We start from the raw sequence: 53,376 nt of genomic DNA on the forward strand, positions 1-53,376 counted from the left end.
AACAGGGTTTAACACCCTCCGCCTTCGATTAACAGCGTCCACGCCGGGCCAGTCCGATCTGACTAGACGTGTACCGCTACCGACAATCGATTAGGACTCACTCATCTAGAGGCGCACGAGCGGGTGGTGTCCCCGCGGGGCGGGCGGCAGTCGCTGAAAGCGATCAAGTTCGGGAACGGCCTCGCGGACAATGCGGGCGAGTCCGAGAGCAGGGTTGTCATCTTCGAGCTGGGATTCCCTGACCCCGTCCTTCAGCGTCAGCACGTCAACCCAAACGGTGGTCACTACTTCACGGATACCGAATGGCCGGAGTATCGAACGATCGGTGAGCTCGACGGACGCGGAAAATACCTGAAGGAGGAGTACCTCGGTTCGATGTCCCCGGGTGAGGCCGTTTACGCGGAGAAAATCCGTGAGGACCATCTCAGGGCTGAGGGCAACGTCTTCGCGCGCTGGGGGATTCCGGACATCCGCGAACCATGGCGGTTGCAGCGCATCCTGAGCAAGGCGGGACTCCCGCTGGTGCGGTGAGTGTGCCCGTTCCGGTCGAGAGTGACCGCCGCAGCGGTCACTCTCGACCGGAACGGGCACTTTGGACGGCCTGAGAGGTGCGGGGGAGCCCCGGAACGACGCGGAAGTGGCGACACGCCGCCCGCGACACGCCCGGGTTGCACAATGACCCGACCCTGTGGCAGACTCTTCTAGTTCAACACTTTCGACTGCCGCGCTGCTCGCGGTATCGGGATCACTGCCAGGCAGTGCATAGCTTGTGCCGTTCGCCGTAAAAAGCGCCAGGTGCACAGTTAGGCCGCGGGTAGCAGGACATAGAAGAAACCAACAGCCGGGAATGCTGGGCAAATCCATGCCTTCCCTCATGCGCGAGTGTGGAGAAGCGAGTTGGCTCGGTACTCGCCGCCTGGCGGTGGGCATCGAAATTGACAGATGAACAGTGGTGCGATAGCAGCAGTGCTACTACGGCGTCCAATGCAGCCCTCGGGATGTACGAAGCCTTGACAAGAAAGCGAGTTCGACATGGCGGGACAGAAAATCCGCATTCGACTTAAGTCGTATGACCACGAGGTCATCGACATCTCGGCGCGCAAGATCGTCGACACAGTGACCCGCGCGGGTGCGACTGTCGTCGGCCCCGTGCCGCTTCCGACCGAGAAGAACGTGGTGTGTGTCATCCGTTCCCCTCACAAGTACAAGGACAGCCGGGAGCACTTTGAAATGCGCACCCACAAGCGTCTGATCGACATCATTGACCCGACCCCGAAGGCCGTTGACTCGCTTATGCGTCTCGACCTCCCGGCGGACGTCAACATCGAGATCAAGCTCTAGGGCCCGCGATGTCTTACTCCGATACCAAGACCACCAAGGGTCTCCTCGGCAAGAAGCTCGGTATGACCCAGGTCTGGGACGAGAACAACAAGCTCGTTCCCGTCACCGTCATCGAGATCTCGCCCAACGTTGTCACCCAGATCCGCAGCAAGGACATCGACGGCTACGCCGGCGTCCAGATCGCTGCTGGGGCCATCGACCCGCGCAAGGTCAACAAGCCATCCGCCGGACACTTCGAAAAGGCCGGCGTCACGCCTCGCCGCCACCTCACCGAGCTCCGCACCGCGGATGCCGCTGACTACACCCTGGGCCAGGAACTCACCGTTGACGGTGTGTTCGCTGCCGGCACCAAGGTCGACGTCATGGGCACCAGTAAGGGTAAGGGTTTCGCCGGTGTCATGAAGCGTCACAACTTCAAGGGTGTCTCTTCCTCTCACGGTTCACACCGCAACCACCGCAAGCCCGGTTCCATCGGTGCTTCCTCGACCCCGAGCCGTGTCTTCAAGGGCATGCGCATGGCCGGTCGTATGGGTGGCGAGCGCGTCACTGTGCTGAACCTCAAGGTGCACTCGGTTGACGCCGAGAAGGGCCTCCTGCTGGTCAAGGGCGCCGTTCCCGGTGCTCGTGGCCGCCTCGTATTCGTCCGCAACGCAGTGAAGGGAGCGTAGTCCTGATGGCTACCGCACTCGACATCATCGACGGAACCGGCAAGAAGGCCGGCACCGTTGACCTGCCCGCCGAGATCTTCGACGTTCAGACCAACATTCCGCTGATCCACCAGGTCGTCGTTGCGCAGCTCGCTGCCGCACGCCAGGGCACTCACAAGACCAAGCGTCGTGGTGAGGTCTCCGGTTCCGGCCGCAAGCCGTTCAAGCAGAAGGGAACCGGTCGCGCTCGTCAGGGCTCGATCCGCGCCCCTCAGATGACCGGTGGTGGCATCGTCCACGGACCGACCCCGCGTAACTACGAACAGCGCACCCCCAAGAAGATGATCGCGGCAGCACTGCGCGGCTCACTTTCGGACCGCGCCCGTGGCGACCGCCTCCACGTCGTGACGGCGCTCTTCAGCGCCGAGACGCCCAGCACCAAGGGCGCCATCGCACTGCTCACCCAGATCGCCAGCAGCAAGCACGTGCTGGTCGTCCTGGAACGCACCGATGAAATGACGCTGCGCAGCATCCGCAACCTGCCGACGGTGCACGTTCTGCCGTGGGACCAGCTGAATGCCTATGACGTGCTCGTCAGCGACGACATTGTCTTCACCAAGGGCGCGTTCGACGCGTTCGTGGCGAGCAAGACCAAGAAGGAAGAGGTGTCCGCATAATGGCTACCCCGATCAACAAGGATCCCCGCGACGTCATCATCGCTCCGGTCGTCTCTGAGAAGAGCTATGGCCTGATCGACGAAGGCAAGTACACCTTCATCGTGGACCCGCGCTCGAACAAGACCGAAATCAAGCTCGCGATCGAAAAGATCTTCAAGGTAGAGGTCGCTTCGATCAACACCATGAACCGGATCGGCAAGACGCGTCGCACGAAGTTCGGTCAGGGTAAGCGCAAGGACACCAAGCGTGCCATCGTCACGCTCAAGTCCGGTTCCATTGACATCTTCACGGCCGTCGGCTAAGCGGCGCGGACTAGAGGAATAAGAAATGGCTATTCGTAAGTTCAAGCCCACGACTCCTGGTCGTCGCGGTTCATCTGTTGCGGACTTCGCAGAGATCACCCGTTCGACCCCGGAGAAGTCCCTGCTTCGCCCCCTTTCCAAGACCGGTGGCCGTAACAACCAGGGTCGCATCACCACCCGTCACATCGGTGGTGGCCACAAGCGTCAGTACCGTCTGATCGACTTCCGTCGTAACGACAAGGATGGCGTCAACGCCAAGGTCGCTCACATCGAGTACGACCCGAACCGTACGGCGCGCATCGCGCTCCTGCACTTCATGGACGGTTCCAAGCGCTACATCATCGCCCCGAACAAGCTGAACCAGGGCGACATCGTAGAGTCGGGCGCCGGTGCTGACATCAAGCCCGGCAACAACCTGCCGCTGAAGAACATCCCCACCGGTACCATCATCCACGCGGTCGAACTGCGTCCGGGCGGTGGCGCCAAGATGGCCCGCTCCGCCGGATCATCCGTTCGTCTCGTTGCGAAGGATGGCATCTACGCCCAGCTGCGCCTGCCGTCCGGAGAAATCCGCAACGTCGACGCTCGCTGCCGCGCCACGATCGGCGAGGTCGGCAACGCCGAACAGTCGAACATCAACTGGGGCAAGGCCGGCCGTATGCGCTGGAAAGGCGTTCGCCCGACCGTTCGTGGTGTTGCCATGAACCCGGTCGACCACCCGCACGGTGGTGGTGAGGGTAAGACGTCCGGTGGACGTCACCCCGTCAGCCCCTGGGGCCAGAAAGAAGGGCGCACCCGCCACCCGAACAAGGAAAGCGACAAGCTCATCGTTCGTCGCCGTACCGTCGGCAAGAAGCGTAAGTAGGAGTAGACGATGCCACGCAGTCTCAAGAAAGGCCCGTTCGTTGACGACCACCTGCTTCGCAAGGTTGTCAAGGCGAACGAAGCCAGCAGCAAGAACGTAATCAAGACCTGGTCGCGCCGTTCGATGATCATCCCCGACATGCTCGGGCACACCATCGCGGTTCACGACGGACGCAAGCACATCCCGGTGTTCGTCACCGAGAGCATGGTCGGGCACAAGCTCGGCGAGTTCGCGCCCACCCGCACCTTCCGTGGTCACGTGAAGGACGACAAGAAGGGCCGTCGCCGCTAACGCGGGGACGTGAAGGAGGATAAGAAATGGTGGAGTCGATCGCACGCGTGCGTCACATCCGCGTTACCCCCCAGAAGGCTCGTCGCGTTGTCAACCTGATCCGCGGCAAGCAGGCCTTCGAGGCCCTGGGAATTCTGAAGTTCGCGCCGCAGGGTGCGAGCGATCCGGTGTACAAGCTGGTTGCTTCGGCAATCGCGAACGCCCGGGTAAAGGCCGATGCAGCCAACACCTTCCTGGACGAGCAGGATCTGTTCGTCAGCCAGGCATTCGTTGATGAGGGCACCACCCTCAAGCGTTTCCAGGCCCGCGCACAGGGTCGCGCATTCCAGATCAAGAAGCGCACGAGCCACATCACGGTTGTGCTCGCCACTCCTGAGGAGGGTACGAAGTAATGGGTCAGAAAGTAAACCCCTATGGCTTCCGTCTGGGAATCACGACCGACCACGTGTCGCGTTGGTTCTCTGACAGCACGAAGCCGGGCCAGCGTTACAGCGACTTCGTCGCTGAAGACGTCAAGATCCGCCGCCTGTTGAGCACCAGCCTCGACCGCGCCGGCGTGTCCCGCATCGAGATCGAGCGCACTCGCGACCGTGTCCGCGTGGACATTCACACCGCCCGTCCGGGCATTGTGATTGGCCGTCGTGGCGCGGAGGCCGAGCGCATCCGCTCCGACCTCGAGAAGCTCACCGCCAAGCAGATCCAGCTGAACATCCTCGAGGTCAAAAACCCCGAGGTCGACGCTCAGCTCGTCGCTCAGGGCATTGCCGAGCAGCTCTCCGCTCGTGTGGCATTCCGCCGCGCGATGCGTAAGGGCCTGCAGGGTGCCCAGCGCGCCGGCGCCAAGGGTGTTCGCATCCAGGTGTCCGGTCGTCTCGGTGGCGCTGAAATGAGCCGTTCGGAGTTCTACCGCGAAGGCCGTGTGCCACTGCACACCCTGCGCGCGAACATCGACTACGGCTTCTACGAAGCCAAGACCACCTTCGGCCGCATCGGCGTGAAGGTCTGGATCTACAAGGGCGACATCACCAACAAGGAACTCGCCCGCGAGCAGGCCAACGCTAAGTCGTCCCGCCCCGAGCGACGTGACGACCGACCGCGTCGTGCGCCCCGCGCAGAGGCAGCGGCACCGGTTGCAGCAGGAGTTGAGGCATAACCATGTTGATTCCACGCAGAGTCAAGCACCGTAAGCAGCACCACCCGGGCCGTACCGGCCATGCAACCGGTGGCACCGAGCTGTCGTTCGGCGAGTATGGCATCCAGGCGCTCACCCCCGCCTATGTGACCAACCGTCAGATCGAGTCCGCTCGGATCGCGATCACCCGTCACATGAAGCGTGGCGGCAAGGTCTGGATCAACATCTATCCGGACCGCCCCCTCACCAAGAAGCCGGCCGAAACTCGCATGGGTTCCGGTAAAGGTTCCGTCGAGTGGTGGGTCGCCAACGTCAAGCCGGGTCGTGTCCTGTTCGAACTCAGCGGTGTCACCGACATCGTTGCCAAGGAAGCGCTGACCCGCGCAATTCACAAACTGCCCTTGAAGGCACGCATCATCAAGCGCGAGGAGGGCGACGCATAATGGCGATCGGATCCAAGGAGCTCGCCCCGGTCGAGCTCGACACTTTTGAAAATGAGCGACTGTTCGACGAGCTGAAGAAGGCGAAGGAAGAACTTTTCAACCTTCGCTTCCAGTCGGCCACCGGCCAGCTCGAAAGCCACGGCCGCCTCCGCGCGGTCAAGCGCGACATCGCTCGCATCTACACGGTTCTCCGTGAGCGCGAGTTGGGCATTCGCCCGACTCCCGTGCCTGTCGAGGCTCCGGCCAAGGCTGAGAAGAAGACCAAGAAGGCCAAGCCTGCAGCTGCGTCCGTTGAGGACACCGCTGCGGTTGACGCCGACGAGACGAAGGAGGCCTAGTCATGGCGAAGACTGACGCAAAGGTCGTCGCTGTCGAGGCTGAGGCTCTCGTTCGCGGCTACCGCAAGACGCTGCGTGGTTACGTGACCAGCGACAAGATGGAAAAGACCATCGTTGTCGAGGTCGAAGACCGCGTGAAGCACCCCCTGTACGGCAAGGTCATCCGCCGTACGTCCAAGCTGAAGGCTCACGACGAGGCGAACATCGCCGGCGTCGGCGACCTGGTCCTGATCAGTGAGACCCGTCCGCTCAGCGCTTCCAAGCGCTGGCGCCTGGTCGAGATCCTCGAGAAGGCCAAGTAGGCCTCGCGCTTACTTGATAGAAGGAGTTAAAAAGTGCTTCAGCAAGAATCACGACTCAAGGTTGCCGACAACACCGGTGCCAAGGAGCTCTTGACCATTCGCGTTCTCGGTGGCTCCGGCCGTCGCTACGCCGGACTGGGCGACACGATCGTCGCCACGGTCAAGGACGCCATCCCGGGCGGAAACGTCAAGAAGGGCGACGTCGTCAAAGCCGTTGTCGTTCGCGTCAAAAAGCAGACCCGTCGTCCAGACGGTTCGTACATCAAGTTCGATGAGAACGCCGCAGTGATTTTGAAGAACGAAGGTGACCCCCGCGGCACCCGTATCTTCGGACCGGTCGGTCGCGAGCTTCGCGACAAGAAGTTCATGAAGATCATCTCGCTGGCACCGGAGGTTATCTAAATCATGGCCAGACTCAAAAAGGGTGACCTCGTTCAGGTCATCACCGGCCGCACCCAGGCCCGCGGCGGCGACCGCGGCAAGCAGGGCAAGGTCATCGCTGTCCTGGTGGAGAAGAACCGTGTCCTCGTAGAGGGCATCAACTTCGTCACCAAGCACGTTCGCGTCGGCCAGACCCAGCGCGGCACCAAGACCGGCGGCATCGAGACCATGGAGGCGCCGATTCACGTGTCCAACGTGGCCATCGTCGACCCGGAGACCAAGAAGCCGACCAAGGTCGGCGTCCGCACCGAAGAAGTAACGAAGGACGGCGTCACCAAGACGGTCCGCGTTCGTTACGCCAAGAAGTCAGGGAAGGACCTCTGATGACTGACACTGCAACTGCAGCCGCCGAAGCAGCCGTCCCGGTTATCCTGCCGCGCCTCAAGCAGAAGTACCGCGATGAGATCACCGCCCAGCTCACCAAGGACCTCGGCTTCACCAACGTCCACCAGGTTCCGAACCTGGTCAAGATCGTTGTCAACATGGGTGTCGGCGAAGCAGCTCGCGACGGCAAGATCATGGACGGGGCCGTTTCCGACCTCACCAAGATCACCGGCCAGAAGCCGCAGGTCACCAAGGCCCGCAAGTCGATCGCGCAGTTCAAACTGCGTGAAGGACAGCCCATTGGCACGCACGTCACACTTCGTGGCGACCGCATGTGGGAGTTCCTCGACCGCCTCCTGAGCCTTGCTCTTCCTCGCATCCGTGACTTCCGCGGACTGAGCGACAAGCAGTTCGACGGCAGCGGTAACTACACCTTCGGTCTCACCGAGCAGGTCATGTTTCACGAGATCGACCAGGACCGGATCGACCGTATCCGCGGTATGGATATCACGGTTGTGACGACGGCCAAGAACAACGAAGAAGGCCGCGCGCTGCTCAAGGCGCTGGGCTTCCCGTTCAAGACAGCCGAAAACACCAAGTAAAGTAGCTCTTTGGCTCCTTGTAGTAAAAATCCGGGGCTGGACAACCGTCCAGCCCCACCACGACCAAGGTCGTCATCCGTGTAACGGGTGAACGAAACCAGGCGAGAAAGGCACCACAAATGACAATGACAGATCCGGTCGCAGACATGCTGACCAGACTGCGCAACGCTAACTCGGCGTTTCACGACACCGTGTCCATGCCGCACAGCAAGCTCAAGGCGAACATCGCAGACATCCTCAAGGCTCAGGGTTACATCTCTGCCTGGGACGTCAAGGATGCAGAGGTCGGCAAGACCCTCACGCTCAACCTGAAGTTCGGTCCGAACCGCGAGCGTTCCATCGTCGGGATCAAGCGGGTTTCCAAGCCCGGCCTGCGCGTGTACGCGAAGTCGACCGAAATCCCCACCGTTCTCGGTGGCCTCGGCGTTGCCATCCTGTCCACCTCCAGCGGTCTGCTCACCGACCGCCAGGCCGAGAAGAAGGGCGTAGGCGGAGAAGTTCTCGCCTACGTGTGGTAGTCGACGATGTCACGTATTGGAAGACTCCCCATCCCGATTCCGACGGATGTCACGGTCACCGCTGAAGGCCAGCGCGTCAGCGTCAAGGGCCCGAAGGGCGAGCTCGCGCTCACCGTCGCGAACCCGATCGAGGTCAAGATCGAGGACGGCCACGTTGTCGTCACTCGCCCGAACGACGAGCGCAACTCGCGTTCGCTGCACGGACTGACCCGGACGCTCATCGCAAACCAGATCATCGGGGTGACGGTGGGTTACACCAAGTCCCTCGAGATCGTCGGTACCGGTTACCGCGTAGCCCAGAAGGGCAGCTCCATCGAGTTCGCCCTCGGCTTCTCGCACCCGGTCCTGGTCGACCCGCCCGCCGGTATCACCCTGACCGTGGAGAGCGTCAACCGCCTCACGGTCGGCGGTATCGACAAGCAGGCTGTCGGCGAGGTCGCCGCCAACATCCGTAAGATTCGTAAGCCGGAGCCCTACAAGGGCAAGGGTGTGCGTTACGCCGGCGAGATTGTTCGCCGCAAGGCCGGAAAGAGTGGTAAGTAACCATGGGTCTCGGAACTAGAGGTAAGAGCAAGGCTGCTGCCCGCGGACGCAGGCACACACGTCTTCGCAAGAAGATCGAGGGGACTGCGCTTCGTCCGCGTCTCGTCGTCACCCGTTCTGCTCGCCACGTATTCGTGCAGGTCGTCGATGACAGCAAGGGTTTCACCCTTGCTTCGGCGTCCACGCTCGAAACCGGTCTGCGCACCTTCGATGGTGACAAGACCGCCAAGGCCCGCAAGGTCGGCGAGCTCGTCGCTGAGCGTGCCAAAGCCGCCGGTATCGAAGCCGTCGTATTTGACCGTGGCGGCAGCAAGTACGCGGGACGCGTCGCTGCCATCGCCGAGGGAGCTCGAGAGGGTGGGTTGAACCTGTGAGCACTGAAACCGCTAACACAGCAACAAAGGAGAACGTGGTGGCTGCAGAGGCACCCGTCGAGACCGCTGCGTCCACGACGCCGCCGCAGAACGAGCCTCGTGAGGCTCGTCGTGGTGGCCGTGAGCGCAACCCGAACAAGGATCGCGGCAGCCGCGACGCCGACAAGAGCCAGTTCCTGGAGCGCGTTGTCACCATCAACCGCGTTTCCAAGGTGGTCAAGGGTGGTCGTCGCTTCAGCTTCACCGCTCTCGTCGTCGTCGGTGACGGCAACGGCCTGGTCGGAGTCGGCTACGGCAAGGCCCGTGAGGTGCCTACCGCCATTTCCAAGGGTGTCGAGGAAGCGAAGAAGAACTTCTTCCGCGTTCCCCGCGTCGGCCTCACGATCCCGCACCCCGTGCAGGGTGAAGCCGCAGCCGGCGTTGTCCTGCTGCGTCCGGCCGCTGCCGGTACCGGCGTTATCGCCGGTGGCCCGGTGCGCGCCGTACTCGAGTGCGCTGGCATCCACGACGTGCTGAGCAAGTCCCTCGGCTCGTCGAACACCATCAACATCGTCCACGCCACGGTCGAGGCTCTGCACCAGCTCGAAGAGCCGCGTGCGGTTGCAGCTCGTCGTGGGCTCGCGTACGAAGACGTGGCCCCGGCCCGTTTCCTGCGCGCCGACGCCGCAGCAGCAGCAGCTGCCGCAGCAGCAAAGGCAGGTGCCTGATGGCTCGCCTCAAAGTGACACAGATCAAGTCCAAAATTAGTGAGAAGCAGAACCAGCGCGACACGCTTCGCAGCCTGGGTCTCAAGCGCATTGGCGCAGTCACGATTCGCGAGGACAACTCGCAGAACCGCGGCTACGTCAACACCGTTGCTCACCTCGTAAAGGTCGAGGAGATTGACTAATGGCTGACGAGAAGGAAGCTGCCACGGCAGCCGCCAAGCCCGCCACTGCAAAGAAGGCAGCCCCCAAGAAGGTTGCCGCCGCCAAGGTCGTTGTGAAGGCTGCTCCGACCGAAAAGCGCGAGCAGGTCCTGAAGGTTCACCACCTTCGCCCGGCCGCCGGTGCCAAGAAGTCGCGCATGCGCGTCGGTCGTGGTGAAGGCTCCAAGGGTAAGACTGCCGGTCGTGGTACCAAGGGTACGAAGGCGCGCTACAACGTGCGTATCGGCTTCGAGGGTGGGCAGATGCCTCTGCACATGCGCACCCCGAAGCTGCGCGGGTTCAAGAACCCGTTCCGCGTCGAGTACCAGGTTGTCAACCTGGACAAGCTCGCGGAGCTCTACCCGAACGGGGGCGATGTAACCATCGCCGACCTGGTCGCCAAGGGTGCTGTTCGTGACAACGAGAAGGTCAAGGTTCTCGGCAATGGTGACATTGCGGTTAAGCTGAACATTGCAGTGGATAAGGTCTCCGGCTCAGCAGAGCAGAAGATCGTCGCTGCGGGTGGCTCAATCAAGTAAGTCCGTAGACGCTGAGCGAGCTTGTCGAGGCCACCAATCGAAATCTTTCGATGCTGGTCTCGACAAGCTCGTTTTTCACGTTATTAACTGGAGGCATTGTGTTCAGCGCCATCGCGCGGATATTCCGCACACCCGACCTTCGCAAGAAGATCGGATTCAGCCTGGGGATCGTTGCCCTGTTCCGACTGGGCTCGTTCGTACCTGCACCATTCGTTGACTTCCAGAACGTGCAAGCGTGTCTGGCCGCGAACCAGGGAACCAGCGGCCTCTATGAGCTCGTCAACCTCTTCAGCGGTGGCGCATTGCTGCAGTTGTCGGTGTTCGCGCTCGGCATCATGCCGTACATCACGGCTTCGATCATCGTGCAGTTGCTGCGCGTGGTCATCCCACACTTCGAGACCCTCTACAAAGAGGGCGCGTCCGGGCAGAGCACACTGACCCAGTACACGCGTTATCTCACGATCGCCCTCGGCATCCTCCAGTCGACGACGCTCATTACGGTGGCCCGCAGCGGCGCCCTGTTCGGCACGTCCGCCAGCCCCGAGTGTTCTCAGCTGCTCACCAACGACTCCTGGTACGCCATCCTGCTCATGGTCATCACCATGACCGCCGGCACCGGAATCATCATGTGGATGGGCGAACTGATCACCGAACGTGGCATCGGCAACGGCATGTCGCTGCTGATCTTCACCTCGATCGCGGCCCGGTTCCCGAACTCGCTCGGCGCGATCGGCCAGCAGAAGGGCATCGACGTCCTGCTGATCGTGCTCGCGATCGGGCTGCTCGTGGTGGCAGCCGTCGTCTTCGTGGAGCAGTCGCAACGTCGCATCCCGGTGCAATACGCCAAACGGATGGTCGGCCGACGCACCTACGGCGGCAACAACACGTACATCCCGATCAAGGTGAACATGGCCGGTGTCGTGCCCGTCATCTTCGCGTCCTCGCTGCTGTACCTCCCCGCCCTGATCGCCCAGTTCAACCAGCCCGCCGCCGGCCAGTCCCCGGCCGCCTGGGTCACCTGGGTGACGAACAACCTGACCAAGGGCGACCACCCGCTCTACATGGCCATGTACTTCCTCCTCATCGTGGGATTCACCTACTTCTACGTCGCGATCACCTTCAACCCTGAAGAGGTCGCAGACAACATGAAGAAGTACGGCGGATTCATCCCAGGCATTCGCGCCGGTCGGCCGACCGCGGAGTACCTGGACTTCGTTCTCACCCGGGTGACGCTGCCCGGTTCCCTGTACCTGGGGTTGATCGCGTTGCTGCCTCTGATCGCCTTCTCCGCGATCGGTGCCGACCAGAACTTCCCGTTCGGTGGCGCCAGCATCCTGATCATCGTCGGCGTCGGGCTCGAGACGGTCAAACAGATCGATTCGCAACTCCAACAGCGCCACTACGAAGGGCTGCTCCGATGACTTGTCTTCTCCTGATCGGCCCGCCTGGCGCGGGCAAGGGTACCCAGGCCGAGCGGCTGTCCGAGGCTTTTGCCGTGCCGGCCATCTCGACCGGCGACATCTTCCGTTTCAACGTGAAGAACAACACCGAGTTGGGCGTCAAGGTCAAGGCGTTCATCGATGCCGGCGCCTATGTGCCGGATTCCCTCACCAACGAGATCGTGTCCGACCGGTTGAAGCAGGCCGACGCTGTGGCGGGGTTCCTCCTCGACGGCTACCCGCGCACCGCTGATCAGGTTCAGGAGCTGGACCGTCTGCTGGAAGCCGACGGGACCGCCCTCGACGCCGTCGTCCTGATCGTCGCCGACACCGAAGAGGTCGTCGCGCGTCTGCTGAAGCGTGCCGCCGAGCAGGGCCGCGCGGATGACACGGCCGACGTCATCCGTCACCGCCTGTCGGTCTACGAAGAGCAGACCGCACCCCTGATCGACCTGTACGGCTCCCGCGGCCTCGTCGTCACCGTCGACGGCCTGGGCGCCGTGGACGAGGTGACCGGGCGCATCCTCGCTGCCTTGGCCGCGCGCGGCCTGAACGCCACCGAAGAGGCAGCCAGCACCACCTGACCGAGATGGCGCAACCGTCTGGTTGCGCCATCCGGCCTGTCTTCGACCGGTACCACCCATCCGCACGTCCCAATCAGTTTGCAGAGATACTCATGAGCCTTCGACGTTCCATCTACAAGTCGCCGGCGCAGATGCGGCTGATGATCGCCCCGGGGCTCGCCACGGCCGCATCTCTGGATGCGGCCCGCGCTGCCATCCGGGTCGGCGCGACCACGCTCGAACTGGATGCCGCGGCGGAGGCGGCCATCGTCGCGCGCGGCGGACTGCCGAACTTCAAGCTCGAGCAGGGCTACTTCCACACGGTGTGCGCCTCGGTCAACGACGACGTGGTGCACGGGATCCCCGGCGCCCGCGTCCTCGCGGCCGGCGACATCGTCTCGATCGACAGCGGCGCGATCATCGACGGCTGGAACGGCGATGCCGCGTTCAGCTTTGTGATTCCGGATCCGGCCCGCCCCGCCGAGGTGGCCGAACGCCAGAAGCTGTCCGATGTCACCGAGCAGTCGCTGTGGCACGGCATCGCCCGGCTGGCCGTGGCGCGCCACCTCAACGAGGTCGGCGACGCCATCGAGGACTACGTCGATTCCCAGGGCGACTACGGGATCCTCACCGACTACGTCGGCCACGGCATCGGCCGGTCCATGCACGAGGCCCCGCCGGTGTTCAACTACCGGGTGCGCCAGAAGGGGCCGGACGTCAAGCCCGGCCTGGTCGTCGCGATCGAGCCGATGGTCGTGCTCGGATCGATCGAGACGTACGTGCGCGAGGATGACTGGACCGTCGCCACCAGCGACGGACGCGCCGCCGCGCACTGGGAGCACACCGTGGCCGTGCACAAGGACGGCATCTGGGTTCTGACTGCGGAAGACGGCGGTGCCGCGGCACTCGCCCCGCTCGGCATCACCCCCGTTCCCCTCGCGTAGCAGAGCCCTGCCCGCCACTTGGCCCGCCACTCCGCCAACAACTCCGTCTCCGAACGAATTCGACGGAGATTCTGCCCGGAACGGGGTGAAACCCGGCGAATGCGGATTTTTAGAACAGAATCTCCGTCGAATTGGTGAACGAGGGGTGTGGCCCGGATGGGGTGGCTGAGGGGGCCGGCGGTTTCCTTGACGGGGGTGAAAGCGGGAAGATTGAGGTGGGGACAAATTGTCTGTCTCAGCCTCAGAGAAAAGAGCACGCCCATGAGAATCCTCGTTGTCTGTGGTGCCGGAGCGTCCAGTGCCTTCGTCGCCCACCGGGTCCGCCACACCGCAGAGTCACGCGGCCTCACGGTGTCTGTGCACGCGGGGAGCGAATCGGACCTGCCGGGCTCGCTCGGCCCGATCGACGTTCTGCTGGTCGGACCGCAGCTGGCGCCGCGCTACGAGAAGATCCGCAGCCAGGCCGTCAAGCTCGGGGTCGGAGTGGCAATGCTGGAGGCCACCGTTTTCGCCTCGCAGAACGGCGATGAGGCGCTGGACGCCGCCATCTACGCGTTCAAGTCGCGCGGCTGGGCAGAAGCCGCAAAGTAACGCAATGACCCAGCACCTTCTGGAACTGGTCAATGTGGTGACCGCGGGGTCTGCCACCACCCGGAACGACGCCATCCGTGAGGCCGGTGCGTTGCTCGTCCGTGCGGGCGCAGTGCGTGAGGACTACATTGACTCCATGTTCGAACGCGAAGCCAGCGTGTCGACGTACATGGGCAACTTTCTGGCGATCCCGCACGGTACCAACGACGCCAAGGCGTCGGTCATCCGGTCGGCCCTGTCGATCGTTCGCTACGCGGACCCGATCGACTGGGACGGCCACCCGGTGCGGTTCGCCGTCGGAATCGCCGGGCTCAACAACGAGCACCTCGAGATCCTCTCGAGAATGGCAGCCGTGTTCTCGGACGAGGGCGAGGTGCAGAGACTCCTTGACGCAGCCACCGCGGAGGACATCGTCAGGCTGCTCGACGACGTGAACGCAGAATGAGAGCACACGGATCGGTGCGGGAGAAGACCCTGAACCCGTGAATCCGTTCAGGGATTATAGGGAAGAATTGCCAAAAGGCAACTCTGTACCATAGAGTAAATCCTTGGTGTCTGATGCGCGCGTTTACGGCGTGTCAAACGCCACAATCCACGCACGACCAGCAATCAATACCCTAGCGATAGTGAGTTATGGCCAAAAAAGACGGTGTCATCGAAATCGAGGGCGCAGTAGTCGAAGCTCTTCCCAATGCAATGTTTCGCGTTGAGTTGACCAACGGCCACAAAGTTCTTGCCCACATTTCAGGCAAGATGCGTCAGCACTACATCCGCATCCTCCCTGAGGACCGCGTGATCGTGGAGCTGAGCCCGTACGATCTGACTCGCGGCCGGATCGTTTACCGCTACAAGTAACGAGTGCTGTAAGTAACGGCCCGAGGCGTTCCTGGGGTACGAAGACAGCGAATACAAGGACACATCATGAAGGTCAAGCCCAGCGTCAAGAAGATCTGCGACAAGTGCAAGGTCATCCGCCGTAACGGCAACGTGATGGTCATCTGCGAGAACCCGCGTCACAAGCAGCGTCAGGGCTAGCAGGTCGACAAGCCCGGTCACCGATTCCGGTAGCCAGGCCTGTCGAAGGCACACGTAATTGAACACAGAAAATAGCAGTGCCGGGAACCCCTCGGGGCGACACCATCGGTTGGAGGCCGATGTACAGGCACTGTTACAGACCTCCACTCAGATACAGGAGAAGCCACAATGGCACGTCTAGCCGGCGTTGATATTCCTCGCGATAAGCGCGTGGAAGTTGCACTGACTTACATCTTTGGTGTTGGCCGTACGAGGGCACTCAAGACCCTCGCCGACACTGAAATCGATGGAAACATCCGAGTCAAGGATCTGAGCGACGATCAGTTGATCGCTCTCCGTGACTACATCGAAGGATCCTTCAAGGTAGAGGGTGACCTCCGCCGTGAGGTTGCCGCCGACATCCGCCGCAAGGTCGAGATCGGCAGCTACGAGGGCATTCGCCACCGCAAGGGCCTGCCCGTTCGCGGCCAGCGCACCAAGACCAACGCTCGCACCCGCAAGGGCCCGAAGCGCACCGTAGCCGGCAAGAAGAAGGCGCGCTAGGCCTCGGCCTCGCCCGTCTCGCCTACAGGATTCAGGAGAAATCATGGCAGCACCAAAGTCGGCCGCTCGGAAGCCGCGCAAGAAAGAAAAGAAGAACATCGCTGTGGGCCAGGCCCACATCAAGAGCACCTTCAACAACACCATCGTCTCGATCACCGACACCACCGGTGCGGTCATCAGCTGGGCGTCCTCAGGTGGAGTTGGCTTCAAGGGGTCGCGCAAGTCGACCCCGTTCGCCGCACAGCTGGCTGCCGAGTCGGCTGCCCGCCAGGCGCAGGAGCACGGCATGAAGAAGGTCGACGTCTTCGTCAAGGGCCCCGGATCCGGTCGCGAGACCGCCATCCGTTCGCTTCAGGCCGCCGGCCTCGAGGTGGGCTCGATCAACGACGTCACGCCCCAGGCGCACAACGGCTGCCGTCCGCCGAAGCGTCGTCGCGTCTAAGCACTCTCTATTGACCTGATCTCGACAGGCCCGACACCCGGTCTTCCGGTTGTCGGGCCTGTCGGGGGACGATCACCGTTTTTCTTTCACGTTCAACCCTCGCCACGCAAGTGTCATATAGCGGACACTTAGCCGAAAGGAATCAATAGTGCTTATCGCACAGCGCCCCACGCTCACCGAAGAGAACATCTCGGAGTTCCGATCCAGGTTTGTCATCGAACCTCTTGAGCCTGGTTTCGGTTACACTCTCGGCAACTCGATGCGCCGCACCCTCCTGTCCTCGATCCCCGGAGCCGCTGTCACCAGCATCCGGATCGACGGTGTGCTGCACGAGTTCAGCACCGTTCCCGGTGTCAAGGAAGACGTCACCGAGATCATCCTGAACATCAAGGGTCTCGTCATCTCCAGCGAGCACGACGAACCGATCACGGCTTACCTGCGCAAGCAGGGTGCCGGCCAGGTCACGGCCGCCGACATCTCGGCTCCGGCCGGAGTCGAGGTCCACAACCCGGAACTCGTCATCGCGACCCTGAACGACAAGGCCAAGTTCGAACTCGAACTGACCATCGAGCGCGGCCGCGGCTACGTGTCGGCCACCCAGAACCGCAACGAGTATTCCGAGGCCGGCCAGATTCCGGTCGACTCGATCTACTCGCCCGTGCTCAAGGTGACCTACCGCGTCGAGGCAACTCGTGCCGGTGAGCGCACCGACTTCGACCGCCTCGTCGTTGACGTGGAGACCAAGTCGGCGATTTCGCCTCGCGACGCCATCGCATCCGCCGGTCGCACCTTGACCGAGCTGTTCGGTCTGGCCCGCGAGCTGAACACCGCCGCCGAGGGCATCGAAATCGGCCCCGCGCCGGTCGACGCCGTGCTGTCGACCGAACTGTCGATTCCGATCGAGGACCTCGATCTGTCGGTTCGTTCGTACAACTGCCTCAAGCGCGAGGGCATCAACAACGTCAGCGAACTGGTCGCCCTCTCGGAGACCCAGCTGATGAACATCCGCAACTTCGGACAGAAGTCGGTGGATGAGGTCAAGGACAAGCTCGTAGAGCTCGGCCTGTCGCTGAAGGACTCGGTGCCCGGATTCGACGGCGCCCACTTCTACAGCGGCTACGACGAAGAAACCATCTAAAGCAGTCGCTCAGACTGTCTTTCGACTTTGATACTGGAGATAACCAATGCCTACGCCCACTAAGGGAGCCCGCCTCGGAGGCGGACCGGCCCACGAGCGCCACATGCTGGCCAACTTGGCCGCATCCCTGTTCACCCACAAGTCGATCAAGACGACCGAGACGCGGGCCAAGCGCCTTCGCCCGGTCGCCGAGCGACTGATCACGTTCGCCAAGAAGGGTGACCTGCACGCTCGTCGTCGCGTGCTCGCCACGATCGGCGACAAGAGCGTCGTGCACGAGCTCTTCACCGAGATCGCGCCGCAGGTTGCTCTTCGTGAGGGTGGCTACACCCGCATCACGAAGCTCGGCTTCCGCAAGGGCGACAACGCTTCGATGGTCCAGATGGAACTCGTTCTCGAGCCGCTGACCCCGAAGGTCAAGAAGGCCTCCGCGTCGAAGGCTGCCAAGCCTGCCGCGGAAGAGCCTGTCGCCGAGGCCGCTCCGGCCGACGTCGCCGAGGAAGCAACGGCTCCGGCCGACGCGGCCGACGCGGCCGTCGAGGCCGACGTTGTCGACGAGGCTGACGCCAAGTAGTCACGTTTCACCGTAAAAAGGGGTTCGACTTCGGTCGGGCCCCTTTTTTGCGCACCCGGCCACCCTGTGCTGGACATTTAGGCGGCTCCCCTTCGCCTACGAGCTTCAGTGAGCGGTCGCCTCCGGCAGCAGCGGGGGTAGCGGAGGCGCGTCGGGACCCGTCGGGGTGGGCCGCAGGAAGGCATCCGTTCGCCGTGGCGGTGGCACTCGTCCGAGCCGGTCCAGCGCAGCACGGATCGCTTCCGTGTAGATTCTGCCGCCGGTCGGTCCCGGGTGGACGTTGTCTTCCGCCAGCACGTCGAGGTGCGGTGCGATCGCGTCGTGCCAGTCGGCGAGTTCGACCTGCCGGTAACGCGTGGAGAAGTCCGCCAGGGCGGCATTGACGCCCTCGGTCCAGGCGCGTTCGGCGTAGGCGTTGACCAGGATCAGCGTGCGACCGGGCCCGATCACGGCGCGGATGTCGGCCAGGTCGTCCCGGTCGATCGGGCCGTTGGTGCCGAGTCCGACCACGACCACCCGCCGGAGAGTGCCGGCGCGGGCCTGGTCGGCGAGTAGCTCCGGCGCAGCGCGCATGCCGCGCGAGACCGCGGCGTCGATTGCGATGCCGGGGAAGCCGGCCTGCAGCTCGGGGGCGGAGGCGAGCATGACCGAGTCGCCCACCGCGGTGATCCGGCTGCCGACCGGAGCCAGTGCGGCGGTGATCGCGGCCGACCGGGAGGCGCGGGCCTCGGCTCTGGCGGCCGCTCGGGTGGCGGCGGCCAGCGCCTGCTGGCCGCGTTCGATCTCTGTCTGGGCGCTGGTCTGACTGGGCGCCGTGATCAGCGCCGACATCGTGCCCGCCACCAGCACCAGTCCGGTCACCAGGGCCAGCCCGAGCAGGGCGCGCCGCCGCGGGGGACCCGTCCGGAGCGCAGCCAGCCGACGGATGCCGCCGCGCACCCCCAGCCGGCGGGCGGGCAGTTCGAGCCAGCGGTATGACCCGACGGCGGCCAGCAGCGTCAGCGCGGCTGCCAGCAACCCGGCTGCCGGCATCCCGGCCGGTGATCTCGTGGCCGCGGGCCAGGCCGCCAGGGTCAGCACGAGGACGGGCCAGTGCCAGAGGTAGATGCCGTAGGAGCGTTCCCCGAGGAACCGCAGTACCGGGGTGTCCAGCAGCGGGCCGAAGCGTCCGCCGCGCACCGCGGCCCAGATCGTGACCGCGGACAGCAGGCTCACCAGAAGCAGCCCGCCGCGGTACGTGACGGCGTCGGTGTCCGGCAGCCAGGCCGCGGTGCCGAGGAGGCCCGCGAGCGCCGCCAGGCCGAGCCAGGGCCGGGCCCCGCCCAGTACGGCCCGCACCCGCGGGGCGAGGGGGGAAGCGCCGCTGCGGTGCAGAGCCAGGGCCAGCGCGGCGCCGATGAAGAGGCCGAAACTGTGCGTGTCCGAACCGTAGTACACGCGGGTGGGGTCGGTTCCGGGCTGGTGCAGCAGCCCCATCCACAGCGCCGACGCCAGGGCGAGGCCGCCGACCAGGCCGAGGCGCACGGCGGGGCTGCGAATCAGCAACAGGCCGAGCAGAGCGAACGGCCAGACCAGGTAGAACTGTTCCTCGACCGCCAGCGACCAGAGGTTGCGGAACAGTTCGGGCTGGTCGGTTGCGAAATAGCTGCCCGACGCCGCGATCGACACCCAGTTGTAGCCGAACGTCGCTGCGCCGAGCACCTGCCAGCCGATGCCGACCAGGACGTCCCCGCCGATGGCCCAGGCCGCCGTGGCACAGGCGAGGACCAGGGGAATCAGCGGGGGGAGCAGTCGGCGGGCCCGGCGCTGCCAGAATCGGCCGAGCGAGACCCGGCCGGTTCGCTCGTGCGCGACGACGAGCAGGCCCGTGATCAGGAAACCGCTGATCACGAAGAAGACGTCGACCCCGACGAAGCCGCCGGGCAGCACCGCGGGGAAGAAATGGAAGACCACGACCAGGGCCACGGCGATGCCGCGCAGGCCGTCGAGTCCGGCCAGGCGCCGCGCAGAATCGCTCACGGTTTGCGGGCGGCGGGCAGGTGAGGGCTGGGGTTTGCTGGGTTTCATAACGGCTTCGGAGAACTATCCGGGTTCAACGATAACCCGGGGCGGCCCGTACACTTACCTGCGTGATTCTTCCCCCGGCGCCTGACGAGATCCAACGCCGAGGCACCACCCGGATCAGGCTGGATATCGCCTACGACGGCACCGGGATGTCCGGCTGGGCCACCCAGCCTGGCCTCCGCACGGTCCAGGGGCAGATCGAGGCCGGACTGGCGGGCATCCTGCACAGCCACCCGCCGACCCCGGTACTGACCGTGGCCGGGCGAACGGATGCCGGCGTGCACGCCCTGGGACAGGTCGCCCACTTCGATCTGAACCCCGACCAGGTCGACGGCCTCGTGCGGATCACCCGCGGCAAGGGCCGCCCGCCGACGCCGCTGGCGGTCATGGTGCAGCGGCGGCTCAGCGGAATCCTGGTCACCCAGCCCGAGATCGTGCTGAAATCGAGCATCATCGCCCCGGCCGGGTTCGACGCCCGCTTCTCGGCGCTCTACCGCCGGTACGAATACCGGATCGCGGACTCGGTCGCCGGGCACGACCCGCTGCAGCGGTTCCGCACCACCTGGCACGGCTTCCGCCTCGACGGGGACGCCATGCACGCGGCCGCCGCCACGCTGATCGGCCTGCACGACTTCGCCACCTACTGCAAGCCGCGCCCCGGCGCGACGACGATCCGCACGCTGCAGGAGTTCAGCTGGCGGCGCGACCCCGATGGCGTTCTCGTCGCCTCGGTGCAGGCCGACGCGTTCTGCCACAGCATGGTTCGCGCCCTCGTCGGCGCGTGCGTGGCCGTGGGGGAGGGGCGCCTGTCCGGGGACCGCCTGGTCGACCTCCGGATCGAACGGGCCCGTACCAGCGAATTCAAGGTCATGCCCGCCCAGGGGCTCACGCTGCTGAAGGTCGGCTACCCGGCCGACGAGTTGCTGGCGCTGCGTGCGCTGGAGACCCGGGCCCGGCGCGAACTCATCGACGACACGGAGTAGCTCGCCTCCGCATCCGTCGGCTTCACGCCCGGAATTGCGCTCGGGCGCCCACGGCGGTATCGTTGACCTTTGGTGTCTGTGCGTTGCAGCCAGGCACACGAACGTGAGCCCTCCATCGATCGTGTTCCCCCTCTGGGAACACACCCGGAGCGGGATTCACGAACACCTCCGTTCGAAACAAGAAAGCAGCACAATAGTGACGCGCACTTATACCCCCAAAGCAAGCGAAGTCCAGCACGACTGGGTCGTCATCGACGCCACAGACATCGTGCTCGGTCGTCTTGCCAGCCACGCCGCCATTCTCCTTCGCGGGAAGCACAAGGCAACGTTCTCTCCCCACATGGACATGGGAGATTTCGTCATCATCATCAACGCCGAGAAGATTGCCCTCACCGGCAAGAAGCTCGACCTGAAGATGGCGTACCGCCACTCCGGTTACCCGGGCGGCCTCACGGCCACCAACTATTCGGAGATGCTCGAAAAGCACCCGACCCGTGCGGTCGAGAAGGCCATCCGCGGCATGCTTCCGAAGAACACCCTCGGTCGCGCCCAGCTGGCCAAGCTCAAGGTCTACGCCGGCCCCGAGCACCCGCACGCCGCGCAGCAGCCGAAGCCGTACACCCTCGCCCAGGTCGCTCAGTAGCGCCGGCCTCCAGACTTTTCGATTCTAAGAAAAAAGGATTCACACCATCGTGGCGAAAATCGCAGATCAGATTGACCAGGCTCCGGAGAGCTACTCGACCGAGACCCCGGCCGAGACCGTAACCAAGGCGCCCCGCGCCATCCTCAACGTTCCCGGCGCAGCCGTCGGCCGTCGCAAGCAGGCCATCGCCCGCGTGCGCATCGTCCCCGGCTCCGGCACCATCACGGTGAACGGCCGCGAATTCGGGGACTACTTCCCGAACAAGCTGCACCAGCAGCTCATCAACGACCCGTTCAAGGTGCTCGACCTCATCGGCAGCTACGACGTCATCGCACGCATCACCGGCGGTGGCCCCTCCGGCCAGGCCGGCGCCCTGCGTCTCGGCATCGCACGTTCGCTGAACCAGATCGACGAAGAGAACAACCGCGCCATCCTGAAGAAGAACGGCTTCCTCAACCGCGACGCTCGCGTCAAGGAGCGCAAGAAGGCCGGACTCAAGAAGGCCCGTAAGGCTCCTCAGTTCTCCAAGCGCTAACAAGTCGGGAAGCACTGTAACAATGCCTCGACTATTCGGCACGGACGGCGTCCGGGGTCTGGCCAACCGTGATCTCACGGCTGGCCTGGCCCTGGGCCTCGCCCAGGCCAGCGCGGCGGTCCTCACTCAGGGCCGCCGCGCGGAGTTGCGCCTGGCAGAGGGTCGCAGACCCGTTGCGGTGCTCGCCCGGGATCCCCGGATCTCCGGTGAATTCATTTCTGCAGCGGTCGCGGCCGGGCTGGCCAGCTCGGGTGTCGATGTCCTCGACGCCGGCGTCATCCCCACCCCCGCCACCGCGTTCCTGATCGCCGACATCGGCGCCGACTTCGGCGTGATGATTTCCGCCTCGCACAACCCCGCCCCGGACAACGGCATCAAGCTGTTCGCCTTCGGCGGCACCAAACTTCCCGACGACGTCGAGAACCGCATCGAAGAGCACCTCACGATGGACGTGCTGATGCCCATCGGCGGCGACGTCGGTCGCATCCGCCGGTTCGCCGACGCCGAGGACCGCTATGTCGTGCACCTGCTCGGCACCCTGCCCAACCGCCTCGACGGCATCCACGTCGTGCTCGACTGCGCGCATGGCGCCGCCGCCGGCGTATCCCCGCAGGTCTTCACGGATGCCGGTGCCACACTGACCGTCATCGGGGCCGACCCCGACGGCATCAACATCAACGACGGGGTCGGGTCCACCCACCTCGACAACCTCTCCCGGGCCGTGCTCGAGGCCGGGGCCGACGTCGGAATCGCGCACGACGGAGATGCTGACCGCTGCCTTGCCGTCGACCGGGACGGCAACGTCATCGACGGTGACCAGATCATGGCGATCCTCGCGGTGTCCATGGCCGAGCGCGGCGTGTTGAAAGACCGCACCCTCGTCGCCACCGTGATGAGCAACCTCGGGCTGCGCAAGGCGATGGCCGCCAACGACATCCGCATGATCGAGACCAAGGTGGGCGACCGCTACGTGCTCGAGGAACTCAACGCCAACGGGCTCTCGCTCGGCGGGGAACAGTCCGGCCATGTGATCATGACGAAATATGCGACCACTGGCGACGGCATCCTGACCGGCCTGCACCTCGTCGCCGAGATGGCCCGCACCGGCAAGACCCTCGCCGAACTCGCCGCCGTGATGACCGTGTTCCCGCAGATCCTGGTCAACGTTCGGGGCGTCGACCACCACGCCCTGAAATCGGACGAGGTCATCGCCGAGGCCGTGCGCGTCGCGGAAGCAGAGCTGGGCGACACCGGCCGCGTGCTGCTGCGCCCGTCGGGCACCGAGCCCATGGTGCGGGTCATGGTCGAAGCGGCCGACCAGGCCACCGCCGACCGTCTGGCGCACCAGCTGGCAGACATCGTGCGGGAACAGCTCGCGCTGGCCCCGACGGCCATCTAGCCCCACGCGCCCGGCCTCAGCCACCCGGCCCCCGCCGGCGGGCGGTCCACCTGGCCGCGCCGCGCCCGTTCCGCTGCCCGAGTGTGCCCGTTCCGGTCGAGAGTGCCCGGCACACCGGTCACTCTCGACCGGAACGGGCACTTTGGCGCCGGTGTCACACCTTGCGCAGCAGCACCTTGGACACGGCGTGGTTGGAGTCCTTGCGCAGCACCAGGGTCGCGCGTGACCGGGTCGGTCGGATGTTGCGCACCAGGTTGGGCTCGTTGATCTCGGTCCAGATTTCCCGTGACCGGCTCCGGGCCTCGGACTCGGTCATGGACGCGTAGCGGTGGAAGTACGACTTGGGGTTGCTGAATGCGCCCCGCTGCAACTTCAGGAACCGATCTTCGTACCACCTTGCGATGTCCTGGGTGCGGGCGTCGACGTAGAGAGTGAAGTCGAACAGGTCGCTGACGGCCAGCCCGTGGCCGGGCCCGGGGGGCTGCAGCACGTTCAGACCCTCGACGATGAGGATGTCGGGCTGACGCACCACGATCTGGGCGTCCGGCACGATGTCGTAGCTCAGGTGCGAATAGAAGGGCGACCGCACTTCGGCCGCGCCGCTCTTGACCGCGGCCACGAACCGCAGCAGGGCCCGCCGGTCGTAGGACTCCGGGAAGCCCTTCCGATCCATCAGACCGCGCCGGGTGAGTTCCGCGTTGGGCAGCAGGAACCCGTCGGTGGTCACCAGTTCGACGCGGGGGGTGTCCTCCCAGCGGGCCAGGAGCTCCCGCAGCAGTCGCGCGATGGTGGACTTGCCGACCGCGACCGAACCGGCCACGCCGATGACGAACGGCGTGCGCTGGGCGCGTTCGCCCAGGAAATCGCTCGTGGCCCGGTGCAGCTGGCGGGCACCGGCCGCGTACAGGTTCAGCAGCCGGCTGAGCGGAAGGTAGACATCCGTGACCTCGCCGAGGTCCAGCGGCTCACCCAGGCCCCGCAACTGCACGATTTCCGTTTCCCGGAGGGGAAGCCGGGTGGTCGGGGCGAGAGCGGCCCAATCGGCCCGGGACAGTTCCACGAAGGGGGTGCTGTGGTCGTTGTTCCAGGGACTCGCAACCGCATCGGACATTCCACACAGCTTACTCGGACTAATATCGCAGTCATGTGTGGAATCGTGGGTTACGTCGGAGACAACAAGAGCGTCCAGGTTTTGATGGGCGGTTTGCGTCGGCTGGAGTACCGCGGATATGACTCCGCCGGGATCGCGATCATCGACGCCGGCGGCGCCCTGAACACGGCGAAGAAGGCCGGCAAGCTCGCCGCCCTGGCCGCGGAACTCGAAGCCAACCCGATCAACAACGGGAACACCGGCATCGGCCACACCCGCTGGGCCACCCACGGCGGCCCGAATGACTCCAACGCGCACCCGCACCTGGGAGACAACGGCAAGCTCGCCCTGATTCACAACGGCATCATCGAGAATTTCTCCGTGCTCAAGGACGAGCTCCTCGCCGAGGGCTTCAGCTTCGAGAGCGAGACCGACACCGAGGTCGCCGCCATTCTGCTCGGCCGCGAATACCAGCGCGTCGGTGACCTGGCCGAGGCCTTCCGCGCGGTCGTTTCCCGGCTCGACGGCGCGTTCACCCTCCTCGCCGTGCACCAGGACCAGCCCGGCATCGTCGTCGGAGCCCGCCGCAACTCCCCGCTCGTGATCGGCCTCGGCGAGGGGGAGAACTTCCTCGGCTCCGACGTCGCCGCCTTCGTCGAATACACCCGCCGGGCCGTCGCCATCGGGCAGGACCAGATCGTGACGATCACGCCCGACCTCGTCACCGTCACCGACTTCGACGGCCACCCGGTCGAAACGGAAGAATTCGACATCGCCTGGGACGCCTCCGCGTCGGACAAGGGCGGCTGGTCCAGCTTCATGGCCAAGGAAGTCTCCGAGCAGCCGGACGCCGTCGCGAACACTCTGCGCGGCCGGATCGCGGGCACAACAGTGGTTGTGCCGGAGTTGGCCGCGTTCGGCGACGATGCGCTGCGGGACATCCGCCGAATCGTCATCGTCGCCTGTGGAACGGCGTCGTACGCCGGCCAGGTCGGAAAGTACGCGATCGAGAAGTGGACCCGTATCCCCGTGGACGTCGAGCTCAGCCATGAGTTCCGTTACCGCGACCCGGTGCTCACCGCGGACACCCTGGTGATCTCGATCAGCCAGTCCGGCGAAACCATGGACACCCTGATGGCCGTCAAGTACGCCAGGGAAGCCGGCGCCAGGGCCATCTCGATCTGCAACACCCAGGGCGCGACCATCCCGCGCGAGTCCGACGCCGTGATCTACACGCACGCCGGCCCGGAGGTGGCCGTGGCGTCGACCAAGGCTTTCGTCGCCCAGATCACCGCCCTGTATCTGTTCGCGCTCCACCTGGCACGAGTGCGGGGGAGCCTGAGCGAAGCCGAGCAGGCGGAACAGGTCGCCGAGCTGCAGGGCATCCCGGAGAAGATCGCGACCACCCTGCTCCAGGAACCGACGGTTCGCGAACTGGCCAACTGGATGAGCGACACCCGGGCCGTGCTCTTCCTCGGCCGGCACGTCGGCTTCCCGATCGCCCTCGAGGGCGCGCTCAAGCTCAAGGAACTCGCCTACATCCACGCCGAGGGCTTCGCCGCCGGCGAACTCAAGCACGGGCCGATCGCGCTGATCGAACCCGGCCAGCCGGTCTTCGTCGTCGTGCCGAGCCCCCGCGGCTCCGCGCACCTGCACCCCAAGGTCGTCTCGAATATTCAGGAGATCCGTGCCCGCGGTGCCCGCATCATCGCGATCGCCGAAGAGGGCGACGTGGCCGTGCTGCCGTTCGCGGACACCGTCATCCGCATCCCGCTGGCCGCGCCGCTGTTCGAACCGCTCCTCGCCGTGGTCCCGCTGCAGATCTTCGCGATGGCGCTGGCCACCGCGAAGGGACTGGATGTCGACCAGCCGCGCAACCTGGCAAAGTCCGTCACCGTCGAATAACAGCCGCGTCGAATTAGAGCCGCCACCGCAGAAGGACAGCCGCCACCGCAGGGTGGGCACCGGCAGGGCCGCAGCCGCCGGTGGAGAGGGGAGCCGCATGATCCGGGGAATCGGGGTCGACATCGTTGACCTCGCACGCTTCGAACGGCAGGTCCTGCGCACCCCCGGGCTGATACCCCGGCTCTTCACCGAAGCCGAACGCGCCCTCCCGGTGCACTCCCTCGCCGCGCGGTTCGCGGCCAAGGAGGCCCTGATCAAGGCCCTCGGCGACAGCACCGGTGTCAGCTGGCAGGAGATGGGCGTCATCACCGACACCCACGGCAACCCCGCTTTCGCGCTGCACGGCGCCGCCCAGGCCGCGGTGACGGCGCGCGGCGTGACATCCGTGCACCTCACCATGACCCACGACGCCGGGGTGGCCTGCGCGTTCGTGGTCATCGAGGGTGACGCATGAGCGGCTTCCGGGAAGCGGTCATCGACCTCGGCGCGGTCTTCGCCAACGTCGCGCACCTCAAGAGCGTAATCGGCACCCCCCACCTGATGGCGGTCGTCAAGGCGAACGCCTACGGCCACGGGGCCGTGCCGGTGGCCCGCACCGCCCTCGCCGCCGGAGCCGACTGGCTCGGGGTCGCGGACATCGACGAGGCCCTCGAACTGCGTGCCGCGGGCATCGACGCGCCCCTGCTGGCCTGGCTGCACGATCCGGATGCCGACTTCGGCGCCGCCCTCGCGCGGAATGTCGACCTCGGGGTGTCCTCGGCGCGGCAACTGCGACAGATCACGGATGCCGCGGCGGCCCTCAGCGTCGTCGCCGGAGTGCAGATCAAACTGGAAACCGGCCTCAACCGAAACGGCGTGCACGAGCCGGACTGGGCCGAGGTCTTCGCTCTCGCCGCCGAGTTCGAGCGGGCCGGCCTGCTCACCGTCACCGGCATCTTCAGTCACCTCTCGAACGCGTCCGCCGCCGACGACGCCGAGGCGATCGAGCGCTTCGAACGTGGACTCAGCCTGGCCGCTGCGGCCGGACTGACCCCGACCCTGATCCACCTGGCCTCCACGGCCGCGGCCCTGCGGGTGCCGGCGGCGCGGTACACGATGGTGCGCGTGGGCATCGGAATGTACGGGCTGTCCCCGTTCGACGACCAGACGCCGCGCGACCTGGGGCTCACCCCGGCGATGACGCTGCGCGGGCGGGTCGCCGCCGTGCGCCGGGTCGCCGCCGGCGCCGGAGTCTCCTACGACTACCTCTGGCGCGCGCCCGTCGACGGTTTCCTGGCCCTCGTGCCGCTCGGTTACGCGGACGGGGTGCCGCGGCAAGCCTCCGGCACCGCGCGCGTCACCGTCGGCGCCGCCACGCATCCCATCGTCGGGCGCATCGCGATGGACCAGTTCGTCGTCAGCGTCGGCGACGAGGCCGTGGAAGTCGGCGACCCGGTGGTGCTGTTCGGCGACCCCGAGGCGGGCGTTCCCGGCGCCACCGAGTGGGCCGAGGCCGCCGGCACGATCAACTACGAGATCGTCACCCGGATCGGGCATCGCGTGCCGCGCACCTACCTGAACCCGGACCCGGCTGACACGCCGCCGGCCGCCACGCAGCCCGCCACGCCGCCGGCCGCCACGCCGCGCGCCGCCGACCGTGCCGCACGCTGAGGGTCCCGACATGCGCAGAACAATCCCGGACGCCGACAGCATGCACGATTTCGGTGCCGAGGTCGCCGCGCTGCTCCGCGCCGGCGACCTGGTCGTGCTGACCGGGCCGCTCGGGGCAGGCAAGACCACGTTCACCCGCGGCCTCGGCGAGGGACTGCACGTGCGCGGCTCGGTCACCAGCCCCACCTTCGTGCTGGCCCGCACCCATCCGAGCACGGTCGGCGGGCCGCCGTTGGTGCACGTCGACGCCTACCGGCTGTCCAGCGCCGTCGAACTCGACGACCTCGACATCGACTTCGCGCATTCCATCGTGGTGGTCGAGTGGGGCCGCGGCATGCTCGACGGCATCACCGAGTCCTGGCTGGACATCGAGATCGAACGGCCGGTCGGCGCCTCGCAGGCCCCGGCATCCGTCACCGGCGACCCCGCCGAGGTGCTCGACCTCGACGAGCCCCGCACGGTCACCCTCACGCCCCACGGCCCCCGCTGGGCTCCCAACGAATTCGACGGAGATTCTGCTCTAAAAAGCCTCTAAGCGGCACAACTCGGCCCAAAACCCCAAAATCTCCGTCGAATTCGCTCGGGCGGGCGTGAGCAGGCAGGGCAGGCAGAGCAGGGCAGGGCGGGCGCGGGGGCGGGCGGTGAGATGGCGGGGAGGCGCAGCGAATAGGCTGGGGAGGTGCTTCTCGCCATCGATACCTCCGCCGGCACGAGCGTCGCCCTCGTCGACCTCGACCGCGGCGTCATCGCCCACCACGAAACCGGCGACACCATGCGCCACGCCGAGGTGATCGGCCGGCTCATCGCCGCCTGCCTGTCCGAGGCCGATCTGCCGGTCGCCGCCCTCTCCGGAGTGGTCGGCGGAATGGGCCCGGGCCCGTTTACCGGGCTGCGCGTCGGCATCGCCGCCGCCCGCGTATTCGCCCTGGGGGCGGGGGTGCCGTTCGTACCCGTCGTCAGCCACGACGCCGTCGCCTTCGGTCGGTACCGCGACGGCCATATCGGCGGGCTCGTCGTCGTCACGGATGCGCGCCGCCGCGAGGTCAACTGGTCGGTGTACAGCGGGGCGGATGCCGCGGGCCTGCCGATCCGCGTCGCCGGGCCGGGTGTGGCCAAACCCGCCGTGCTGCTGGAGGACGACTGGGACCACGCCGGGGTGCCCCGCCACGACGCGGCCACCGTCTCCGCGGCGGACCTGGGCCTGGTGGCCGAACTGATGTGGGCGCACGGGCATCCGTTCGCCGGTGACGAAGCGATCTACCTGCGCTCTCCCGACGTCACCTTGTCCAACGGCCCGAAACGGGTGAGCTGAGATGACCTGGCAGCTGCGCCGGCCCGGCGCCGCCGATGTGGACGCGATCATGGCGCTCGAGAGCCGGATTTTCGCGACCGACGCCTGGTCCGCCGAGGCGATGGCGCGCGACGTCGCCGACCCGAACTGCTACTACCTGGTCGCCTTCCCACCCGACTCGCCCGACCGGATCGAGGCCTACGCCGGCCTGCTGGCCCCTCGCGGCGCCCGGGAAGGCGACGTCCAGACCATCGCGGTCACCGAGCACGCCCGCGGCCACGGGCTCGGCCGCACCCTGATGCTCAGCCTGATCGCGGAGGCACGGAAGCGGGGCGTCCGCGAGGTCTTCCTCGAGGTGCGCGCCGACAACCCCTCCGCCCAGGAGCTGTACCGGCGGCTCGGTTTCGAGGAAATCGGAGTGCGCCGCGGCTACTACCAGCCAGACAACGTCGACGCGATCGTAATGCGACTCGACGTGCCTCTGCCCGTCTCGTCCCTGACACCGGAGCCCCTGACACCGGAGCCCCTGACGTCGGAAACCCTCGCGCCGGAGGCCGCCGAATGAACCGCTCCAATCCGCTCGTCCTCGGCATCGAGACCTCGTGCGACGAGACCGGGATCGGGATCGTGCGCGGCACCACCCTGCTCTCGAACACGATCGCGTCATCGATGGACGAGCACGCCCGCTACGGCGGAGTCGTGCCGGAGGTGGCCGCGCGCGCGCACCTCGAGGAGCTCGTGCCCGCGATCCGGGCGGCAACGCTGGAGGCCGGCATCCGCCTGGACGAGATCGACGCCGTGGCCGTCACCAGCGGCCCCGGGCTGGCCGGAGCGCTCATGGTCGGGGTCGCCGCCGCCAAGGCCCTCGCCCTGTCGCTCGGCAAGCCGATCTACGCGGTCAACCACCTTGTCGGCCACGTCGGGGCGGACGTGCTCCGGATGGGGGCCACCGACACCGCCGAACCCCTCGAATACCCGACCATCGCGCTCCTCGTCTCCGGCGGGCACACCTCTCTGCTGCTGGTGCGCGACCTGGTCTCCGACGTCGAACTCCTCGGCGAGACCATCGACGATGCCGCCGGCGAGGCGTTCGACAAGGTGGCGCGGGTGCTCGGCCTGCCCTACCCCGGCGGGCCCCAGATCGACCGGGCGGCGCTGGAGGGCGACCCTTCCGCCATCCGTTTCCCCCGTGGTCTGAGCCAGACCAAGGACATGGCCAAACACCGCTACGATTTCTCCTTCTCCGGGCTCAAGACCTCGGTCGCCCGCTGGGTCGAACAGAAGCGCGACGCGGGCGAAACCGTGCCCGTCGCAGACGTCGCGGCCAGTTTCCGGGAGGCGGTCGTGGACATCCTGCTCACCAAAGCCGTCGCGGCCTGCGTCGACCTCGAGGTGCCGCGGCTCCTGCTCGGCGGCGGGGTGATCGCGAACGCCCGGCTGCGTCTGGTGGCCGAGCAACGCACGGATGCCGCCGGCATCGCCCTGCGCATCCCGCCGTTGTCGCTCTGCACCGACAACGGCGCCATGATCGCCGCGCTCGGCGCCCAACTGATCATGGCCGGGCACGAGCCCTCGTCAATGGAGTTCGGCGCGGATTCGACCCTTCCGGTCTCGGAGATCCAGGTCTAAGTCCCGGCCAGAGCGGTGTTTACGCTCCGACCGGGTATTCTGGCTTGCACGGGCGCCGTTCGTCTGGTCCGTTGACACCCCATCTGGCGGGGTGCCACTATGGCACCGCCAGATGTTCACTTGCCCAGATGTTCAGTTCTGTCCAGAAGGAGCTTCGCCATGACCGACCCCAACCTGACGCCGGGTACCCCGCCGATGTTCCAGCCGCCCGCGGCCCCCGCGAACCCGGCGCCCGGCACGCCCCAGGTTCAGGCTGCACCGGCCTACGGGCAGAACGCGGCGTACCCGCAGCCGTACGCTGCGCAGGGCTCGTCCGAGAAGTACAACGTGCTGGCGATCATCTCGCTGGTGACCGCGGTGCTCTCGATTTCTCTGGCCGCCATCATCACCGGCCACATCGCCCTGAGCCAGATCGGCAAGACCGGCGAGAAGGGCCGCGGCCTCGCGATTGCCGGCCTGATCATCGGTTACGCGAGCCTGGTTCTCTCGGTCATCATCGGGGGGCTGCTCGTCCTCGCGATCGCCAGCGACCCGACCATCCTCAACAACATGTGAACGAAAACCGGAATCTCGACACCAGGATTCCGGCACAGCTGACGCACTGGAACCCGATCACGGCAGACGCCGTGCGGAAAGGAAGCAACTCAGATGAGTGATTCGAATACCCCCGGCCCCGGCGTCCCGCAGGTCCCCGACGTCCCCCAGGTGCCGGACGTGCCCCAGGTCCCCGACATTCCCCAGTCCGCGGATGTGCCGCCCGCCGCCCAGCCCGTGCGGCCGGCCCAGCCCGTGCCGCCCACCGCCCAGCCCGTGCCGCCGTTCTCCGGCGGCCAGACGCCCCCACCCGGGTACGGACCCCCGACGCCGCCCCCGGCCGGGCCGGCCCCGCCTCCGACCCAGCCGTCGGCCGGACCGACCCAGCCACCCGCCTACTACGGCGCTCCGACGACCCCGCCTCCCGCCTACGGCGCCCCGTCCTCGGATCCCTACGGGGGCGCGCCGGCGGCCAAGCAGCCGATTTTCAGCATCCTCTCGCTCGTGGCCGGCGTGATCGGAATCCTCGGGTTCCCGATCGTCTTCATCCCGATCGCGGGCGGCATCCTCGGGCTGTTCGTTCCGGCCGCGGCCGTCGTGCTGGGGTTCCTCGGCCGGTCGAAGGAACCGCAGGCCCGGGGCTTCTGGCTGACCGGCATCATCACCGGGTTCGTCGGCGTCGCCCTGGCGTTGGCGAGTATCCTGATCTGGGCCGTTATCTTCGCCAGCATGCCCAACAGCTACTCGTACTGAGTTTCACCGCGGGTGCCTGACCGGCGCACCGTTCGGGCGCACGGATGCGGCGGCGCCCGTTTACAGCATGTCGGAGGCAGCAGGAATGGTTGGGGAGTACCGGGACCCGTCGGACGACGTCGACGACTTCCGGCTCGACCTCACCCGACCGCCGGCTTCGGTCGAGGGCGAACTGGACTATGCGTCGACGGTGACGGCTCCCACCGAGTGGGTGCCGTATGTCTACACGGACACCGAGCTGCGTGCCCACGCCGAGCGTCACGGCCTGTCCGTCGCCGCGCTCGTCTTCGGCCTGCTGGGACTGCTGGTCGCCATCTTCGGCGTCTGGGGTGCCGCCCTGTCGCTGGCCGCGATCGTCCTGGCGATCATGGCCCGCGCCACGGAGCACCGGTCGGGCGCGCTCTGGGTCTACGGCCTGGTCACCGGTCTCGCGGGCCTGCTCATCGCCGCCGGGTGGGTGCTGGTCATCACCCTCGTGCTGATGTCCGCCGTCAGCTGAGCGCCGACACCCGCTCGACCAGCAGGGCCACCCGGTGTCCGGCGGCCCGCGTCAGGACGAGCGTTCCTGACTCCGGCCCCTTCAGCCGCAGCCGGGTGCGCAGGGTGGCCGGGTCCACGTCCACGCCGCGCTTCTTGATCTCCAGGGTGCCGATCCGGCGTTCCTGCAGCGCGAGGCGCAGCTTCTTCTCGTCGACCGGCAGGGTCTCGAGCACCCGGAACGCGGTGGCGAACGGCGTGCGCACCAGGCTGGCGGAGGTCAGGTAGGCGATGGACTCGCTCAGCATCAGCGCGTCCAGCGAGCGGGCCAGGTCGCCGATCAGGCGGGCACGGATGATCGCACCGTCCGGCTCATAGAGGTAGTCGCCCAGCACCCCCACCGGGGCGTCCTCGCTGTCGGCCGGGGCGTTCAGCTCATGGCTCCCGTCCCGACCCAGCAGCAGGGCGGACCGGCGGATCCCGGTGCGGGCCAGGCTGCCGAACCAGAGCGCCATCTCGACGAGCTTGCCGTCCACGGACACCCACTGCGCTTCAGCGTCGACCGGGATCTGCTCCCGGTCGTGCCCGGGGCCGAGCTTGACGCCGATGGGCATCCGTTCGCGGAGGCCGAAGACGAAGTCGAGGCTGGGGGAGTAGTCCTCCGGCCGGGTCAGGCGGGAGGTGTTGGTGTGCCCGGCCGTGCGGCGGGCGGGGTCCAGCCAGGCGGCGTCGAAACCGGTGAGGTCGACGCTCTCGGCGTCGGCGTTCAGCACGGTCGCGTTCTCGAACGGGGCCAGGTTGAAGCTGGCGACGGTGGCCGTCACCTCGTCGGCGTCGACCGCGGTCACCTCGAGGTCCATCGCCGCCAAGGCCATTGCGTCACCGCCGATCCCGCAGCCGAGGTCGACGACGCGGTTCAGCGAGGCGCCCGCGAAGCGGCCCGCGTGGAGGGCCGCGACGCGCAGCCGGGTGGCCTGTTCGAGGCCGGTCTCGGTGAACAGCATGCGGCCGGCGAACTCGCCGAACTTGGGCACGGCCCTGGCGCGCAGCCGGGACTGGCCCAGAACCGCGGCCACCAGCCCGGGGGCGTGGCCGGCCTTGCGCAGATCACTCACCACCCGCACCACGTCGGCGGCCGATTCGTACGGCGGCAGCGAGTCCAGCAGGCGCAAACCCTCCGGAGATAACAGCTCAACGAGCTCAGAGCGTTCCATCCCGCAAACCTATCAACTCGGCCGGGTCTGGCACTCACGTTGCGTGAGTGCCAGAAGCGCCCTAAACTCGACTTAGCACTCTCGCTGTGAGTCTGCTAACTAAGTCTTAGCTAAGAAAGAGGTCAACCGTGTCGGTCTCCATCAAGCCGCTCGAGGATCGCATCGTCATCAAGCAGGTCGACGCAGAGCAGACCACCGCTTCAGGTCTGGTCATTCCTGACACCGCCAAGGAAAAGCCCCAGGAGGGTGAAGTTGTCGCCGTCGGTCCCGGCCGGATCGACGACAACGGAAACCGCATCCCGCTCGACGTCGCCGTCGGCGACAAGGTGATCTACTCCAAGTACGGCGGAACCGAGGTCAAGTTCGGTGGTGAGGACCTCCTCGTCCTGTCGGCTCGCGACGTGCTCGCAGTCGTCGTTCGCTAGTCACACACACTGATCGATAGAATCCCGGATGGCCCTGGCCATCCGGGATTCTTCGTTTTGAGAGAGGCACGAAAGTGCAGGACACGCCCCTTCCGCCTTCCCGGGGTGCCGCGCGCCCGGCGCGCTCGGAGCAGAGCACGGGCCTGATCTACGCGGTTCTGGCGTACACGCTCTGGGGCATGCTGCCCCTCTACTTCCTGTTGCTGGCACCGACCGGGGCCTTCGAGATCGTGCCCTGGCGGGTGCTGTTCTCCCTGGTCTTCTGCGCCCTGCTGATCACGGTCACCCGCAAGTGGCGGTCGTTCCTGGGCCTGCTGCGCAAACGCCGGATCGTCTTCACCATGGGGCTGGCCGGGCTCCTGATCTTCATCAACTGGCAGACCTACGTGTTCGCGGCGCTGAGCGGCCATGTGGTCGAGGCGGCGCTGGGCTACTTCATCAACCCGATCGTGACCGTGTTCCTGGGCGTGCTGCTGCTGCGGGAGAAGCTCCGTCTGCTGCAGTGGGTGGCCGTAGGCATCAGCCTCGGGGCGGTCGTCGTGCTCACCGTCGGGTACGGGGCGCTTCCGTGGGTGTCGCTCGTTCTCGCCTTCTCTTTCGGCTTCTACGGTCTGATCAAGAAGCGGGTCGGCCGGGACGTCGATGCCGTCGCCGGTCTCACGCTCGAAACCGTCTGGCTCGCGCCCCTGGCCGTGGTCCAGCTGATCGTGGTGGGCGCCGTCTCCGGCCTGACCATCGGCACGGTCTCGCCGTGGCACACCGTGCTGCTGCTCCTGGCCGGCGTCATCACGGCCGTTCCGTTGCTGTTCTTCGCCGCCGCGGCCCGTCGCCTGCCGCTGACCTACCTCGGCCTGATCCAGTATTTCGCACCGATCCTGCAGTTCCTCGTCGGCGTCTTCGTGCTGCACGAGCCCATGCCGCCCGAGCGGTGGGCCGGATTCGGCCTGGTCTGGCTGGCCCTGGTCGTGCTTACCGCCGACATGGTCCTGACCGGGCGGGCGCCCCGCCGTTCGTCGCTCGAGCCGGCCTGAGGCCGGATCCGTGCGGCGGCGACGCCTCACGCGCAACAGATCGCCGGTGCGAGCGTCATCGGCCGCCGATAACGATTTGGTCCGCGTTACACGGATGTAACACGGTTGCCTTGTTTCGTGCGTTCCCTGTCAATAATGTGACAGAACGGCAGTCATTCGACCGCCGGCATTTCTCATTCCTAGTCCCAAGGAGCAACATGAGCGTATTCGCGAAGGCCTCGGCCTCCCGCTCAGTCCGGGCCGTCGTCACTGGAGTCGCCATGGTCGGCGTCAGTGCACTTCTGCTCACCGGCTGCAGCAGCAATGCTGCTGAACCCGCTGCGTCGGAGTCGCCCGCGGCGAGCGGTGACGCCCAGACCATCAAAGCCGGTGACCGCAATCTCACCCTGAAGATCGGCACCGTCCTTCCTCAGAGTGGCGCCCTCGCCTTCCTGGGCCCGCCCGAAGAGGCCGGTGTCGCGCTGGCCGTCAAGGACATCAACGACGCCGACCTCGGCATGAAGATCGAGCCCGTCTACCGGGACTCGGGTGACACCACCACGGACACCGCGACCGTGTCGGTGACCGACCTTCTTTCCCAGGACGTCTCCGCCATCATCGGTGCGGCATCCTCGGGCGTCTCCAAGACCGTGATCGACCAGATCACCGGTGCCGGCGTCGTGCAGTTCTCGCCGGCCAACACCTCGGCCGACTTCACGAAGTACGCCGACAAGGACCTCTACTGGCGCACCGCCCCCTCCGACCTGCTGCAGGGCGAAGTCCTGGGCAACCAGATCGCCGAGGACGGCAACAGCACCCTGGGCCTGATCGTGCTGAACGACTCCTACGGCACCGGCCTGGCCGACTCCACCACCGCGGCGTTCGAAGCCGCCGGCGGCAAGGTCGTCGCCAAGTCGCTGTTCAACGAGGGTGACTCCAACTTCGCCGCTCAGATCTCCGAAGTGACCGCGGCCAACCCGGATGCGATCGCCCTGGTCACGTTCGACCAGGCCAAGGTCATCACCCCCGCGCTAGTCGGATCGGGCTTCCCGGGCGACAAGCTCTACTTCGTGGACGGCAACCTGGCCGACTACAGCAAGGACTTCGCTCCGGGGCTCGTCGCCGGCTCGAAGGGAACCCTGCCCGGCCTGGACGTCGGAACGCTCGGTGACTTCACCGACCGTCTGAAGGCGGTCGACCCGACCCTGACCGACTTCAGCTACGCGGCCGAGTCCTACGACGCCGTCATGCTCGTCGCCCTCGCGGCGTACGCGGCCAACGACGTCAAGGGTACGACCATCTCCAAGTACCTGCGCCAGATTTCCGGCGGAACCGGCGACGGCACCAAGGTCACCGACTTCAAGGCGGCGGCCAAGGCCCTCGCCGCCGGCGACCAGGTCAACTACGACGGCTTCTCCGGGCCGGTCACGTTCGACGAGTACGGCGACCCGACCGAGGCCACCATCGGTGTCTACGAGTACGCAGCGGACAACACCTACGCACGCATCAACTAGTCACGAACCAGTCACCGACTGATTAGTGATCAGGAAGGGCCCCGACTCCGGTCGGGGCCCTTCTTCGTGCCCGGTCGTCGTGCCCGGGACTCCGGGCGCCATGCTCGGGCGGGGCGGGGCGGGGCGGGGCGGGGCGGGGCGGGGCGCCGGCGGTGCGTGGCGGCACGGTCCGGCCCCCGGTGACGCCGTCTCCGGCCACGGATGTCGCGGCGCACGCTCTGCACGCCGGCGCAGGTTAGAACCTGCGCCCCGGGCCACATCGTGCGCCACGAGCCACGAGCCACGAGCCACGAGCCACGAGCCACCGGCTCACGAGCCCGACAGCCACGGCGCGCATCCGTTGTTTGGGCACCTCCGGCGAGTTCGCCACTTCCGATCGAGTTCGACTCGCGCACGTGACGAAGTCGACCGGAAGTGTCGAGCTCGAGCGGCGATGACGCGCCCCCGGACCCGACGGCCGCGAGTCCGCTTCTGTGCACCCGGACCCCGGCCACGGTGTCGGCCGGCCCCGTCCCGGTGAGGCCGTATCCGGCCACGGATGTCGCGGCGCACGCTGTGCACGCCGGCGCAGGTTAGAACCTGCGCCCCGGGCCACATCGTGCGCCGTGCGCCGTGCGCCGTGCGCCGTGCGCCGTGCGCCGTGCGCCGTGCGCCGTGCGCCGCGAGCCGCGACGGCGCACCGGTACAACGACGGGTAACGCACGGGCACCCAGGAGCCGCCCACGGGCACGCAGGAGCCGCGCACCGGGCACACAGAAGCGGCGCCCGAGGATCTCTCGGGCGCCGCTTCTGTGTGCGGGTGGTGCGGGTGTGCCGGGTCAGTCGTCCTGGCCCAGGGTGCCCAGGTACAGGCCGATCACCTTGGGGTCGTTCAGCAGCTCGCGGCCGGTGCCTGTGTACGCGTCGCGGCCCTGGTCGAGCACGTAGCCGCGGTCGCAGATCTGCAGGCAGCGGCGCGCGTTCTGCTCCACCATGATCGTGGTCACGCCGGCCTTGTTGATCTCCTTGACCCGCAGGAACGCCTCGTCCTGGCGCACGGGGGACAGGCCGGCGCTGGGCTCGTCGAGCAGCAGCACGTGCGGGCCCATCATCAGGGCCCGCGACATCGCCACCATCTGGCGTTCGCCGCCCGAGAGCGAACCCGCCCGCTGCTGCAGCCGCTTCTTCAGCTCCGGGAAGATCTCGGTGACGAACTCGAGCCGCTCGTGCAGGCCCTTCGGCTTCAGGAACATCCCCATCTCCAGGTTCTCCTGGATGCTGAGGGTCGGGAAGACGTTGTTCGTCTGCGGGACGAAGCCGACGCCCTTGGCCACGAGCTTGTTCGCCTTCAGGTTGGTGATGTTCTCACCGCGCAGCAGGATCTCGCCCTCGCGCACCTTGACCTGGCCGAAGATCGACTTGAGCAGCGTCGACTTGCCGGCGCCGTTCGGGCCGATGATGCCGATCAGTTCACCGTCGTAGGCGGTCAGCGAACACGCGTTCAGGATGTTCACGCCCGGCAGGTAGCCGGCCGTGACCGTTTTGACCTCGACGACGGGTTCCCCGGTGGGGACGTAGACCGGCGGGGCGGTCGGGCTGGAGTTCGTCAATCGAGCAGCTCCTTAATGGCTTCGACATGTTCGGTTTCGGCCGCAGGATCCTCGCCGAGGTCTTCGTCGTGGTGCTGGCCCAGGTAGGCGTCGATCACGGCGGGGTTGCGCATGACCTCGTGCGGGTCGCCCTCTGCGACGACCTTGCCCTCGGCCATGACGATGACCCAGTCCGCGATGTGGCGCACCATGTGCATGTCGTGTTCGACGAACAGAACGGTCATGCCCTGCGTCTTCAGGTTCAGGATGTGGTCCAGCAGCGACTGGGTCAGCGCCGGGTTCACCCCGGCCATCGGCTCGTCGAGCATCACCAGGGTCGGTTCGCTCATCAGGGCCCGCGCCATTTCGAGTAGCTTGCGCTGCCCGCCGGACAGGCTCGCGGCGTAGTCGTCCTTCTTGGTGTCCAGTTTGAAGCGCTCGAGGATGTCGATGGCGCGCGCCCGGTTGTCTTCTTCCTGCTTGCGCCAGAAGAAGGGGAAGATCGCCCGGAACAGGTTCTCCCCGGTCTGGCCCTTCGCGCCCAGCAGCATGTTGTCCATCACGGTCAGCAGGCCCAGCGCCTTCGTGAGCTGGAACGTGCGCACCTGGCCCATCCTGGCCACCTTGAACGCCGGCATGCCGGAGAGGGACCGACCCTCGAAGGTCCAGGAACCGGTGTCGGGCTTGTCGAAGCCGGTGAGCAGGTTGAAGAGGGTGGTCTTGCCGGCGCCGTTGGGCCCGATGAGCGCCGTGATGGCACCGCGGGGGATCTCCACATGGTCGACGTCGACGGCTTTGAGGCCGCCGAAGGTGCGGCTCACGCCATCCGCCACCAGGATCGGGTCTCTCTTCTTGCAGCCGGGTGCGGCCTCGCCGATGTGCAGATCCGTGGACTTGATCGGCTTGTTGCTCGGAACGGTGTTATTTGACAAAGGCCAACTCCTTCTTGTTTCCGAAGATGCCCTGCGGTCTGAATATGACGATGAGCATGATTGCGACGCCGACGAGGATGAACCGCAGCTGGCCGGCCTGGATGCTGGTCATGAACGGCAGCCAGCCCGCCTCCACCGCTCGGGCGATGAAGCCGGAGAAGAAAGAGAGCAACACCCAGAAGATCATCGAGCCGATGACCGGGCCGAGAATCGTCGACGCGCCGCCGAGCAGGAGGATCGCGTAGATGAAGAACGTCAGCGAGGTCTGGTAGTTCGAGGGCACCACGGCTCGGGGGAGCACGAAGATCATGCCCGCGATCGTGCCGAACACGCCACCGAGAATCAGGGACTGCATCTTGTAGGAGTAGACGTTCTTGCCGAGGGCGCGCACGGCATCCTCGTCTTCACGGATGCCCTTGATCACGCGACCCCACGGGCTGCGCATGATCTGCCAGGTTAACAGGCAGGCGAGGACCACGATCGTCCAGGCCACGATGCGCAGCCACCAGTCGTAGGCGTTGTACTCGAACGGCCCGAAGCCGTACGTGCCCTCCGGGATCGGGTTGAGTGAGCTGAAGCCGCCCTTGTACCCGCTCAGCCCGTTCGCCGAGCCGGTGAGCGGCTCGAAGGTGTTCGTCGTGAACAGAAGCCGCACGATCTCGGCCGCGGCGATCGTCACGATCGCCAGGTAGTCCGCCCGCAGACGGAGGGTCGGAATGCCCAGGATCAGGGCGAAGACCACGGATGCGCCGACCCCCACCAGCACGGCACCCCAGACAGGGAAGCCAAAGCTGAGGGTGGAGATGGCGAAGCCGTAGGCGCCGAGGGCCATGAAGCCGGCCTGGCCGAAGTTCAGGAGGCCGGTGTAGCCGAAGTGGATCGCCAGCCCGAGCGCCGCGAGGGCGTAGGCGGCGGTGGTCGGGCTGATCAGCTCGACGGCTGCGTTGCTAAAGATTGCTCCCCAGTCGATCATCGGATGCCCTTCTAGCCAATTCTCTCTTTGCGACCCAGGATGCCTTGCGGCCGAAGCAGCAGCACCAGGATCAACACGACAAGTGCGCCGACGTATTTAAGGTCGGAGGGAAGCCACAGCGTCGACAGTTCGACGAACAGGCCGACGATGATCGAACCGATCAGGGCACCGAAGGCGGTGCCGAGACCGCCGAGGGTGGTCGCCGCGAAGACGAGCAGCAGGATCTGGAAGCCCATGTCCCAGCTGACGCCCGGCCGGAAGTAGGCCCACAGGATGCCGCTGAGCCCGGCGAGACCGCCGCCGACCACCCAGACGATCCGGATGACGCCGTCGACGTCGATCCCGCTGGCCGAGGCCAGGCTGGGGTTGTCGGAGACGGCGCGGGTCGCCTTGCCGATGCGGGTGCGCAGCAGGAAGAAGGAGACCGCCAGCAGCACCACGATGCTGATGCCCATGCTGGCGAGGTCGATCACGGAGAGCCGGATCGGACCGAGCTTCATGTCGGCCAGTCCGGAGCCCGGCAGCTGGCTCGTGCCGCCGCCGACGAAGAACTGGAAGACGTAGCGCAGGGCGAGGGAGAGGCCGATGCTCACGATCATGAGCGGGATCAGGCCGACGCCCTTGCGCCGCAGCGGTTTCCAGATCACCGCGTCGAGACTCCAGCCGAGCCCGGCGCTGAGCAGGATGGCGATGATGATCGCCGCCCAGACCGGCACGTGCAGGGTGACGGAGAAGAGCAGCGTCATCAGGGCGCCGAAGGTGATCATCTCGGCGTGGGCGAAGTTGCTCAGGCCCGTGGTGCCGAAGATCAACGACAGCCCGATCGCCGCCAGGGCGAGGAGAAGGCCGAAGTTGAGCCCGTTCACGAATCGGTTCACGAACTGGTCGAAGAAGCTCACCGTGGAGCGCTTGCCCTCGCCGAGGAAGAAGTTGACCGATTTGACCTTGGTCAGGCCGAACTCCGCCTTGATGACGCTGCCGCCCTTGGCGACGATGACGCCCTTGGGCAGGGTGTCCTCGTCCAGCGCCACGGAGTAGGTGGCCTTCTCGGGCACGCCCACCTTCCATTTGCCGTCGACGCCCGTCTTCACGGATGCCTCGTAGCCGGAGCCCTTGACGGTGATCAGCACGCCGTCGAGCGGTTTCTGGTTGAACTGGACGTTGCCGGCGAGCACGTAGTCGTACTTGTCCGTTCCGACCTCGTCGGCGTGAGCCGGCGCGGCGGAGAGCGTGGCGAACGTGGACATCGTCAAGGCTGCGAAGAGCAGACCGAGAAAGATCACCAGCATTCTGGGTGAGAATCTGCGAACAGCTTCAGTGGAATTCACTGCACCTCCATGGCGGCACCGTTGGGTTTGTGACCGAGCGTGCCCCGGGTCTCACCTGCCAACATCTTTGTTGACAGTAAATGAAGAATATGTCGCCGATGTTACGACGTGGGTCAACACTCCCTAGATCTTCGTACGCGGAATGCGGGGAGCGCAATGTCGCTTAACATTGATGAACCGGTTGGGTCCCTCGGATTCCCGGATTTTTTCCTATCTTTCCGCGTATGAAAAAGGGGTTACATGGATCAGCCAGATCCGTTCGGTTTCACCGGGCTCACCTACGACGACGTGCTGCTTCTGCCGGGGCACACCGACGTCATTCCCAGTGAAGCCGAGACTATGTCTCGGCTGACGCGTCGGATCAGCGTGGCCACACCGCTGCTTTCTAGCGCGATGGACACCGTCACGGAGACCCGGATGGCCATCGCCATGGCCCGCGAAGGCGGCCTCGGCGTGCTGCACCGCAACCTGTCCATTTCGGACCAGGCCGAGCAGGTGGACCTCGTCAAACGCAGCGAATCCGGCATGATTACCAATCCGGTAACAACTTCGCCCGACGCCACCGTGGCCGAGGTCGACGCCCTGTGCGGGCAGTACCGCATCAGCGGCCTCCCGGTCGTCGACTCCGACGGCGTGCTCGTCGGAATCATCACCAACCGGGACATGCGCTTCGTCTCCAGCACGAAGAAGCACACCACGCTCGTGCGCGAGGTGATGACGAAGGCGCCGCTGATCACCGGCAAGGTCGGCATGGCGCCGATGGACGCCGTCGCCATCTTCGCCACCCACAAGATCGAGAAGCTTCCCCTCGTCGACGACGCCGGCCGGCTCACGGGCCTGATCACCGTCAAGGACTTCGACAAGAGCGAGGAATACCCCTTCGCGACGAAGGACGACGCGGGTCGCCTGCGCGTCGGCGCAGCCATCGGCTTCTTCGGTGACGCCTGGCAGCGAGCCACCGCGCTGCTCGACGCGGGCGTGGACGTGCTCGTCGTCGACACCGCCAACGGCGACAGCGCCGGCGTGCTCGACATCATCCGCCGTTTGAAGACCGACCCGGCCTTCGCCGCGGTCGACGTCATCGGCGGCAACGTGGCGACCCGCTCCGGCGCCCAGGCGCTCATCGACGCCGGTGCGGACGCGATCAAGGTCGGGGTCGGCCCCGGCTCCATCTGCACCACCCGCATCGTCGCCGGCGTCGGCGTTCCGCAGATCACCGCCGTCTACCAGGCGTCGCTCGCGGCCCGGGAGACCGGCATCCCGGTCATCGCCGACGGCGGGTTGCAGTACTCCGGCGACATCGCGAAGGCCCTCGTGGCCGGAGCGGACACCGTCATGCTCGGTTCCCTCCTCGCCGGCTGTGACGAGAGCCCCGGCGAGCTCGTCTTCGTCAACGGCAAGCAGTTCAAGACGTACCGCGGCATGGGTTCGCTGGGCGCGCTGCAGAGCCGCGGCACGAAGACCTCCTACTCCAAGGACCGCTACTTCCAGTCGGATGTCCCCTCCGACGACAAGCTCATCCCGGAAGGCATCGAGGGCCAGGTGCCGTACCGCGGCCCCGTGTCCGCCGTGGCCTACCAGCTCATCGGCGGCCTGCGCCAGTCCATGTTCTACGTGGGCGCTCGCACGATCGACGAGCTCAAGCAGAAGGGCAAGTTCGTGCGGATCACCGCCGCCGGGCTGAAGGAGTCGCACCCGCACGACGTGCAGATCGTGGTCGAGGCACCCAACTACCGCCGCTGACCTTCCTCGCCGAGCCGTGAGTTTCGCCCCCGTTTCTTGAATTTTTGGGGGCGTTGCTCACTGTTCGGCGGGTCTCGGCAGGCTCGAGCACCGGCGCGCCTGGGGCTCGGGATCGGTCAGACGGATGCGGCGAGGCGGGAGACCGCTTCGCCGAGAACCTCGGGAGAACAACCGAAATTGAGGCGCGCGTAGCCCAGGCCCGGCAGGCCGAACTTCGGGCCGGGGCTCAGCGCCACCCGGCCCCGCTCGAGCGCCACCAGGGCGGGGTCGTCGCCCCAGCCCAGGCTCCGCAGGTCCAGCCAGGCCAGGTAGCCCGCTCCCGGCTGCCGGTAGCCCACGCCCGGAAGTTGCGCGTCGAGCAGACCGGCCAGCAGCAGCCGGTTGGCCTGCAGCGCGGTGATCACCCCGCCCAGCCACGGCTCACCGTGCTGCCAGGCGGCGATGCCCGCGATCAGCCCGAACTGGCTCGTGCGCCAGCCGACTTCCACCGGCAGGGCGGAGACGAGTCCGCGCATCCGTTCTGAGCCGGTCACGATCACCGCGCACTTGAGCCCGGCCAGATTCCAGGCCTTGCTCGCGCTGGTCACGCAGATGCCGTGCTCCGCCGCCTCCGCCGACACGCACAGGTAGGGGGTGAAGACGGCGTCGCCGTAGGTGAGGGGGGCGTGCACCTCGTCGCTGATCACCGTGACGCCGTAGCGCGCGGCCAGTTCGGCCAGCGCCACGAGGTCCTCCACCGTGTGCGGATGCCCGACCGGGTTGTGCGGGTTGCAGAGCAGGACGCACCGCGCCCCGTCGATGAACGCCCGTTCCAGCCCGTCCAGGTCGAGGTTCCAGCCGGCCTGCCCCGAGAGGAGCGGCACGGCGACCACCCGCCCGCCGGCCTCGGGGACCAGGTCGAAGAACGGCGGGTAGACCGGGGGAGTGATCACGACCGCGTCGCCCGGCCGGATCCGGAGCCGCAGGGTCTCGACGATCGCGACGCTGACATCCGTGGTGCTGGTCACCTGCTCCGGGTCCACCCGCCAGCCCCAGCGGCGGCCGGCGAACCCGGAGAAGGCCGCACCGAGTCCGTTGGCCGGGGCGATGTAGCCGGTGTCGCTGCGCCGCACCGCCGCCACCAGGGCGTCCTGGATCGGCTCGGCGAGAGGGAAGTCCATTTCAGCGACGAACAGCGGCAGCACGTCCGGGGGGTAACTGCGCCATTTCATGCTCGTGCGTTCGCGGAGAAAGGACAACGGATCGGCGGCGACATCCATGACGTCAGGATGCCCCAACTCCCGTTCGGCGTCGAGGTCGCGTGCCCCGCCTGCCCGGCGTTCGCCCCGAGGCAGTCGGCGGCACCTAAACTGGGAACATGGAAATCGAGATCGGCCGTTCCAAGCGCGCTCGCCGCGTGTATGCCTTCGACGACATCGCGATTGTGCCCAGTCGGCGCACCCGCGACCCGGAGGACGTGTCGGTCAGCTGGACCATCGACGCGTACCAGTTCGCGATCCCGTTCCTCGCGGCGCCGATGGACTCCGTGGTGTCGCCGAAGACGGCCATCATGATGGGCCAGCTCGGCGGCGTCGGCGTGCTCGACCTCGAGGGCCTCTGGACCCGCTACGACGACCCGGAACCCCTCCTCGCCGAGATCCGAGAACTGCCCGCCGACCTGGCCACCGCGCGCATGCAGCAGATGTACTCCGAGCCGATCAAGCCGAGCCTGGTCACCGAGCGTCTCGCCGAGATCCGCGCGGCCGGCGTGACCGTGGCCGGCGCCCTGTCGCCGCAGCGCACCCAGGAGCTGTACGAGACCGTCGTCGCAGCCGGCGTCGACCTGTTCGTGATCCGCGGCACCACGGTTTCCGCCGAGCACGTGTCGCAGAACCAGGAACCCCTCAACCTCAAGAAGTTCATCTACGAGCTCGACGTGCCCGTGATCGTGGGCGGCGCGGCCACCTACACCGCTGCCCTGCACCTCATGCGCACCGGCGCGGCCGGGGTGCTCGTCGGCTTCGGCGGCGGTGCGGCCTCGACCACCCGCGCCTCTCTCGGCATCCACGCCCCGATGGCCACGGCCGTCGCCGACGTGGCCGGCGCCCGCCGGGACTACATGGACGAGTCCGGCGGACGCTACGTGCACGTCATCGCAGACGGAGGCCTCAACACCTCCGGCGACATCGTCAAGGCCATCGCCTGCGGCGCGGACGCCGTCATGCTCGGCACCGCACTGGCCCGGGCGACGGATGCCCCCGGCGGCGGTTTCCACTGGGGCGCCGAGGTGCACCACTCGCAGCTGCCCCGCGGCAAGCGCGTCGAGGTGGGCGCCCTCGCCCCGCTCGAGACCATCCTCTACGGCCCCACCCCGATCGCCGACGGCACCGCGAACCTCGTCGGCGCGCTGCGCCGTTCGATGGCCACGACCGGCTACTCCGACCTGAAGGAATTCCAGCGGGTCGAGGTCGTCGTCGCGCCGTACCGCGGGAACTAGGCACCGGTAGTTGTCGCGCCGTACCGAGTGAACTAGCGTCAGGGTAAGCACCACACCATTCGATGGGAGTGAGCACATGGCAACAGGCAACTCGGTGTCCCGGTCCAGGAAACTGGGCCCGGACGAGCGCGCGGCGGCACTGGAGCGGCTGAAGGGGAAAGAGCTCGACATCCTCGTCGTCGGCGGTGGCATCGTCGGTTCCGGTGCGGCCCTGGACGCCGTGACCCGGGGCCTGAGCGTCGGCATCCTTGAGGCCAGGGACTGGGCGTCGGGCACGTCGAGCCGGTCGTCGAAGCTGGTGCACGGCGGCATCCGTTACCTGGAACAGCTGGACTTCAGGCTGGTGCGGGAGGCCCTGATCGAGCGCGGCCTTCTGCTGCAGCGCATCGCGCCGCACCTGGTGAAGCCGGTGCGCTTCCTCTACCCGCTCACGACCCGGTTCAAGGAACGCTTCTACGTGGGCGCCGGCATGCTGCTCTACGACCTGTTCTCCTACACCGGCGGGCGTCCGCCCGGGGTGCCGCATCACCGCCACCTGTCCAAGCGGCAGGTGCGGGGACTCGTGCCCAGCCTCCGGGACGACGCGATGCACGGCGGCATCGCGTACTACGACGCCCAGGTCGACGACGCGCTCTACGTGGCCTCGCTCGTGCGCACGGCATCGTTCTACGGCGCGCACGCGGCCAGCCGGGTGCGCGTCGAGGGGTTCATCAAGGTCGGCGAGCGGGTGGTGGGCGTGCACGCGCACGACCTGCAGACCGGCGAGCGGTTCGAGGTGCGGGCCAAGCAGGTCGTGAACGCGACCGGGGTCTGGACCGACGACACCCAGCGCATGGTCGGCGAACGCGGCACGTTCAAGGTTCGGGCCTCGAAGGGCATCCACCTGGTCGTGCCCCGGGACCGGTTCCAATCGGCGATGGGCATGCTGCTGCGCACCGAGAAGAGCGTGCTGTTCGTGATCCCCTGGGGCCGGCACTGGCTGATCGGCACGACCGACACCGACTGGCACCTGGACAAGGCGCACCCGGCGGCCACGGCCGCGGACATCGACTACCTGCTCGAAACCGTCAACACGGTGATGCGGGTGCCGCTGACCAGGGAAGACGTCGAGGGGGTCTACGCGGGACTCCGGCCCCTGCTGGCCGGGGAATCGGAGAGCACGTCGAAGCTGTCCAGGGAGCACCTCGTCGGCCATTCCGTGCCGGGACTGGTCGTGATCGCGGGCGGCAAGTGGACCACCTACCGGGTGATGGCGAAGGATGCGATCGACGCGGCCGTCGCTGCCCTCGACGGCCGGATTCCGGCATCGACCACGCACGACATCCCGCTGCTCGGGGCCGAGGGTTACCAGGCTGCGTGGAACAAGCGCAGCCGGATCGCCAGGGCCTTCGGCCTGCACACGGTGCGGATCGAGCACCTGCTGAACCGCTACGGCACCCTGACCGACGAACTGCTCGACCTCATCCGCGAGACACCGTCGCTGGCCGACCCGCTGCCGGGGGCCGACGACTACATCGAGGCGGAGGTCGTCTATGCGGCCTCGCACCTGGGCGCCCTGCACCTCGAGGACGTGCTCGCCCGGCGCACCCGCATCTCGATCGAGGCCTGGGATCGCGGCGTGTCCGCGGCTCCCGTGGCGGCCCGCCTGCTTGCCGGGGTGCTCGGCTGGGACGAGGCCCGGGAACAGCGCGAAGTGGGCCACTACCTCAAGCGGGTCGCGGCCGAACGGGCGTCGCAGAAGCAGCCGGACGACGAGTCCGCCGACCGGGTGCGCCTCGAGGCCCCCGACATCGTCGCCACGAAGTAGGCCAGGGCCAGCGGATGCGGCGCGCTCGCCGCATCCGCTGGTCGTTCCCGCGTCGTTCCCGCCAGCCCGCCCGCGCCTGAACCAATTCGACGGAGATTTTGCCGATTTCGGGCCGGAATGCGCCCCACGGCGCTTTTTAGAGCAAGAGCTCCGTCGAATTGGTTAGGGCAGAGCGGTGCGGGGCGGGGCGGCCGGCGTCCGGCGAGCGTGGGAGTGCACTCCGGTAGACTGGCCCGACTGCCCTCAAGTCTCAGGAGTCGTAACCATGGTTGACGTTAGGCGGGTCAAACTTCCCGGCGTGGGAGTGCTCCACACCTTCATCACGGATGACGGCGGCAAGGTCGGCGTGATCGCCCACCGCTCGGGGCACAGCGACCTCATCACGTTCGCGGACGACGAGGGCGGGCCCGACGCCGCCAAGGTGTCCCTGCGCCTGAACGAGGACGAGGCGCACACCCTGGCCGAGTTGCTCGGCGGCACCCAGATCACCGAGTCGCTCACCGCGCTCGACCAGATCCCCGGCCTCAGCATCGACTGGTTCACCGTCGACTACGAAGACCACATCGCCGGCCAGACGCTGGGGAACCCGGCCGACCGCGGCATCGCGGGCCTCACCGTGGTCGCCGTCGTGCGGGGGGAGTCCGCCAACCCGGCGCCCGCCCACGACTTCCGGGTGTTCCCCGGCGACACGCTCGTCGTCGCCGGCTCGCCGGAGAAGGTCGCGAAGGCTTTCGCGTTCTTCCGCACCGGCGAGGTCAGGGCCAAGACCGTCGATGCGCCGCCCGGGGGCTAACCGATGAACCTCGGCGAAGACCTCATCACTCTTGGCATCCTGCTCGTCGTCGCGTACGTTCTGGGCCGCGCCGGAAAACTGATCGGGCTGCCGTCCATCCCGATCTACATGATCGTGGGGCTCCTGGCGAGCCCGAACAGCGGCTGGTTCCCGCTCAACTTCCACTCGGCGGATATCGAACTGATCGCCATTTTCGGCCTGATCCTGCTCCTGTTCAGCCTGGGACTCGAATTCGACCAGGAGGCATTCTTCGGCGACGCCGGAAAACTCCTGATCTCCGGCGGATCCTACGTGCTGATCAACATGGGCGTCGGCTTCGGGTTCGGCCTCATGGTCGGCTGGGGCACCCGGGAGGCCCTCGTCATCGCGGGGATGACCGGCACCAGCTCGAGCGCCATCATCACCAAGCTGCTGATCGAACTGCGCCGGCTGGCGAACAAGGAAACGCCGATGATCCTCGGCGTCACCGTCGTCGGGGATATCTTCATCGCGATCTACCTGGCGATCGTCTCCGTCGTGCTCAGCGGCAAGACCGAGATCTGGCCGATCGTGCTGCAGCTGAGCATCGCGTTCCTCTTCCTCGTCGTCATGTTCTCCGTCGCCCGCTGGGGGGCGAAGGTGGTGTCCCGGCTGATGCGTACCAAGGACGACGAGCTGTTCACCATCCTTTTCTTCGGGCTCGCCGTGCTCTTCGCCGGGATCGGGGAAATCATCGGGGTGACGGATGCGATCGGCGCCTTCCTGATCGGGGTGGTGCTCGGCGCGAGCACCTACCGCGGCCGGATCGAGCGCGTGGCGGTTCCGCTGCGTGACGTGTTCGGGGCCTTCTTCTTCCTCAACTTCGGCCTCGCCCTCAACGTGGCCGAATTCGGATCGGTCATCACCATCGTGCTGCTCGCCGTCGCGATGACCTTCGTGTTGAGCCTGGTATCCGGGATGCTGATGGCCAGGCTGCACGGCATGGGTGCCCGGGAGGGCCTGAATACCGCGGCGATCTTCGTGAATCGCGGCGAATTCACGCTGATCCTCGCGACCCTCTCGGTCAGCGCTGGCCTCGACCAGCGCCTGCAGCCGTTCGCCGGTCTGTACGTGCTCACCATGGCCATCCTCGGGCCGCTGTTCGCCGCGAACTCGGAGAAGATCGGGGCCGCCCTCCGGCGCCGCAGGAACGCGGTTCCGGTGCCCAGGCGCCCCGTCGACGCGATGCTGGCCGAGGAAATCGCGCTGGTCGAAGCCGTCACCGCCGACACCGGCGCCACGCCCGGCCCAGAGACCCAGCGGGCCGCCGAGCGGGTCGCCGCCCGCGCCCGTCCGGGCTCGGAGCCCGGCGCGCAAGACGAACCGAGCGCCTCCGACTCCATGCTCGATTTCGTCACCGACCGTTTCACCAGCGACGCCGGCCCGGCCGAGAAGCCGCCGCGCGACTCCGGTCGCGGCGCCGGAACAGGGGACTACTCATGACCAAGACCATGCTCCGCCCACGCTGGATCCTCGCCCTGCTCCTGGCTCTGCTGGTCGCGGCGGCCTTCGCTCTCCTCGGCCGGTGGCAGCTCGAGCGCGCCATCGCCTCCGGCGAGGTCGTGGAGCGCACCACCGAGACCGTGCAGCCTCTCGCCGAGGCCGTGCCGCCGGACGGCCCGCCGCGCGAGGCGGCCACGGGCCAGCTGGTCACCGTGGACGGGTCGTTCCTGCCCGGCGACGAGCAACTGATCAGCGACCGCTTCAACGGCGGCGCCAGCGGATTCTGGGTGGTCAGCCGATTCATCACGGCGGACGACGCCGCGAACATCGCCGTGGCGCGCGGCTGGGCGCCGACCGAGCGGGCGGCCGCCGCGGCCATCGACGAGTTCGCCGCCGCGCCGGCCGGTCAGGCGCAGACGTTGACCGGGCGGTTCGTGCCCTCCGAGGCCCCCGTCGTGCCTGACGAGACGCGCGACCCGCACACCCAGACCACCGTCTCGACCGCCGCCCTGATCAACGAGTGGAGGGATTTCACCGACCAGTCCGTCTACGCCGGGTACATCGTCGACACGGATGCCGCCGCCGGCCTGGCCAGGATCGACTCGCCCGCGCCGGTGAGCGATGCCTCCATCAACTGGCTCAACATCTTCTACGCCCTCGAGTGGGCCGTCTTCGCCGGTTTCGCCGTGTTCCTCTGGTACCGGCTCGCGCGCGATGCCTGGGAGCGCGAGCAGGAGCAGGCCGCCATCGCCGCGGCGGAGGCCGTCTAGAATTGGCGCATGCCTCTTGAACCAAAGCCCGCCGACATCCCGAAAATCTCCGGTGCGCTCCGGCTCTACCGGGTGTCCTCGATCATCACCGGTGTTTTCCTGCTGTTGCTCTGCGTCGAAGTCTTCCTGAAGTTCGTCCTTCAGCTGGAGCTCGAGGTGAATGGTCCGAACGGATTCCTCGCCCTCGTGGACCGGGGTACGGTGACCGCGTTCAACCTGAGCACGGGCATCCTGATCGTGCACGGCTGGCTGTACGTGCTGTACCTGTTCAGCGACTTCCAGCTGTGGAGCCTGATGCGCTGGTCGTTCCCGCGCTTCCTGCTGATCGCGCTCGGCGGCATCATCCCGACCCTGTCGTTCTTCCTCGAGGTGCGCGTCGACCGTGAGGTCACCGCCTTCCTGGCGAGCCGTGAGGCCGCCGGCACCGGCACCGGCACCGGTGCCGCCGCCGCGACCGAGCAGGCCCGTTCATGAGCGCCGTGGCCGCCCAGACCGGAGCCCGCCCCGTCCTGGTGGTGGACTTCGGCGCCCAGTACGCGCAGCTGATCGCCCGCCGGGTGCGGGAGGCATCCGTGTATTCAGAGATCGTCGCGCACTCGATCACCGCGGCCGAGGTCGCCGAGAAGAACCCGCTCGGCATCGTGCTCAGCGGCGGACCCTCGAGCGTCTACGCCGAGGGTGCCCCCACCTTCGACCCCGCCATCTTCGACCTGGGCATCCCGATCCTGGGCATCTGCTACGGCTTCCAGGTGATGGCGACGACCCTCGGCGGCGAGGTCGCCCGCACCGGACAGAGCGAGTACGGCGCGACCCCGGTCAGAGTCACCGACAGCAGCAACGCGCTGCTGGCCGGGCAGCCGGCCGAGCAGACCGCGTGGATGAGCCACGGCGACTCCGTGTCGAAGGCCCCCGCCGGCTTCTCGGTGCTCGCCTCCACCGCGTCGACCCCGGTCGCCGCCTTCGCGAATGACGAGCGCCGGCTCTACGGCGTGCAGTGGCACCCCGAGGTCAAGCACTCCGAGTTCGGCCAGAACGTGCTCGAGAACTTCCTGCACCGCGCCGCCGGCATCCCCGGCGACTGGAACAGCGGCAACGTGATCGCCGAACAGGTGGCCCGCATCCAGGCCCAGGTCGGCACCGGCAAGGTCATCTGCGGGCTCTCCGGCGGCGTGGACTCCGCCGTGGCCGCCGCCCTCGTGCACAAGGCCATCGGTGACCAGCTCGTCTGCGTGTTCGTGGACCACGGCCTGCTGCGGCAGGACGAACGCCGCCAGGTCGAGGAAGACTACGTCAAGGCCACCGGCGTGCGCCTGGTCACCGTCGACGTGCGGGAGCAGTTCCTGACCGCGCTCGAGGGCGTCAGCGACCCGGAGACCAAGCGCAAGATCATCGGCCGCGAGTTCATCCGCACCTTCGAGCAGGCCCAGGCCGAGCTGATCCGGGAAGCGGCCGAAACGGATGGCGACCCGATCCGCTTCCTCGTTCAGGGCACCCTCTACCCGGACGTCGTCGAGTCCGGCGGCGGCAGTGGCACGGCCAACATCAAGAGCCACCACAACGTGGGCGGCCTGCCGGAGGACCTGCAGTTCGAGCTGATCGAACCGCTGCGCACGCTGTTCAAGGACGAGGTGCGAGCGATCGGCGCCGAGCTGGGACTGCCGGCCGAGATCGTGCAGCGCCAGCCGTTCCCCGGACCCGGCCTGGGCATCCGGATCGTGGGTGCGATCACCCAGGACCGGCTCGACCTGCTGCGCCACGCGGATGCGATCGTGCGCGCCGAGCTGACGGCCGCGGGCCTCGACCGTGAGATCTGGCAGTGCCCGGTGGTGCTGCTCGCCGACGTGCGCTCCGTCGGGGTGCAGGGCGACGGACGCACCTACGGTCACCCGATCGTGCTGCGCCCAGTGTCGTCGGAGGACGCGATGACGGCCGACTGGACCCGCCTGCCGTACGACCTGCTGGCGCGGATCTCCAACCGGATCACGAACGAGGTGTCGGGAGTCAACCGCGTCGTGCTCGACGTCACGTCCAAGCCGCCGGGGACCATCGAATGGGAGTAGGGGCGGCTGCCTGAACTTCCCGCCGTCAAGAAAACACCCTCGTGCTTGTGAACGAGGGTGTTTTTTTGCCTCGCGCGCGAGTGTTCCCGTTCCGGTCGAGAGTGACCGGCGCAGCGGGCACTCTCGACCGGAGCGGGAACTGTCAGAGCGGGGGAGAGCAGAGCGGGGGAGAGCAGAGCGGGGGAGAGCAGAGCGGGGGACGGCGGGCGGGGGACGGCGTGGGAGAGCGGGGCGGGGCGGGGGCGGGTATCTTTCCGGGTGGTGGAGAACGACCAACGGAAAGCGCGGGAGGTGGCGTCATGGCAGAAAAACCTGATGAGTCCGGAGGGCAGTTCGGCCCTGACTATTACGGTCGGGCGGTGACGGATCGCGACCTCGCGCGCCGGCGGTTGGAGAGGAAGCGCAAGCTGACGGGGGACCTGGTCGCCTATGTGGTGGTCAACGCGTTCCTGGTCGGAGTCTGGTTCTTCGTGGGTGGAGGTTATTTCTGGCCC

At 66.7% G+C, this 53,376-nt stretch carries 66 protein-coding genes (1 of these 66 only partly in view); 58 read left to right on the forward strand and 8 right to left on the reverse strand.

Annotation, left to right across the window (positions count from 1 at the left end; translation table 11 throughout):
• The first annotated feature begins 123 nt into the window (after positions 1 to 123).
• The 32 genes from E3T24_RS05080 to rplQ all read left to right on the forward strand — a co-directional run bounded on the left by E3T24_RS05080 (position 124) and on the right by rplQ (position 17,855).
• Positions 124 to 531: a hypothetical protein gene (locus E3T24_RS05080; RefSeq protein ID WP_134404257.1), complete on the forward strand. Its 408-nt coding sequence runs from the start codon at positions 124 to 126 to the stop codon at positions 529 to 531.
• 501 nt (positions 532 to 1,032) lie between these two features.
• Positions 1,033 to 1,341 (forward strand): 30S ribosomal protein S10, encoded by a 309-nt coding sequence (gene rpsJ / locus E3T24_RS05085; RefSeq protein ID WP_035834607.1) that lies wholly within the window; start codon positions 1,033 to 1,035, stop codon positions 1,339 to 1,341.
• Between the two features lie 8 nt (positions 1,342 to 1,349).
• Positions 1,350 to 2,009, forward strand: a complete 660-nt coding sequence (gene rplC, locus E3T24_RS05090; protein ID WP_134365614.1) for a 50S ribosomal protein L3 — start codon at positions 1,350 to 1,352, stop codon at positions 2,007 to 2,009.
• A gap of 5 nt (positions 2,010 to 2,014) precedes the next feature.
• Entirely contained in the window at positions 2,015 to 2,665 is a 651-nt protein-coding gene (rplD, locus tag E3T24_RS05095; RefSeq protein WP_134365615.1) for a 50S ribosomal protein L4, read from the forward strand.
• Positions 2,665 to 2,967, forward strand: coding sequence for a 50S ribosomal protein L23 (gene rplW, locus E3T24_RS05100; protein WP_104100968.1), 303 nt, complete (start codon positions 2,665 to 2,667; stop codon positions 2,965 to 2,967). The genes rplD and rplW overlap by 1 nt, the downstream gene beginning before the upstream one ends.
• A 25-nt stretch (positions 2,968 to 2,992) precedes the next feature.
• A complete protein-coding gene (rplB, locus tag E3T24_RS05105) occupies positions 2,993 to 3,832 on the forward strand; it encodes a 50S ribosomal protein L2 (RefSeq protein WP_104100967.1) in 840 nt (279 codons plus the stop codon).
• Between the two features lie 9 nt (positions 3,833 to 3,841).
• Positions 3,842 to 4,123, forward strand: coding sequence for a 30S ribosomal protein S19 (gene rpsS / locus E3T24_RS05110; protein WP_066597628.1), 282 nt, complete (start codon positions 3,842 to 3,844; stop codon positions 4,121 to 4,123).
• A gap of 26 nt (positions 4,124 to 4,149) precedes the next feature.
• Positions 4,150 to 4,515: a 50S ribosomal protein L22 gene (gene rplV / locus E3T24_RS05115; protein WP_104100965.1), complete on the forward strand. Its 366-nt coding sequence runs from the start codon at positions 4,150 to 4,152 to the stop codon at positions 4,513 to 4,515.
• Positions 4,515 to 5,276 (forward strand): 30S ribosomal protein S3, encoded by a 762-nt coding sequence (rpsC, locus tag E3T24_RS05120; RefSeq protein WP_134363322.1) that lies wholly within the window; start codon positions 4,515 to 4,517, stop codon positions 5,274 to 5,276. The genes rplV and rpsC overlap by 1 nt, the downstream gene beginning before the upstream one ends.
• Positions 5,277 to 5,278: 2 nt before the next feature.
• Complete coding sequence (gene rplP, locus E3T24_RS05125; protein WP_104100963.1) at positions 5,279 to 5,698, forward strand: 50S ribosomal protein L16; 420 nt, start codon at positions 5,279 to 5,281, stop codon at positions 5,696 to 5,698.
• Positions 5,698 to 6,036, forward strand: a complete 339-nt coding sequence (gene rpmC / locus E3T24_RS18165) for a 50S ribosomal protein L29 (protein ID WP_134365616.1) — start codon at positions 5,698 to 5,700, stop codon at positions 6,034 to 6,036. The genes rplP and rpmC overlap by 1 nt, the downstream gene beginning before the upstream one ends.
• 2 nt (positions 6,037 to 6,038) lie before the next feature.
• Positions 6,039 to 6,338, forward strand: coding sequence for a 30S ribosomal protein S17 (gene rpsQ, locus E3T24_RS05135; RefSeq protein WP_134365617.1), 300 nt, complete (start codon positions 6,039 to 6,041; stop codon positions 6,336 to 6,338).
• A 33-nt stretch (positions 6,339 to 6,371) separates the two neighbouring features.
• Positions 6,372 to 6,740, forward strand: coding sequence for a 50S ribosomal protein L14 (gene rplN, locus E3T24_RS05140; protein ID WP_134365618.1), 369 nt, complete (start codon positions 6,372 to 6,374; stop codon positions 6,738 to 6,740).
• Between the two features lie 3 nt (positions 6,741 to 6,743).
• A complete protein-coding gene (gene rplX / locus E3T24_RS05145; RefSeq protein ID WP_134365619.1) occupies positions 6,744 to 7,103 on the forward strand; it encodes a 50S ribosomal protein L24 in 360 nt (119 codons plus the stop codon).
• Positions 7,103 to 7,705, forward strand: coding sequence for a 50S ribosomal protein L5 (rplE, locus tag E3T24_RS05150; RefSeq protein WP_134365620.1), 603 nt, complete (start codon positions 7,103 to 7,105; stop codon positions 7,703 to 7,705). Before rplX ends, rplE begins: the two co-directional genes overlap by 1 nt.
• A gap of 119 nt (positions 7,706 to 7,824) precedes the next feature.
• Complete coding sequence (gene rpsH / locus E3T24_RS05155) at positions 7,825 to 8,223, forward strand: 30S ribosomal protein S8 (RefSeq protein ID WP_134363327.1); 399 nt, start codon at positions 7,825 to 7,827, stop codon at positions 8,221 to 8,223.
• A gap of 6 nt (positions 8,224 to 8,229) precedes the next feature.
• Positions 8,230 to 8,766, forward strand: coding sequence for a 50S ribosomal protein L6 (gene rplF, locus E3T24_RS05160; protein WP_134365621.1), 537 nt, complete (start codon positions 8,230 to 8,232; stop codon positions 8,764 to 8,766).
• Positions 8,767 to 8,768: 2 nt separating this feature from the next.
• Complete coding sequence (rplR, locus tag E3T24_RS05165) at positions 8,769 to 9,140, forward strand: 50S ribosomal protein L18 (RefSeq protein ID WP_134365622.1); 372 nt, start codon at positions 8,769 to 8,771, stop codon at positions 9,138 to 9,140.
• Positions 9,141 to 9,178: 38 nt separating this feature from the next.
• On the forward strand, positions 9,179 to 9,847 hold the full coding sequence (gene rpsE / locus E3T24_RS05170) for a 30S ribosomal protein S5 (protein WP_277612488.1): 669 nt from the start codon (positions 9,179 to 9,181) through the stop codon (positions 9,845 to 9,847).
• The gene (rpmD, locus tag E3T24_RS05175; protein ID WP_174235710.1) at positions 9,847 to 10,029 is read left to right on the forward strand and encodes a 50S ribosomal protein L30; all 183 of its coding nucleotides are present in this window, start codon (positions 9,847 to 9,849) and stop codon (positions 10,027 to 10,029) included. Before rpsE ends, rpmD begins: the two co-directional genes overlap by 1 nt.
• On the forward strand, positions 10,029 to 10,586 hold the full coding sequence (gene rplO / locus E3T24_RS05180; RefSeq protein ID WP_134434361.1) for a 50S ribosomal protein L15: 558 nt from the start codon (positions 10,029 to 10,031) through the stop codon (positions 10,584 to 10,586). Before rpmD ends, rplO begins: the two co-directional genes overlap by 1 nt.
• 98 nt (positions 10,587 to 10,684) lie before the next feature.
• Entirely contained in the window at positions 10,685 to 12,007 is a 1,323-nt protein-coding gene (gene secY / locus E3T24_RS05185; RefSeq protein ID WP_134365640.1) for a preprotein translocase subunit SecY, read from the forward strand.
• Positions 12,004 to 12,609, forward strand: coding sequence for an adenylate kinase (locus E3T24_RS05190; RefSeq protein WP_134434362.1), 606 nt, complete (start codon positions 12,004 to 12,006; stop codon positions 12,607 to 12,609). The genes secY and E3T24_RS05190 overlap by 4 nt, the downstream gene beginning before the upstream one ends.
• 92 nt (positions 12,610 to 12,701) lie before the next feature.
• Complete coding sequence (gene map / locus E3T24_RS05195; protein ID WP_134365626.1) at positions 12,702 to 13,532, forward strand: type I methionyl aminopeptidase; 831 nt, start codon at positions 12,702 to 12,704, stop codon at positions 13,530 to 13,532.
• Positions 13,533 to 13,793: 261 nt separating this feature from the next.
• A complete protein-coding gene (locus E3T24_RS05200; RefSeq protein WP_134365627.1) occupies positions 13,794 to 14,123 on the forward strand; it encodes a hypothetical protein in 330 nt (109 codons plus the stop codon).
• A gap of 4 nt (positions 14,124 to 14,127) precedes the next feature.
• The gene (locus E3T24_RS05205) at positions 14,128 to 14,568 is read left to right on the forward strand and encodes a PTS sugar transporter subunit IIA (RefSeq protein ID WP_134403194.1); all 441 of its coding nucleotides are present in this window, start codon (positions 14,128 to 14,130) and stop codon (positions 14,566 to 14,568) included.
• Positions 14,569 to 14,756: 188 nt separating this feature from the next.
• Positions 14,757 to 14,978, forward strand: a complete 222-nt coding sequence (gene infA / locus E3T24_RS05210; protein ID WP_022883252.1) for a translation initiation factor IF-1 — start codon at positions 14,757 to 14,759, stop codon at positions 14,976 to 14,978.
• A 66-nt stretch (positions 14,979 to 15,044) separates the two neighbouring features.
• Positions 15,045 to 15,158 (forward strand): 50S ribosomal protein L36, encoded by a 114-nt coding sequence (gene rpmJ / locus E3T24_RS05215; RefSeq protein WP_035834639.1) that lies wholly within the window; start codon positions 15,045 to 15,047, stop codon positions 15,156 to 15,158.
• A 168-nt stretch (positions 15,159 to 15,326) separates the two neighbouring features.
• Positions 15,327 to 15,701, forward strand: a complete 375-nt coding sequence (gene rpsM, locus E3T24_RS05220) for a 30S ribosomal protein S13 (RefSeq protein ID WP_134365629.1) — start codon at positions 15,327 to 15,329, stop codon at positions 15,699 to 15,701.
• Positions 15,702 to 15,744: 43 nt separating this feature from the next.
• Positions 15,745 to 16,143, forward strand: a complete 399-nt coding sequence (rpsK, locus tag E3T24_RS05225) for a 30S ribosomal protein S11 (RefSeq protein WP_018191944.1) — start codon at positions 15,745 to 15,747, stop codon at positions 16,141 to 16,143.
• Between the two features lie 148 nt (positions 16,144 to 16,291).
• Complete coding sequence (locus tag E3T24_RS05230; RefSeq protein WP_134365630.1) at positions 16,292 to 17,281, forward strand: DNA-directed RNA polymerase subunit alpha; 990 nt, start codon at positions 16,292 to 16,294, stop codon at positions 17,279 to 17,281.
• Positions 17,282 to 17,327: 46 nt separating this feature from the next.
• Positions 17,328 to 17,855 (forward strand): 50S ribosomal protein L17, encoded by a 528-nt coding sequence (gene rplQ, locus E3T24_RS05235; protein WP_134403195.1) that lies wholly within the window; start codon positions 17,328 to 17,330, stop codon positions 17,853 to 17,855.
• Between the two features lie 105 nt (positions 17,856 to 17,960).
• On the opposite strand, the gene E3T24_RS05240 is transcribed toward rplQ, so the two are convergent.
• Positions 17,961 to 19,874, reverse strand: a complete 1,914-nt coding sequence (locus E3T24_RS05240; protein ID WP_241978625.1) for an acyltransferase family protein — start codon at positions 19,872 to 19,874, stop codon at positions 17,961 to 17,963.
• A 194-nt stretch (positions 19,875 to 20,068) separates the two neighbouring features.
• On the opposite strand from E3T24_RS05240, the gene E3T24_RS05245 reads away from it, so the two are divergent.
• From E3T24_RS05245 to glmM, 4 genes are all read left to right on the forward strand, one after another.
• A complete protein-coding gene (locus tag E3T24_RS05245) occupies positions 20,069 to 20,902 on the forward strand; it encodes a tRNA pseudouridine synthase A (protein WP_134404273.1) in 834 nt (277 codons plus the stop codon).
• Between the two features lie 196 nt (positions 20,903 to 21,098).
• Entirely contained in the window at positions 21,099 to 21,545 is a 447-nt protein-coding gene (gene rplM / locus E3T24_RS05250; RefSeq protein ID WP_104100940.1) for a 50S ribosomal protein L13, read from the forward strand.
• A 49-nt stretch (positions 21,546 to 21,594) separates the two neighbouring features.
• Positions 21,595 to 22,080, forward strand: a complete 486-nt coding sequence (gene rpsI, locus E3T24_RS05255; protein WP_134365633.1) for a 30S ribosomal protein S9 — start codon at positions 21,595 to 21,597, stop codon at positions 22,078 to 22,080.
• A 22-nt stretch (positions 22,081 to 22,102) separates the two neighbouring features.
• Complete coding sequence (gene glmM, locus E3T24_RS05260) at positions 22,103 to 23,479, forward strand: phosphoglucosamine mutase (RefSeq protein WP_134365634.1); 1,377 nt, start codon at positions 22,103 to 22,105, stop codon at positions 23,477 to 23,479.
• Positions 23,480 to 23,633: 154 nt separating this feature from the next.
• Here the strand turns inward: glmM and coaA are convergent, their stop codons facing one another.
• Positions 23,634 to 24,590, reverse strand: a complete 957-nt coding sequence (gene coaA, locus E3T24_RS05265; protein WP_134365635.1) for a type I pantothenate kinase — start codon at positions 24,588 to 24,590, stop codon at positions 23,634 to 23,636.
• 33 nt (positions 24,591 to 24,623) lie between these two features.
• Between coaA and glmS the strand changes: the two genes are divergently transcribed.
• The 10 genes from glmS to E3T24_RS05315 all read left to right on the forward strand — a co-directional run bounded on the left by glmS (position 24,624) and on the right by E3T24_RS05315 (position 32,830).
• The gene (gene glmS, locus E3T24_RS05270) at positions 24,624 to 26,474 is read left to right on the forward strand and encodes a glutamine--fructose-6-phosphate transaminase (isomerizing) (RefSeq protein WP_134411058.1); all 1,851 of its coding nucleotides are present in this window, start codon (positions 24,624 to 24,626) and stop codon (positions 26,472 to 26,474) included.
• Between the two features lie 97 nt (positions 26,475 to 26,571).
• Complete coding sequence (locus E3T24_RS05275; protein WP_134365637.1) at positions 26,572 to 26,928, forward strand: holo-ACP synthase; 357 nt, start codon at positions 26,572 to 26,574, stop codon at positions 26,926 to 26,928.
• Positions 26,925 to 28,124, forward strand: coding sequence for an alanine racemase (alr, locus tag E3T24_RS05280; protein WP_134404265.1), 1,200 nt, complete (start codon positions 26,925 to 26,927; stop codon positions 28,122 to 28,124). Before E3T24_RS05275 ends, alr begins: the two co-directional genes overlap by 4 nt.
• A gap of 10 nt (positions 28,125 to 28,134) precedes the next feature.
• Positions 28,135 to 28,659: a tRNA (adenosine(37)-N6)-threonylcarbamoyltransferase complex ATPase subunit type 1 TsaE gene (gene tsaE / locus E3T24_RS05285; RefSeq protein WP_134366352.1), complete on the forward strand. Its 525-nt coding sequence runs from the start codon at positions 28,135 to 28,137 to the stop codon at positions 28,657 to 28,659.
• Between the two features lie 144 nt (positions 28,660 to 28,803).
• On the forward strand, positions 28,804 to 29,436 hold the full coding sequence (gene tsaB / locus E3T24_RS05290) for a tRNA (adenosine(37)-N6)-threonylcarbamoyltransferase complex dimerization subunit type 1 TsaB (protein WP_134366351.1): 633 nt from the start codon (positions 28,804 to 28,806) through the stop codon (positions 29,434 to 29,436).
• Position 29,437: 1 nt separating this feature from the next.
• Positions 29,438 to 29,980, forward strand: a complete 543-nt coding sequence (gene rimI / locus E3T24_RS05295) for a ribosomal protein S18-alanine N-acetyltransferase (protein ID WP_134402675.1) — start codon at positions 29,438 to 29,440, stop codon at positions 29,978 to 29,980.
• Positions 29,977 to 31,044 carry a tRNA (adenosine(37)-N6)-threonylcarbamoyltransferase complex transferase subunit TsaD gene (tsaD, locus tag E3T24_RS05300; protein ID WP_134434364.1) on the forward strand — a complete coding sequence of 356 codons (1,068 nt, stop codon included), beginning with the start codon at positions 29,977 to 29,979 and terminating at the stop codon, positions 31,042 to 31,044. The genes rimI and tsaD overlap by 4 nt, the downstream gene beginning before the upstream one ends.
• A gap of 159 nt (positions 31,045 to 31,203) precedes the next feature.
• Positions 31,204 to 31,599: a DUF4190 domain-containing protein gene (locus tag E3T24_RS05305; protein ID WP_198417495.1), complete on the forward strand. Its 396-nt coding sequence runs from the start codon at positions 31,204 to 31,206 to the stop codon at positions 31,597 to 31,599.
• A gap of 93 nt (positions 31,600 to 31,692) precedes the next feature.
• Positions 31,693 to 32,331 (forward strand): DUF4190 domain-containing protein, encoded by a 639-nt coding sequence (locus tag E3T24_RS05310; RefSeq protein WP_134434365.1) that lies wholly within the window; start codon positions 31,693 to 31,695, stop codon positions 32,329 to 32,331.
• Between the two features lie 85 nt (positions 32,332 to 32,416).
• A complete protein-coding gene (locus E3T24_RS05315) occupies positions 32,417 to 32,830 on the forward strand; it encodes a hypothetical protein (RefSeq protein ID WP_134434366.1) in 414 nt (137 codons plus the stop codon).
• Here E3T24_RS05315 and E3T24_RS05320 read toward each other — a convergent pair.
• The gene (locus E3T24_RS05320) at positions 32,823 to 34,022 is read right to left on the reverse strand and encodes a methyltransferase domain-containing protein (RefSeq protein WP_134434367.1); all 1,200 of its coding nucleotides are present in this window, start codon (positions 34,020 to 34,022) and stop codon (positions 32,823 to 32,825) included. The genes E3T24_RS05315 and E3T24_RS05320 overlap by 8 nt on opposite strands.
• Positions 34,023 to 34,150: 128 nt before the next feature.
• Here E3T24_RS05320 and groES point away from each other — a divergent pair, with 128 nt between their 5' ends.
• The 3 genes from groES to E3T24_RS05335 all read left to right on the forward strand — a co-directional run bounded on the left by groES (position 34,151) and on the right by E3T24_RS05335 (position 36,971).
• Complete coding sequence (groES, locus tag E3T24_RS05325; RefSeq protein WP_066597535.1) at positions 34,151 to 34,447, forward strand: co-chaperone GroES; 297 nt, start codon at positions 34,151 to 34,153, stop codon at positions 34,445 to 34,447.
• A gap of 74 nt (positions 34,448 to 34,521) precedes the next feature.
• Entirely contained in the window at positions 34,522 to 35,478 is a 957-nt protein-coding gene (rarD, locus tag E3T24_RS05330; protein ID WP_241975876.1) for an EamA family transporter RarD, read from the forward strand.
• A gap of 197 nt (positions 35,479 to 35,675) precedes the next feature.
• The gene (locus E3T24_RS05335; RefSeq protein ID WP_134434368.1) at positions 35,676 to 36,971 is read left to right on the forward strand and encodes an ABC transporter substrate-binding protein; all 1,296 of its coding nucleotides are present in this window, start codon (positions 35,676 to 35,678) and stop codon (positions 36,969 to 36,971) included.
• 818 nt (positions 36,972 to 37,789) lie between these two features.
• Here E3T24_RS05335 and E3T24_RS05340 read toward each other — a convergent pair.
• From E3T24_RS05340 to E3T24_RS05355, 4 genes are read right to left on the reverse strand one after another with little or no spacing between them, the layout of a single operon-like run.
• Positions 37,790 to 38,560, reverse strand: coding sequence for an ABC transporter ATP-binding protein (locus tag E3T24_RS05340; protein ID WP_134366344.1), 771 nt, complete (start codon positions 38,558 to 38,560; stop codon positions 37,790 to 37,792).
• Positions 38,557 to 39,471, reverse strand: coding sequence for an ABC transporter ATP-binding protein (locus tag E3T24_RS05345; protein WP_134366343.1), 915 nt, complete (start codon positions 39,469 to 39,471; stop codon positions 38,557 to 38,559). The genes E3T24_RS05340 and E3T24_RS05345 overlap by 4 nt, the downstream gene beginning before the upstream one ends.
• Positions 39,461 to 40,441, reverse strand: coding sequence for a branched-chain amino acid ABC transporter permease (locus E3T24_RS05350; protein WP_134366354.1), 981 nt, complete (start codon positions 40,439 to 40,441; stop codon positions 39,461 to 39,463). The genes E3T24_RS05345 and E3T24_RS05350 overlap by 11 nt, the downstream gene beginning before the upstream one ends.
• Positions 40,442 to 40,455: 14 nt before the next feature.
• Entirely contained in the window at positions 40,456 to 41,733 is a 1,278-nt protein-coding gene (locus E3T24_RS05355) for a branched-chain amino acid ABC transporter permease (RefSeq protein WP_134366342.1), read from the reverse strand.
• A 279-nt stretch (positions 41,734 to 42,012) separates the two neighbouring features.
• Between E3T24_RS05355 and guaB the strand changes: the two genes are divergently transcribed.
• Entirely contained in the window at positions 42,013 to 43,515 is a 1,503-nt protein-coding gene (guaB, locus tag E3T24_RS05360; protein ID WP_134366341.1) for an IMP dehydrogenase, read from the forward strand.
• A gap of 116 nt (positions 43,516 to 43,631) precedes the next feature.
• Here the strand turns inward: guaB and E3T24_RS05365 are convergent, their stop codons facing one another.
• Entirely contained in the window at positions 43,632 to 44,774 is a 1,143-nt protein-coding gene (locus E3T24_RS05365; protein ID WP_134366340.1) for an aminotransferase class I/II-fold pyridoxal phosphate-dependent enzyme, read from the reverse strand.
• 98 nt (positions 44,775 to 44,872) lie between these two features.
• Here E3T24_RS05365 and E3T24_RS05370 point away from each other — a divergent pair, with 98 nt between their 5' ends.
• The 8 genes from E3T24_RS05370 to E3T24_RS05405 form a co-directional block, all read left to right on the forward strand.
• Positions 44,873 to 45,991 carry a GuaB3 family IMP dehydrogenase-related protein gene (locus E3T24_RS05370; protein WP_134366339.1) on the forward strand — a complete coding sequence of 373 codons (1,119 nt, stop codon included), beginning with the start codon at positions 44,873 to 44,875 and terminating at the stop codon, positions 45,989 to 45,991.
• A 76-nt stretch (positions 45,992 to 46,067) separates the two neighbouring features.
• Positions 46,068 to 47,798 carry a glycerol-3-phosphate dehydrogenase/oxidase gene (locus tag E3T24_RS05375; RefSeq protein ID WP_166787183.1) on the forward strand — a complete coding sequence of 577 codons (1,731 nt, stop codon included), beginning with the start codon at positions 46,068 to 46,070 and terminating at the stop codon, positions 47,796 to 47,798.
• Between the two features lie 265 nt (positions 47,799 to 48,063).
• Positions 48,064 to 48,591: a TrkA C-terminal domain-containing protein gene (locus E3T24_RS05380; protein WP_134366338.1), complete on the forward strand. Its 528-nt coding sequence runs from the start codon at positions 48,064 to 48,066 to the stop codon at positions 48,589 to 48,591.
• 3 nt (positions 48,592 to 48,594) lie between these two features.
• Complete coding sequence (locus E3T24_RS05385; RefSeq protein ID WP_134366337.1) at positions 48,595 to 50,052, forward strand: cation:proton antiporter; 1,458 nt, start codon at positions 48,595 to 48,597, stop codon at positions 50,050 to 50,052.
• The gene (locus tag E3T24_RS05390) at positions 50,049 to 50,822 is read left to right on the forward strand and encodes an SURF1 family protein (protein ID WP_134366336.1); all 774 of its coding nucleotides are present in this window, start codon (positions 50,049 to 50,051) and stop codon (positions 50,820 to 50,822) included. The genes E3T24_RS05385 and E3T24_RS05390 overlap by 4 nt, the downstream gene beginning before the upstream one ends.
• A gap of 9 nt (positions 50,823 to 50,831) precedes the next feature.
• Positions 50,832 to 51,296, forward strand: coding sequence for a DUF3817 domain-containing protein (locus E3T24_RS05395; protein ID WP_134366335.1), 465 nt, complete (start codon positions 50,832 to 50,834; stop codon positions 51,294 to 51,296).
• The gene (guaA, locus tag E3T24_RS05400) at positions 51,293 to 52,882 is read left to right on the forward strand and encodes a glutamine-hydrolyzing GMP synthase (protein ID WP_134410474.1); all 1,590 of its coding nucleotides are present in this window, start codon (positions 51,293 to 51,295) and stop codon (positions 52,880 to 52,882) included. Before E3T24_RS05395 ends, guaA begins: the two co-directional genes overlap by 4 nt.
• Before the next feature lie 299 nt (positions 52,883 to 53,181).
• Positions 53,182 to 53,376 carry the 5' portion of a 2TM domain-containing protein gene (locus tag E3T24_RS05405; RefSeq protein ID WP_134366213.1) on the forward strand. The gene runs 114 nt beyond the window's last position, so only the first 195 of its 309 coding nucleotides appear in the window; the start codon lies at positions 53,182 to 53,184; its stop codon lies beyond the right edge, outside the window.

Origin of the sequence: Cryobacterium sp. TmT2-59 (genome assembly GCF_004403545.1) — a bacterium.
Lineage (GTDB): Bacteria > Actinomycetota > Actinomycetes > Actinomycetales > Microbacteriaceae > Cryobacterium > Cryobacterium shii.

What these genes read in the sequence shown, in the direction of transcription:
- rplC (WP_134365614.1), top strand. Translation starts at nt 1,350, where the DNA reads ATGTCTTACTCCGATACCAAGACCACCAAGGGTCTCCTCGGCAAGAAG.
- E3T24_RS05335 (WP_134434368.1), top strand. Translation starts at nt 35,676, where the DNA reads ATGAGCGTATTCGCGAAGGCCTCGGCCTCCCGCTCAGTCCGGGCCGTC.
- E3T24_RS05200 (WP_134365627.1), top strand. Translation starts at nt 13,794, where the DNA reads ATGAGAATCCTCGTTGTCTGTGGTGCCGGAGCGTCCAGTGCCTTCGTC.
- E3T24_RS05365 (WP_134366340.1), bottom strand. Translation starts at nt 44,774, where the DNA reads ATGGATGTCGCCGCCGATCCGTTGTCCTTTCTCCGCGAACGCACGAGC.
- rpsQ (WP_134365617.1), top strand. Translation starts at nt 6,039, where the DNA reads ATGGCGAAGACTGACGCAAAGGTCGTCGCTGTCGAGGCTGAGGCTCTC.
- rplR (WP_134365622.1), top strand. Translation starts at nt 8,769, where the DNA reads ATGGGTCTCGGAACTAGAGGTAAGAGCAAGGCTGCTGCCCGCGGACGC.
- rplP (WP_104100963.1), top strand. Translation starts at nt 5,279, where the DNA reads ATGTTGATTCCACGCAGAGTCAAGCACCGTAAGCAGCACCACCCGGGC.
- E3T24_RS05380 (WP_134366338.1), top strand. Translation starts at nt 48,064, where the DNA reads ATGGTTGACGTTAGGCGGGTCAAACTTCCCGGCGTGGGAGTGCTCCAC.
- rplQ (WP_134403195.1), top strand. Translation starts at nt 17,328, where the DNA reads ATGCCTACGCCCACTAAGGGAGCCCGCCTCGGAGGCGGACCGGCCCAC.
- rplF (WP_134365621.1), top strand. Translation starts at nt 8,230, where the DNA reads ATGTCACGTATTGGAAGACTCCCCATCCCGATTCCGACGGATGTCACG.
- rpsJ (WP_035834607.1), top strand. Translation starts at nt 1,033, where the DNA reads ATGGCGGGACAGAAAATCCGCATTCGACTTAAGTCGTATGACCACGAG.
- glmS (WP_134411058.1), top strand. Translation starts at nt 24,624, where the DNA reads ATGTGTGGAATCGTGGGTTACGTCGGAGACAACAAGAGCGTCCAGGTT.
- rplE (WP_134365620.1), top strand. Translation starts at nt 7,103, where the DNA reads ATGACTGACACTGCAACTGCAGCCGCCGAAGCAGCCGTCCCGGTTATC.
- E3T24_RS05315 (WP_134434366.1), top strand. Translation starts at nt 32,417, where the DNA reads ATGGTTGGGGAGTACCGGGACCCGTCGGACGACGTCGACGACTTCCGG.
- tsaE (WP_134366352.1), top strand. Translation starts at nt 28,135, where the DNA reads ATGCGCAGAACAATCCCGGACGCCGACAGCATGCACGATTTCGGTGCC.
- E3T24_RS05355 (WP_134366342.1), bottom strand. Translation starts at nt 41,733, where the DNA reads ATGCTGGTGATCTTTCTCGGTCTGCTCTTCGCAGCCTTGACGATGTCC.
- infA (WP_022883252.1), top strand. Translation starts at nt 14,757, where the DNA reads ATGGCCAAAAAAGACGGTGTCATCGAAATCGAGGGCGCAGTAGTCGAA.
- rplO (WP_134434361.1), top strand. Translation starts at nt 10,029, where the DNA reads ATGGCTGACGAGAAGGAAGCTGCCACGGCAGCCGCCAAGCCCGCCACT.
- E3T24_RS05320 (WP_134434367.1), bottom strand. Translation starts at nt 34,022, where the DNA reads ATGGAACGCTCTGAGCTCGTTGAGCTGTTATCTCCGGAGGGTTTGCGC.
- E3T24_RS05370 (WP_134366339.1), top strand. Translation starts at nt 44,873, where the DNA reads ATGGAAATCGAGATCGGCCGTTCCAAGCGCGCTCGCCGCGTGTATGCC.
- rplW (WP_104100968.1), top strand. Translation starts at nt 2,665, where the DNA reads ATGGCTACCCCGATCAACAAGGATCCCCGCGACGTCATCATCGCTCCG.
- rplV (WP_104100965.1), top strand. Translation starts at nt 4,150, where the DNA reads ATGGTGGAGTCGATCGCACGCGTGCGTCACATCCGCGTTACCCCCCAG.
- E3T24_RS05190 (WP_134434362.1), top strand. Translation starts at nt 12,004, where the DNA reads ATGACTTGTCTTCTCCTGATCGGCCCGCCTGGCGCGGGCAAGGGTACC.
- rpmJ (WP_035834639.1), top strand. Translation starts at nt 15,045, where the DNA reads ATGAAGGTCAAGCCCAGCGTCAAGAAGATCTGCGACAAGTGCAAGGTC.
- rpmC (WP_134365616.1), top strand. Translation starts at nt 5,698, where the DNA reads ATGGCGATCGGATCCAAGGAGCTCGCCCCGGTCGAGCTCGACACTTTT.
- rpsC (WP_134363322.1), top strand. Translation starts at nt 4,515, where the DNA reads ATGGGTCAGAAAGTAAACCCCTATGGCTTCCGTCTGGGAATCACGACC.
- E3T24_RS05275 (WP_134365637.1), top strand. Translation starts at nt 26,572, where the DNA reads ATGATCCGGGGAATCGGGGTCGACATCGTTGACCTCGCACGCTTCGAA.
- E3T24_RS05375 (WP_166787183.1), top strand. Translation starts at nt 46,068, where the DNA reads ATGGCAACAGGCAACTCGGTGTCCCGGTCCAGGAAACTGGGCCCGGAC.
- rimI (WP_134402675.1), top strand. Translation starts at nt 29,438, where the DNA reads ATGACCTGGCAGCTGCGCCGGCCCGGCGCCGCCGATGTGGACGCGATC.
- E3T24_RS05395 (WP_134366335.1), top strand. Translation starts at nt 50,832, where the DNA reads ATGCCTCTTGAACCAAAGCCCGCCGACATCCCGAAAATCTCCGGTGCG.
- E3T24_RS05385 (WP_134366337.1), top strand. Translation starts at nt 48,595, where the DNA reads ATGAACCTCGGCGAAGACCTCATCACTCTTGGCATCCTGCTCGTCGTC.
- rpsH (WP_134363327.1), top strand. Translation starts at nt 7,825, where the DNA reads ATGACAATGACAGATCCGGTCGCAGACATGCTGACCAGACTGCGCAAC.
- rpmD (WP_174235710.1), top strand. Translation starts at nt 9,847, where the DNA reads ATGGCTCGCCTCAAAGTGACACAGATCAAGTCCAAAATTAGTGAGAAG.
- rplB (WP_104100967.1), top strand. Translation starts at nt 2,993, where the DNA reads ATGGCTATTCGTAAGTTCAAGCCCACGACTCCTGGTCGTCGCGGTTCA.
- rpsS (WP_066597628.1), top strand. Translation starts at nt 3,842, where the DNA reads ATGCCACGCAGTCTCAAGAAAGGCCCGTTCGTTGACGACCACCTGCTT.
- guaA (WP_134410474.1), top strand. Translation starts at nt 51,293, where the DNA reads ATGAGCGCCGTGGCCGCCCAGACCGGAGCCCGCCCCGTCCTGGTGGTG.
- tsaD (WP_134434364.1), top strand. Translation starts at nt 29,977, where the DNA reads ATGAACCGCTCCAATCCGCTCGTCCTCGGCATCGAGACCTCGTGCGAC.
- glmM (WP_134365634.1), top strand. Translation starts at nt 22,103, where the DNA reads ATGCCTCGACTATTCGGCACGGACGGCGTCCGGGGTCTGGCCAACCGT.
- rplX (WP_134365619.1), top strand. Translation starts at nt 6,744, where the DNA reads ATGGCCAGACTCAAAAAGGGTGACCTCGTTCAGGTCATCACCGGCCGC.
- E3T24_RS05310 (WP_134434365.1), top strand. Translation starts at nt 31,693, where the DNA reads ATGAGTGATTCGAATACCCCCGGCCCCGGCGTCCCGCAGGTCCCCGAC.
- coaA (WP_134365635.1), bottom strand. Translation starts at nt 24,590, where the DNA reads ATGTCCGATGCGGTTGCGAGTCCCTGGAACAACGACCACAGCACCCCC.
- rpsK (WP_018191944.1), top strand. Translation starts at nt 15,745, where the DNA reads ATGGCAGCACCAAAGTCGGCCGCTCGGAAGCCGCGCAAGAAAGAAAAG.
- guaB (WP_134366341.1), top strand. Translation starts at nt 42,013, where the DNA reads ATGGATCAGCCAGATCCGTTCGGTTTCACCGGGCTCACCTACGACGAC.
- alr (WP_134404265.1), top strand. Translation starts at nt 26,925, where the DNA reads ATGAGCGGCTTCCGGGAAGCGGTCATCGACCTCGGCGCGGTCTTCGCC.
- E3T24_RS05245 (WP_134404273.1), top strand. Translation starts at nt 20,069, where the DNA reads ATGTCCGGCTGGGCCACCCAGCCTGGCCTCCGCACGGTCCAGGGGCAG.
- rpsM (WP_134365629.1), top strand. Translation starts at nt 15,327, where the DNA reads ATGGCACGTCTAGCCGGCGTTGATATTCCTCGCGATAAGCGCGTGGAA.
- E3T24_RS05390 (WP_134366336.1), top strand. Translation starts at nt 50,049, where the DNA reads ATGACCAAGACCATGCTCCGCCCACGCTGGATCCTCGCCCTGCTCCTG.
- E3T24_RS05205 (WP_134403194.1), top strand. Translation starts at nt 14,128, where the DNA reads ATGACCCAGCACCTTCTGGAACTGGTCAATGTGGTGACCGCGGGGTCT.
- rplD (WP_134365615.1), top strand. Translation starts at nt 2,015, where the DNA reads ATGGCTACCGCACTCGACATCATCGACGGAACCGGCAAGAAGGCCGGC.
- E3T24_RS05305 (WP_198417495.1), top strand. Translation starts at nt 31,204, where the DNA reads ATGACCGACCCCAACCTGACGCCGGGTACCCCGCCGATGTTCCAGCCG.
- map (WP_134365626.1), top strand. Translation starts at nt 12,702, where the DNA reads ATGAGCCTTCGACGTTCCATCTACAAGTCGCCGGCGCAGATGCGGCTG.